Raw genomic sequence first — 57,671 nt, 5'->3', positions numbered from 1 at the left:
CACTGTGAATTTTCGCCATTTCCGCATTGCCGGCTGCAAATACCAAATGACAATGAAATGCTTCATCTTGTGCGGATAACTTTCTGAGATCATAGAGATACTGTTCTGGCTTGATACACCAGGTTTGAATCAAAATTTCCAGAGCGGCTTTCAACTGATCTTCAGGCATCTGACAAAGTTGTTCGACTGCATAACATTCCAGCAAAATTCGCAGATCATATAACTCCTCATAGGCTTTAAAATTCAGTGGCCGAACCTGCCAGCCACTTCTAAACTGCACCTCGACATAGCCTTCCTGCTGCAGACGATATAAGGCTTGCCGAATGGGTGTACGGCTTACGGCATAGCTTTCAGCAATTTCTGATTCGGTAAACCGTTCTCCCGGCATGAGTTTAAAGTCAAAAATGTCATTTTTAATTTTCTGGAAAACCAGCTCAGACAGATTGTCTGAGCTTTTTCCGGTCGCTTTAGTGGCTGGATTAGGGACAAGGGTCATAGGCTCAATCCATTACTCCATATAAACCAGCGGTTCACCGCTATGCACGGTCTGACCTGAACGGCAGATAATGGCTTTGACAATGCCATCATCGTCAGCATAGACCGGCAGCTCCATTTTCATGGCCTCGATGATGGCCACCGTGTCGCCTTTTTTCACAATCTGCCCGGCTTCTACAAAAATCTTCCAGATATTGCCGGTCATAGAGGCGTTGAGAGGGACATACTGGCTGTAATCGGTATCATCCTGCAGCACTTCTATTTCTACAGGTGCATCAAAATCGTCTTTCCAGCGTTCCACCTCCGCACTAAAAGCAGCTTGCTGCTGTGCTTTAAAAGCAGCAATACTGTCCTGTTCTGCAGCAAGGAAATCCTGATATGCTGCAAAGTCAAACTTACATTCCTCAATTTTAATTTCTGCCCGACCATGGGCGAAATCAGCACGGAACTGATCCAGTTCGGCCTCAGTGACCTCATAATATTTAATCTGGTCAAAAAAGCGTAAGAACCATTGCTGATCGCCAAACTGCTTGTTCTTTTTAAACTTATTCCAGATCGGTACGGTACGGCCAATCAACTGATAGCCACCCGGTGAGTCCATGCCATAAATACACATATACATGCCACCAATCCCGACTGTACCTTCAGCGGTAAAAGTACGGGCCGGATTATATTTGGAACTCAGTAAACGGTGGCGCGGATCAATGGGCACTGCACAAGGTGCAGTCAGATATACATCACCTAGCCCTAAAATCAGATAATTGGCATCAAAAATAATGTCTTTAACTTGCTGACGAGTGTTTAGACCATTAATTCGCTGAATAAAATCGACATTATTCGGTAGCCATGGGGCCTTGGCACAGACACTTTCCTGATAACGCTCAACCGCACCCAGAGTCGCTGAGTCCTCAAAGGCCATGGGTAAATGGATAATTCTTGAAGGTATTTTAATGTCACGTAAATCACCCATCTGTTCTTCAAGACCAAGCAGGAAGTGAATCAGTTGCTGCTGGCTCAAACGCAGACCATCATATTTAATCTGCAAGGATCGCACACCAGGTGATAATTCCAGGATACCGTCAAGATCAGCTTCACGGATCAGTTGCATCAAGCGGTGTACGCGCAGGCGTAGGGCCAAATCCAGTACGTTATCACCGTATTCCAGCAAGATATAACTGTCACCTGCCTGACGATATACAGCTTTTGGTGCATCTGGCGTAGCTTCACGCAATGCCAGGATACTTTCTGCCTGAACTGTAACGATTTCAGCCTCGCTGGTTATCTCTGCCTTGGCAAAGTTTTGGAGGGTTTGAATTTGCTGCCGCTCCAGCGCATTGGCCTGCTTTACCGAGATTGGATAGAAGCTAATCGTGTCATCGGCTTTCAGTTGACCAATTTTCCAGAGTTCAGCTTTGGCAATGGTCACCGGACAGACAAAGCCACCCAGGCTCGGACCATCTTTGGCAAGAATTACGGGGAAATCACCGGTAAAGTTAATCGCACCAATGGCATATTCACAGTCATGTACATTGGATGGATGCAGACCCGCTTCACCGCCATTTTCACGCGCCCAGCTTGGCGTCGGTCCGGTTAAACGGATACCCAATCGGTTCGAGTTAAAATGCACTTTCCAGCTTGATGCAAAAAACTCCTCAATATATTCAGCTTTAAAGAAATCAGGAGCGCCATGCGGACCATAGAGCACACCAATTTTCCATTCCTTGCCATAACTTGGAATCAGATCTGTTGCCAAAACTTCAGGTTCTGCAATCGCTAAAGGTAGACCATCGGCCGGCAGCTCAGGATTCACCATCTTAATCATGTCACCAGCCCGTAACACTCGGCCTGCATGTCCACCAAAATTACCTAAAGCAAAGGTAGAACGGCTACCCAGATATTCCGGCACATTCAGACCATTTCGTACAGCCAGGTAGGTCCGGCATCCAGATTCAACCTGTCCAATTTTTAGGGTTTGGCCTGCTTTTACCTGAACAGGCTGCCAGAAATTTACTGCTTCATCATCCAGACTTACCGGACAAGGTGCGCCAGTTAAAGCAATGATATTTTCTGCATGAAATTTGAGGATTGGACCTTGCAGGGTAAATTCAAACCCGGCGGCGGCCTCGACATTCCCAACAATTTTATTGGCCAGCCGGAAAGCATAATCATCCATTGGGCCTGAAGGCGGTACACCAATATCCCAATACCCGACACGACCCGGATAATCCTGAATGGAACTTTGTGTACCCGGCTGAATCACCTCAATCACATTCGGCACATATTTGAAATCATCCAGCATGCGTGTCCAGATTTGCATTTGCTCAAAACGCGGATCTGAAATAACAGTATGCACATAATCCAGATTGGTACTAATACCATTCAGGCGAGTTTCAGCTAAAGCTGATTTAAGCGTATGAATGGCAGTATCACGATCTTCAGCATGCACAATAATCTTGGCAATCATCGGGTCAAAGTATTGGGAAATTTCAGTTCCGGTACTCACCCAGGTATCAACCCGGACATTTTCCGGAAAAAAGACATCGGTCAAAATCCCTGGACTCGGCTGGAAATTCTTAACTGGATCTTCGGCATAGATGCGTACTTCAATCGCTGCACCTTGAGGCTGAATACTGCTTAGATGCTTCCAATCCAGAGTATCACCTGCTGCAACTTTCAACATGCATTCAATCAGGTCTAAACCGGTCACCATTTCAGTCACCGGATGCTCCACCTGCAAACGGGTATTCACTTCAAGGAAATAAAACTCGTCACGTGCTGCATCGTAAATAAACTCAACCGTACCGACACTGCGATATTCCACCGATTTGCCCAGTTCAACTGCCGCCTGATACAATTTTTGACGGGTTGCTTCAGGTAACTGTGCCGCTGGTGTTTCTTCCACAACCTTCTGATTACGGCGCTGCAGTGAACAGTCGCGTTCGCCCAAAGCCACTACCTGTCCCTGTCCATCTCCAAAAATCTGAACTTCGACATGACGGGCCCGACCGATAAAGCACTCTAAAAATACTCCGGCATCTTTAAAGAACTGTTCGCCCAGACGTTTTACACTTTCATAGGCCTCCTGAAGTGCTTCTGCATTATCACAACGGGTCAAGCCAATTCCGCCACCGCCTGCTGTGCTTTTAAGCATAACCGGATAGCCAATTTTTTCAGCTTCAGTTAAGGCTTCATCCAGACTATTTAGCAGACCTGTACCGGGAGTCATGGGTACATTGACAGCTGCGGCAAGTTCACGCGCCCTGTGTTTTAAGCCGAATTCCAGAATCTGCTCCGGTGTTGGCCCCATGAAAGCAATATTATTTGCTTCGCAGGCACGGGCAAAGTCAGCACTTTCTGACAGAAAACCATAACCTGGGAAAATTGCTTCGGCCCCGGTATTCTTGGCTGCGGCAATCAGCTTTTCAATACTTAAATAGGTATCACTCGGTTTGGTACCTTCTAAGGACACTGCAATATCTGCATCAATCACATGCTGTGCATAACGGTCCGTTTCTGAATAGACGGCTATACTGGTTATACCCATTTTTTTTAATGTGCGAATGGCACGAACAGCAATTTCGCCGCGATTTGCAATCAGTACAGTTTTAAACATGTGAATCCCCTTTTATTTTCTCTATTTTTTGAATCTGCTGAATGGGTCTATTTCGTTGTTTTCTGATTCAGCTGCTGTATATAAAGCCGCTATCGACTATGTTCGCTGCTCTGTGTCGTAGCCTTTGATACATACCGTCCGCAAATACAGCTTTTTTAAATGCATCGTTTTTTGCTTGAAGAGGTGCAGCATTCGCAACCGGAATCCAGACAAGTTCACCCACCTCAACATGGGTAGTGCGTTGAGCAAGATGATTCAGTTGAAGCTGTTTTGGCTGATCGGCATCGCGCCATTTTCGGACTGTCCAGCCGATCATTTTCTGATGAAGCATTCTGTATCCATTCTTGTATCCAAGTTTGAATACAGTTATGCAGAACTTATGCCAGTTTAATTTTCTATATTATTTTCAATATTTTAATAAAATTTAAGATGTATAAATTAGGGAGAATTTCGTTAGATGATTGTTTTTGGTTCAGGCTGTTTTCAATTCAGTGCAAAAATTATTCTGAAACTCATATTGCATGATCTGCATTATTTCAACTTTTGCAATACTCATATAAAAGCCCATCTGTTGATGAGCTTCTAAGTGAACTATTTTATTTGTAGCTTAGGACAGTCATAAAAATTGAGTGTATTAAATATCCGAATTGAAAGGTTGAATCAGTGTGCATTTGTCATTGCGGTGATTCATTACTTCACAGGAATCATTAAGTGCTGATAAGGCGTCCCAGACCACATGACATAGGGCACAGCGGTATCCGGTTGCGTATGCTTAGGATACATATCATAGAAACGAGCTTCAGCACCGACGATCATGACATGGGGACCCGTTTTGACCCAACGATTGCCCGTAGTGGGCTTCTTGGCATAGGGATCGACATTACTGGCATCCGTACCGCCTGCCAACATATACATAAAGCCTACTTTCCCGACTGTGGGCGGTTTATGTCCCATCCAGGCCTCTGCCCATTCTAGAGCGGCCTGATCCATACACATTGGGTCTGGACCTGGCGTAGTCGGATTATCAGGCATACAGGTAAACCCATTATTGCCCTTGCGCAAGGTACGCATTTTGCCATCTGCACCGACAGCGACAATCGTGGCCGCAGCGGCTACTTTTTTAGGTGCGGCAGTCATGGCACTTGCAATGGCTTTCTTATCGGCGGCAGAGGAAGCTGCACCTGAGCTAGCTTTGCCCGACATGGGCGGTTCAACGGCTAAAGCGGCAGGTGCAGACAGCGCGACCCATCCCGCCATAAGCAGTAATTGAGGAAAATTCATGGCACATTCTCCTTGAATCATCATGAAGAAATTGGATTTAGGTTCAAATCAAGTTGGATTGATCTGAAATTTTTGTAACGGATCCTTATAGAGTTGAGGGATAATTTGAGTTGATAAAAAGAAAGGAGAAGATTTAACTATTGCAGTGAAATTGCGCTACACAGCAATATCAACTCGAATGAAAGACAATATCTTTGGCGCTTAACCATGAAATGCCGCTTCGATCACGGAGATGTCAATTTTCTTCATGGTCATCATCGCATTAAATGCGCGCTTGGCCGCAGCACGGTCAGGACTGTTACAGGCGTTGATGAGGACCGCTGGCGTAATCTGCCAGGAAATGCCCCACTTGTCCTTGCACCAGCCACACTCACTTTCCTGACCGCCATTGCCCACAATGGCATTCCAGTAGCGATCTGTTTCCTCTTGGTCTTCAGTCGCCACCTGAAATGAAAATGTTTCATTATGCTGAAAACCAGGACCACCGTTCAACCCGATGCAGGCAACGCCCATTACTGTAAATTCGACCGTAATGACATCACCTTCTTTCCCAGAGGGATAATCTCCGGGTGCAAAGTTGATCGCGCCAATTGAGGAGTCTGGAAAGGTTTCTGCATAAAATCGTGCTGCACCTTCGGCATCGTCATCGTACCAAAGGCAGACGGTGTTCTTCGCAATATTCATCATCTTCAATCTCCATTGATTTAGGTCTTACGCGTTCTGCCTAAGTCCAATGTGTCGCATATATCGGTCGAGAATAGTTATATGATCCCTTGTCTATCTTTCACCAAAAACAGAATAAACCTACTTTAGAATTGTATTTTTATTGATCGAAAGCTGTTTCAAAGTGCTTAAACTGATGCGTTTCCAGAGTTTATCACTGAACAATCGGTTGCTTGGAAAATCGTGAATCAACTAGATTGAATATCCTTTCTCATGACATCTTAAAAACCAGTGATGCAACTGCTTTTTAGTTTTTTAACTTTTAGACTGGCGGCAAAATTAGCCGAATTTAAATAAGCAGATACGGAATAATATAAAATTGCAGCTTACAATTATTTTTTACTTTTCCAGAATTCCCACTTAGACTAGAGCACAAATTTGTTGCATATGCTTTTTGCCCTATGACCATTCAGGAATTAAGAAGATACCTTCGTAAAACGCGTCGTCATCTCTCTAAATTTGAGCAAAGGCAATCCGCACAAAAAGTTCTAAACCGTCTGATCCGCAGTCCAGAATTTATTCATGCCCAACGTATTGGCCTGTATTTGCATGCTTTTGGGGAGATTCAGACCCAGGCGATTATTGAACGCTGCTTTAAACTGGGCAAACAGGTTTATCTGCCTGCGATTTGCGACATGAATCAGCAGCTGGTCTGGATCCGGATCACCCAGCACCAATACCATAACAAGCGCTTTGCCCATCATCGGCTGGGTATGCGAGAGCCCATGAGCACCCGTGGTGTACATGTTTCCAAACTGGATTTATTGCTCATGCCACTATTGGCCTGTGATACTTCGGGCACACGGATTGGTATGGGCGGCGGTTTTTATGATCGTACCTTGGCTTCTGCACCTGGGCGTCCATTCCGTCTGGGGCTGGCGCATGACTTTCAACTGCTGGCACAGCCGTTAAAACGTGAAACATGGGATCAGCCCCTTGATGCTTTAATCACCCCGACAGTTTTTATAAAGTTCAAACGTTAATTTTGCAATTTTACCCTTGCTAACTACTTTAAAATCACATAATTAGTCATTTTTCATACAATTTAATCTTAACTGCCCTTGTATTTTTAAAATTACCCATCACTATTAAAAGCATGGCAACACCGTTGTCACTCATTAGGAGTGCTCATGTCTGAAATTATTATGAATCAAGAAACCTTAGAGCCTCAGGTTCCAAGTGTACTACCCCTTTTGGCGTTGCGTGATGTGGTGGTTTATCCGCATATGCAAATTGCGCTATTTGTCGGTCGTGAAAAATCGATCAATGCAGTTGATGTGGCTCGTAACAGTGACAATCTAGTATTTGTAGTTGCGCAAAAAGATTCGCTTACAGAAGAAATTGATCACGACAATTTATATCAATACGGTACTGTCGCGAAGATTGTGCAAGTTGTGAATCACGAAAATGATGAAAACTGTATTAAAGTCCTGATCGAAGGCCTACACCGTGCCAAGCTGAAAACCATCATTGACGAAACTGAGTATCTGACAGCAGAGCATGAACTCAGCCCAATGACGGTGAGCGTCGATGCAGACACCCAAGCTTTACGTCTGCAGGAATTACGTGCGCTTTTCGCTCAATATGCAGAAGCCAAACTGCGTAATGCACGTGAATTGATCACGGCGGCGAACAAGATTGAAGATCTGCTGCAGTTATTGTTCTTCGTTGCGACCCGCGTTCCATTGAATATTGAAGTAAAACAAAAATTCCTGGAACATGACCAATTCGAAGCACATCTGACCGAGCTGATGACGTATCTGTTGCAGCAGTCTGAAGAACAGCAGATTGAGCAAACCCTGCATGATTCTGTAAAACGTCAGATGGAAAAGAACCAGCGCGAATACTTCCTGAATGAAAAAATGAAAGTCATTCAGCGCGAGCTTTCGGATATGAACGGCGGCGCAGAAGATGATGTTGCCGAGATTGAAAAACGTCTTGCTGAAGCAGATCTGCCTGAGCATGTACGCAAGAAAGCTGAAAACGAATTCCGCAAGTTAAAAGCCATGCAACCGGCTTCAAGTGAAGCAGCTGTGGTGCGTAACTATCTAGAAGTGATTCTGGATACACCGTGGAATAAAGCCAGCAAAGTCAGCATCAACCTGAACAAGGCACAGGAAATTCTGGATGCAGACCACTATGGTCTGGACGATGTCAAAGATCGTATTGTGGAATATCTGGCTGTTCAGTCACGTGTAAAAAAATTGCGTGGCCCGATTCTGTGTCTGGTAGGACCTCCAGGTGTGGGTAAAACCTCACTGGGTGAATCAATTGCCAAAGCGACCGGTCGTGAGTTCGTGCGTATGGCGCTGGGCGGTGTACGTGATGAAGCCGAGATTCGTGGTCACCGTCGTACCTATATCGGTGCGATGCCAGGTAAAATTGTGCAGTCCCTGATCAAGGTGGGTGTCAAAAACCCGTTATTCCTGCTCGATGAAATCGACAAGATGGCGCAAGACTACCGTGGTGACCCTGCTTCTGCGATGCTTGAAGTTCTTGATCCATCGCAAAACAGCAAGTTCAGCGATCACTACTTAGATCTAGATCTGGATCTGTCTGAAGTAATGTTTATCTGTACTGCAAACAGCATGAACATTCCTGAAGCCCTGCTGGACCGTATGGAAGTGATTCGTCTTCCGGGTTATACCGAAGAAGAGAAAGTCAACATTGCCGATCGTTACCTTGTGCCGAAAGCCATCAAGAACAATGGTCTGCGTGCTAAAGAGCTGACCGTGCATGAAGAAGCGATTCGTGACATCGTGCGCCGCTATACCCGTGAAGCCGGTGTACGTAACCTTGAACGTGAAGTATCCAAAATTGCACGTAAAGTGGTGAAAGAAGCGGTTAGCAAGAAAGCCAAAAACCTGCAGGTTGAAGTCAATGCCGGCAACCTTCCAGAATACCTGGGTCCACATAAGTTTGACTACGGTATGGCGGAAGAAGAAGCGCAAATCGGTCGCGTGAACGGTTTGGCCTGGACTTCAGTCGGTGGTGAGCTGTTGACGATTGAAGTTGCTGCGGTTCCGGGTAAAGGTAAGTTCATTACTACCGGTTCTCTGGGCGATGTCATGAAAGAGTCGATTACGGCTGCAATGACGGTGGTTCGTACCCGTGCCGATGAGCTGGGTATTGAAGCTTCTCGTTTCGAAGAAACGGATGTACACGTGCATTTACCGGAAGGTGCAACCCCGAAAGATGGTCCATCTGCTGGTTTAGCCCTGACATTGGCACTGGTGTCTGCGTTCACCAAAATTGCGATTCGTCCTGATATCGCAATGACAGGTGAAACCAGTCTGGGCGGTCGTGCACTGCGCATCGGTGGCTTGAAAGAGAAACTGCTTGCAGCACATCGTGGTGGCATCAAACTGGTCTTCATTCCACAAGACAACGTACGTGACCTTGCGGAAATTCCTGAAAATGTGAAGGAAGGTCTGGAGATCAAAGCTGTGAAATCGATTGATGAGATTTTACCGCTGGCGCTGATCTCAATGCCAAAAGCCTTGGTGAAAGCACCCATTGTCAAAACCAAAGAAGCAGCCAAAGCAGCACGTCATTAAGACTTGATGTTTCGTATAAAAAACCCTGCTTCGGCAGGGTTTTTTATTGAGTTATTGAATAAAACAACTGAATTATGGCTGTAGTGCCATCGTAACCAATCCATCAATCACATGAGTCATCTTGTTCAGATCAAGCTTGTCGAGGGTATCCAATTCGGTATTGTAATAAGGATTACGATAACTCGCAGTATCGGTAATCAGCATGGTCGAATAGTTGAATTTGGCATAATTCAGATAGCCCGAGAAATTCATATCCTGAGCAAAACTTGGGCTGACAAAGCGTTGACATTCCAGACGGTTAAAACGCTGCATGGCATCACAATAATCTCCAGTCAGGCCAGTTGAGGCTAAATGCCCAATGGCTGCAATGAAATTGCCATGTCGTGGATAAATCCATTTTAATCCCACCGGATAGCTCTGCACCTGATGTTCATCAAAATAACCAATCGAATCCAGAATCACCACGCCCTCAATTTTCTGCTTCTGCTTTTTTAAAGACTTGGCATGCATATAACTGCCCATATGTTCTGTCTTGAAAAAAGGCGGCTCTTCAAGCGTATAGAAAGCAAATTCGACATCATGTTTGAGCTTGGATTTTTGCAGGGCCAGTAATCTTGCAGTTTCCAGTAAACCCGCTACCCCTGAGGCATTATTATCAGCACCGTTTCGGGCACTAAAGACATCATAATGTGCCCCCATCACCATCTTGGTTTTGGCTTGAGTATCCAAGCTACAGATGACATTTCGGTAACTCAGGTTATTGACCACATAAACCTGAAACTGGCATGGAATACCAAAGCGCTGCATCTGCCCTTTAATCCAGGCAGATACCCGATTCAGCTCTTTTAGATTTTTATAATTTCGGTATTCATCGACACTCATGATCTGGCTAAAAAATAATTCCAGATGAGAGACCTGAGCATTTTTGCTCGAATTGGCTGCACAGAGACTAGGCCCCATGAGGCCTATCAGTAACAGCAGCACAGTACAACATCCTTTTATCATGACACTGTTCCGCATTTATTATTATTCCATTCCTTTATCAAGCGGATACTTGAACTAAGGACATTAAAGCAACACTAAATCTCTCATTTCAATTTCAATTTGTTTCCCTGCTCAACTTCATGTTGTTTGATCGTTATAATGAGGTATCCAATTATTGATCTGTCTGTATGAAAATCCGTATCCTGACCATTGGTCAAAAAATGCCAGCGTGGGTGCTGACTGGTTTTGAAGATTATTTCAAACGTATTCAGCCTTTTGTACAGACCCAGATTATTGAACTGCCGATGGCCAAGCGCGGGAAAAATGATTCTGAAGCGGATATTCTGAAATACCGCAATATTGAGGGCGACAGCATTTTAAATGCGCTCAAGCAGAATGAAACCCTGATTGCACTAGAAGTGGGCGGACGCGAATTCAGTACCGAAAAACTGGCTGAAACCATGAAAGGCTGGATGCTGGAAGGCAATGATGTAGCACTAGCGATTGGTGGACCGGATGGTCACTCAGAAGCCGTGCGTAAAGCTGCTGCATGGCACTGGTCACTTTCCAAGTTAACTCTGCCGCATCCACTGGTACGTGTCATGCTGATCGAGCAGCTCTATCGTGCTATGAGCATCAATAATAATCATCCTTATCATCGGGCAGGCTAATGATTTTGCTAAAGCGTTCTTTATATGCAACGTTTTGTTGAATAATCTCTCCTGCTCTTATTTCTATTTTTCATGCATTATTGAGGCATCTTCTAGATGTGGTTTGAATTATGAACTTACAAACGTTGCCCGGCTTATTTATTTCTCATGGCTCTCCTATGCTGGCGCTGAATCCTGAGCAAGTGGGTCCTGCCTTGCATCGTTTGAGCGAAAATCTGCCACGCCCGGAAGCAATTATTGTGATGTCTGCGCATTGGGAAAGTGATGCGCTGGAAGTCAGTAGCGCAATTCGCCCAGAAACCTGGCATGATTTTCGTGGTTTTCCGCCTGAACTGTATCAATTGCGCTATCCTGCACCGGGAAATCCTGAACTGGCCGAGAAAATCTTAGGCCTGCTGGCCAATGCCAGTTTTTCTGCACATGCCAACAGTACCCGTCCGCGTGATCATGGGGTATGGATGCCGCTGTTACATATGTATCCAGATGCCAACATTCCTGTGGTAGAAATTTCCTTACCCATGTCGATGAGTGCGGATGAGATTTATCAGATTGGTCAAAGTCTCGCACCTTTACGTGAACAGCAAATCCTGCTGATTGGTTCAGGCAGTATTACCCATAATTTACGTGAACTGTCTTGGGATGGATCGGCTGCTGATGTACCCGAATGGGCCTCAGGCTTCCGTAATTTTGTGGTGCATAAACTGACGCATAGCGATTATGACGCGGTCCTGGACTGGTCCAATATTCCGCATATGGCACGGAATCATCCAACGTTAGAACATTTTGCTCCAATTTTCTTTGCGATGGGCACAGGTCAGCGTTTTAGTCTGGTACATAGCAGTTTCACCATGGGTTCACTCGGTATGGATATTTACCGCTTCGATTAATCTTACTTCAGCGCTAAAACCTTAATGATGGATACATTTTTCAACTCAAAGCTGCGAAATGTATCCATATTTTTTTGCAATACATGCATTATTATTGTTTGAACTTTATATACTTCATTATAAGTCCATGAAATTAAAATTTATTGTGCTGGCATTATTGCCTTTAACTTTTGCAGCCTGTCAGTCCAGTGATATTCAACGAGCTGGAGATAGTGCGGTGGCCACCATCCAACAAAAAAATGCAGATCAGATTCTTCCAGCCTATCACTGGGAACTGAATCGTGGACTAGAACGACCCGTTGTACTGAGTTTCAACGCTCAAGGCCGGCTGAGCGCCGTGACGGGCTGTAATGGACTCGGGACGACCTGGTCAATCAAAAACAATATCATCACCACTAGCGAAGTTATAGGCACTGAAATGGCCTGTGATGCAGCATTGATGGAGCAGGAACGTTTTGTCAGCCAACTTTTACAGAAGCGTGACATTCCTTTTACGCTCAATACCACAGATCCTGACAAGCCGACCCTGACGTTGATGGCCGCAAATGGTCAAACCTATGAATTTATCGGGAAAATGACTCCGGAAACCAAATACCAAGGACAGGCTGAAACAATTTTTCTGGAAATTTCCCCCGATACCAAACAATGTACCGGCGTAACCCAACAAAGCTGCTTGCAAGTCAAAGAAGTGAAATATGATCAGAATGGCCTGAAAACTCAGGTCGATAAGGACTGGACTTTATTCTATGATCAGATTGAAGGTTTTCGGCATTCACCAAATGAACGGCAGATTATTCGGGTCAAACGTTTTGAAATTAAGCATCCGGCAGCTGATCAATCGAAATATGCCTATATTTTTGATATGGCGGTTGAGCGTGAAATAGTTAAGGGTGCTCTCTAAAACTAAAAATACCAGATATAAAAAAACCGGGGCAATAGCCCCGGTTTTTTTCAGCTTAGACTAAGTCAGACTTAGAATACGCCTTGAGCAAGCATTGCATCAGCAACTTTTACGAAGCCCGCAATGTTTGCACCGTCAACATAGTTCACAGTACCGTCTTCTTTAGTACCGAATTTTACGCAGTTGCGGTGAATTTCTTTCATGATCGCGTGTAAGCGCTCGTCAACTTCTTCGAAAGTCCAGCCAAGACGCAATGCGTTTTGAGACATTTCAAGACCAGAAGTTGCTACACCACCCGCGTTAGATGCTTTACCTGGAGCGTAAAGAATTTTCGCTTCAACAAATTTCTCAACCGCTTCAAGTGTAGAAGGCATATTCGCACCTTCAGCAACACAGATTACGCCATTAGCAAGAAGCGCAGCAGCATCGTCTGCATCCAGTTCGTTTTGCGTTGCACATGGCAGTGCGATATCACACTTAATACCCCAAGGACGTTGGCCTTCAAGATATTCGAAACCATGTTTAGACGCAAACTCTGAAATACGGCCACGTTTTACATTTTTAAGTTCCATAACTTCAGCAAGAAGCGCCTCAGTGAAACCGTCTTTAACGTAAACTGTACCCGCAGAATCCGAAAGTGAAACTACTTTCGCACCAAGGTACATTGCTTTTTCAGCAGCATATTGCGCAACGTTACCAGAACCTGAAATCGCAACAACTTTATCTTTGAAGCTTTCGCCACGAGACTTAAGCATTTCCTCAGCGAAATACACAGTACCGTAACCCGTTGCTTCCGGACGTGCCAATGAACCACCGAAAGTTAAACCTTTACCAGTGAATACACACGCAGTGTCGTTACTTAATTTTTTCATCATGCCGGCCATGTAGCCCACTTCACGACCGCCTACACCAATATCACCTGCAGGGATATCTGTGTTCGCACCAAGGTGACGATACAGCTCGATCATTAAAGCCTGGCAGAAACGCATGATTTCGCCTTCTGATTTGCCTTTAGGGTCAAAATCAGAACCGCCTTTACCGCCACCCATAGGAAGTGTGGTTAAAGCATTTTTAAATGTTTGCTCAAAGCCTAAGAATTTTAGGATTGAAAGATTCACTGAAGGGTGGAAACGCATACCACCTTTAAATGGACCGATCGCTGAGTTGTACTGTACGCGGAACGCACGGTTTACTTGAGTCTGACCTTGGTCATCTACCCAAGAAACTCGGAACTGGATCGCACGTTCTGGCTCAACTAGACGTTCTAGTAAACCATGTGCTGCGTATTGTGGGTTCTTTTGAATGAACGGCCACAAACTAGTCATCACTTCTTCTACAGCTTGAAGAAATTCTGGTTGATGTGCATCACGTGATTTTACGTAATCTAGGAACTCATTAAGTGTGTTGTATTTCAACGCTTAATCCTCAGCAGAAAATGGATCAAAATTGGTCAAATTTACAATCAATGTTAAATTTTGGCGCAAAATATTAAATATCTTTTGTAACTAATCTACAATACTTTTTTTGAAAATACTTTAAAATTAATTTGATAACAAATATTTATATTGATTATGAAAATTTTTTCTATGTCAGGAAATGCCAATCGAATCAAGGCTTAGATTCAGATTTATGCCTAATAATAAGGCACAAGTTGACCCTTAATTGCGCACGACTTAGGAGTTTAAAAATATGTTAAAATTGATGAATCGACATATTTTGTTTCACTTACTCTCTCATGCTTGCCATGAGTAACGCTGGTTATACATGAATTCGCCCATTTCTCTGGTCCAATCGATTGACGCTTTACTCCCTCAAACCCAATGTGGACTCTGCGGTCATCGTGACGGATGTTTACCTTATGCCCAGTCGATTGCTGAGGGTGAAAATGCCAATAAATGTGTGCCGGGCGGACAGCCTGTTGCCGATGCTTTGGCTAGATTATTAAATCGCCCTAAACTTGTGGCAGAAGAAAGTGTCTGGCCAGTTCAAGCCGATGGTCGTCCTCAGCGCATCAAAGCCGTAATTCGTGAAGATGAATGTATTGGCTGTACCAAATGTATTAGCGCCTGCCCAGTCGATGCAATTATTGGTTCTGGTAAACTAATGCATACCATTCTGACCGACCTATGTACCGGCTGTGAGTTATGTATCCCCCCTTGTCCGGTAGACTGCATCGATCTGGTTGAAGATCAACAACCCTTGCCGACTGAAGCTCAGCGTCTTGCTGAACAGGATGATCTGCGTCAACGCTACTATGCGCACATCCAGCGTGAAGAAAAACGGCGTACCCATCGTAAGGGGCCTGTGGTCCGTGCAGAAATTGATACTGCCCTGTTTACCCGTTTCTCAGCTTTAAATGAGCAACTTCCCGTGATTGAAGTCGCGAGCAAGCCAGAGAGTGCACCTGTAGCCCTCGATTCCAAGACCACGATTGAACTGGCAAAACTACGTACCCAAATTAAAAAACTGGAAAAACAGCTTTCGGTTCGTGAAGATGCCCGAAAACGCACCCAACTGGAAGAACTGACACAGCAATTACAGGCTTTACAGGGATAGAACATGACCACAGCAAAGGCCAAGCCTGTTAAAAACATGACCAAAAAGCAGATTCAGACCTTTTTTGAACGTCTGCGTGAACAGCGACCCAATCCAAAAACCGAGCTGAATTATGCGAATCCCTTTGAATTGCTGGTCGCGGTCACGCTCTCTGCTCAAGCTACCGATGTCAGTGTCAATAAAGCCACAGACAAACTCTTTCCCGTCGCCAATACACCGGAAGCCATTTATGCCCTAGGTGTGGATGGCTTGAAGGAATATATCAAGACCATTGGTTTATATAACTCGAAAGCGGTCAACGTGATTAAAGCCTGTGAGATGCTGATTCAGAAGCACAACAGCATCGTACCGGACAATCGTGCAGACTTAGAAGCCCTGCCGGGTGTAGGTCGTAAAACGGCGAATGTGGTACTGAATACGGCCTTTGGTCAGCCGACCATGGCGGTTGATACCCATATTTTCCGGGTAGGTAACCGTACCGGACTAGCGGTTGGCAAAAATGTGTTGGAAGTTGAACACCGTCTGGTCAAAGTCATTCCCAAGGAATTTATCATTGATTCACATCACTGGCTGATTTTACACGGTCGTTATACGTGTATTGCGCGCAAACCGAAATGTCATGAATGTGTAGTATCCGATGTGTGTAACTGGCCGGATCGGTTTGAATTTGGTGCAGCCCGCCAAATTGCAGTGAAAAATATTGAGCTTGCTGAATAGAACGGCGTGATCAAGCTGGGATAAAAATAGGTGACCAATGTGTCACCTTTTTATCGACTATGAGAAGAGTGCTTTTCGTTCAAACCAAATTCTTAGCTGAGCTGAACTATTATGGATTATTTATCCTGATCTTGTTCAGCCTTTTCCTGCTGCTTGCGCTGTTCAAGTTCGGCTTGTAATTTTGGATGGAGCTGGCGCTCAGGTCGCTTTGCTGCATTTTCAGCACGTTCTTCCTGACGTACTTTGTTGAGCATTTTAAAACTGAAATAGAACAGACCTACCAATACTGCCAGAAAGACTACCATCAACACCAATACGCCAAATTTCATAGCAACAAGTACCCTGTTCAAATACGCAATAAAAAAGAGCCCTAATATGACTTAGGGCTCTCCGATTGTCAAAATCATCGTCAGCCGATTATTTTGCCTGATCCAGAATCGCGAAAAGATCAGTTTGAACTTCATCGATTGGACGTAAACCATTTAGCTTGTCATAAGTTGGTGCATTTTCACCAGACGCTGCACGGCCTTGGTAGAAACCAACCAGTTGCTCGGTTTCAGTATGGTAAGAACCTAGACGCTTACGAATGGTTGCTTCCTGGTCATCAGGACGTTGAACCAGATCTTCACCCGTTTCGTCATCTTTACCTTCCACTTTTGGCGGGTTGTAAACGATGTGATAGACACGGCCAGATGCAGGATGCTGACGACGGCCAGAAAGACGTTGTACGATTTCTTCATCTGGTACATCAATTTCAATCACGTGATCAATTGCAATGCCTTCTTTTTCCAAGGCTTCTGCTTGAGGAATGGTACGCGGGAAACCATCAAAAATGCAGCCGTTTACACAGTCAGGTTGCGCAATGCGCTCTTTCACCAGACCAATGATCAACTCATCAGAAACCAAACCGCCATTGTCCATGACACTTTTAGCTTGTAGACCTAATTCAGTTCCTTCACGAATTGCAGCACGGAGCATATCACCGGTTGAAATTTGTGGGATATTGTAGCGCTTACAGATCAACTGAGCTTGTGTACCTTTACCTGCTCCAGGTGGTCCGAGTAAGATAATGCGCATATATAAACATCCTCATTTAAACAATATGTATGACGCCACGACCACAATCACCCGATTGTGTCCCCCGACATCTCATTATAAGAAAGCCACAAACAAATGGATTAAACCCGCGACAAAACCGGTTACCCCACCCAATAAAATCAGAATCCATTCATCTTCCTGAAATGCAGGACGTAAAAGATTCTGAAACTCCTTCGGAGTCAACTCACGTATGCGGTCTCTAAACATTTGATAGATTTTCTGTGCACGGCTCGCATTAAATGCTGGGTCGCATACAGGTACCATCGTAATTTCAATCGAGCGATCGATCAAGTCCGTCTTGAGTTTTGCATACTCTTTCGGTCCTAAAGACAGCTGTAAAGAGGTCCGAACCAGGGGTGTTTCCATAATTTCATTAATATGACGTTTGATAATGCGGCGGGTTTTGTCTTTTCTGCCGCCATACATCATCTCGGTCATGATCGATTTTAACGTAATCAGGTCTTCTGTGACTACACTTGCGAAGACGTCAGAGACTTCATCCTGACGTTTCATAAATGCGCCTTGTATGTTATAGGTGCCGATACGAGGAATCACCGGCTTAATCCACGGAAACTTGCGATTTGTGGTACGGGCAAAGAATTGCGGGTACTTTACTGGGTGTGGATAGAGTGGGTTGAATACCATCCAGATCGCGATCCAGTTGGTCAAAAAGCCCCAGATCGCAGCCCAGAACGGTACAGTCCAGTGCCACGGCACTACAAACCAGACAATCATCTGGAAAATCCCAAAGAACATCCCGATGAGGGCACTGATATGCCAGATAAAATTGATCTCTTTTTGACCCACCTTCAGGAACATACGCACCATCAAGCGACGGTCGCCTTCCATCTGGCTCACTACCATTTCACGCATATCTACAAGTGACTCGACGTTCATGGTCAGCTCAGTCACTAATTCACGCAAAATTGCCGGCATTTGTTTTTGTGCTTGTGCATAAATTCTGCGCTTAATAGCAAAAGGTAGGTTTTCCCAGAGCACCGCATTGCGATCCATCATCACTTCATCAATCAGATGTTCCAGTTCGAAACCGACCTGTTCTCCAATGATCCGTGCCATATCATCCGGATCCATCGCTTGTAAAAATTCGCGAATGGAGCCCAATTTTGACAGTGTGTTATCGGTAATAATGCCTGAAATACGTCCAGCTTTGCGTGGCACAATCCCTTGCCAGCCCACAGGTAAAGGCCCGAGATGGAAACCCCAAAAATTGATCGGATAAAAGACCATTTTCAGCGCCATCCAGACGTGAGCCCAGGTTACAAATGCAGTCACTGGAATAATGCTGAGCACGGCCCAAAAATCCGGGCGGTTTACAAAGGTTTGCCACAACTCGTTGACGTACTCAAGCATGCATAACTTCCATATTTAATTTTTTGTTCACAGAATACACATATTAATAAGGTCGAATATTTTGTCTATAAACCGATACTTAAAGTATAGGAAAATTGTAGCCGGGGTTCTGTTTCAGCCACAGCACGACCATTTCGGTCTTCGAGTTTCTCTCCGGCACCGATCCCGATACTAAAACTGCTGATCCGTTCTGAACTAAGCAAAACATAGGCCAAATCAACGCCAGCACCTAAACGGCCTTCATACTCGCCATCAACCTATTTGCTGTCGATATGACCGGCATAAACCCCGACATAATAACCATTTTTGTCTTTGCCGGTGAGATGTGCAGGATAACGAAAGCCTGCCTGACCGCCAATCGTACGATCATCATCCAGAAAAACACCACCTTTCACATAAGCAATCCCATAAGGGTTCACCCATTCGGTATTTAAATGCAGTAATTTCTGGGTAAAACCAACACCCACATTAAAGGCTTTTGCCTGAGCAGGCTCTATTTTGGTTGCAGTATTATTAATCTGATCATGTGCATAAGCCCCGTTCGCCCACAATGCAAACGCTAACAAAGGGTAAACCTTGTTCATTCCTTCACCATCTTCCTTAATTATAGTTTTTGGTATAGTCCTATTTTTATTAGATTTTACTCTAGCAGAATTATCACAACTCTTATATACAGCACTTTACAATTTTAATGTCTGCAAAGTCAAAGCTTAAAGGAACTGATTGTAAGGGCAGTTTTTCATTATCAAATCAAGTGCAGTTGCGTTAGAATACTCCACTTTGATTCTTTTCTACCACTCTCAGGTCTTAAGTCGATCGCGTATGAAGCAGCACTTTCCTTTAAAAAACGCACAACAAGAAAAGCGCATCTATCGCAGTCGAGTCTTGATTTCCATGGGGATTGTCATTTTCTTTATGCTGCTGCTGGTCAGCCGCTATGCCTATTTGCAACTGTTTAACTTTGAAAGCTTTACTACAGCTTCTGATGAGAACCGGATTCGTCTACAGCCCTTGCCTCCAGCGCGCGGTTATATTTATGACCGAAACGGCGTTCTGCTGGCCGATAACTATCCGGTATTTACTGCCACTTTAAGTCGTGCCGACGTACAGGATATCGATCAAACGCTCGAACGCCTCAAACCGATTCTGGAACTGACCGAAGAAGACCTGGAACGCTTTCAAACCCGGATTAAAACAGCGCGTAAAACCGAGCGGGTTTCAATCAAGCTCAATCTGAATGAAAATGATATTGCGCGTTTCAGTGAAGTGAAATATCAATTTCCGGGCGTGAATATTGAAACCCAGATGACTCGCTATTACCCACATGGCGATCTGTTTGCACATGTGATTGGTTATGTCGGCCGGATTAATGACAAAGAACTGAAATTAATTGATAAGGATCTCTATGCTGGAACCAACCTGATCGGAAAAATCGGGGTGGAAAAATCCTATGAAGAGCTGCTGCATGGTGTGCCGGGAAATGAATCAGTCGAAGCAGATGCCTTTGGTAATGTGCTGCGTCATTTGGGCCGTAAAGATCCGGTGCGTGGTAATGATCTGTTCCTGTCACTGGATTACGGTTTACAGGTAGTAGCTTCGGAGCAACTGGCCGGGCGTCGTGGCGCGATTGTGGCGATGAATCCTACAACCGGAGAAATTCTGGCGCTGGTCTCCAGCCCAAGTTTTAACCCGAATCTGTTTGTGACTGGGATTAGCACCAAAGATTATTCCTACTTACGTGATAACCTTGATCAGCCGCTATATAACCGGGCGGTTCAAGGAACTTATCCTCCAGGTTCGACCATTAAACCGATGTTTGGCCTGGGTGGCCTTCATTATGGCCTGGTCGATTGGGATACAGCAATTTCCGATCCCGGCTATTTCACACTTCCGGGCGATTCGCATAAATTCCGCGACTGGAAAAAGTCAGGACACGGCGTAGTCAACTTGCATAAATCGCAAGTGGTCTCCTGTGATACTTATTTCTATGTCATGTCCTACCGCATGGGTATTGAAAAAATGAATACCTGGATGCGTCAGTTTGGCTTTGGGGAAAAAACCGGCGTGGACTTACCAAGTGAAAGCTCAGGACTGTATCCAAACCCGGAATGGAAAATGCGTACCCGCAAGGCCAAATGGTCACGTGGTGAAACCATTTCTGTCAGTATTGGTCAGGGTGCTTTTACTTCAACGCCATTGCAGCTGGCTATGGCCACAGCCATTACCGCCAACCATGGCAATAAAGTCATTCCCCATGTTCTGCGCGAAAGTCGCGGTGCCAAACCGTTCAAGGTGCATAATGGCACGCATGGCAAGATCGATTTTAATGGTCAGGAAGAAGACTGGATCAAAATGCGTGATGCGATGGTGGACGTAATTCAATCCGGTACAGGCCGAGGCATCAAAAGCGGCTTACAATATTCTATTGCCGGAAAAACCGGTACGGCACAGGTAAAAAGTATTGCTCAGGGCAAGCGCTATAATGAATCCTTATTGACTGACCGTCAGCTGGATCATGGCCTGTTTGTCGGTTTTGCACCTGCTGAAAATCCTGAAATCGCGATTGCAGTTATTCTGGAAAATGGTCGCGGTGGTAGTGCCGCAACGGCTCTGGCCCGTCCAATTTTTGATTACTGGTTACTGCATAAAGATAAAAATCCGGTACGCCCACAAGGCCACCAATTAAGTGGTGGTCTGATGACGGCCGGAATCAAGCCAGCTGAATTGCCAAGTGGTGCAGGCATGTTGAGTCAGGATGCAGCATCTAGTGCCGTTCCAGCCAGTGACCAGCCCGACAATGCTGCTCCGACTTCTGCAAATACGGCTGCATCTCCCGCAGCAACACCTGCTCCGACACCGGTAGAGCGAGATTAAAGATGAAAAACCAGCTTCGAATTATTGGTGGTGACTGGAAACGCCGCCAACTGCCTTTTGCCAGCATTGAGGGTTTGCGCCCGACGCCTGACCGTGTTCGGGAAACACTGTTTAATTGGCTGATGTGGGATGTACAAAATGCCCAGGTGTTGGATATTTGTGCCGGTTCTGGGGCATTGGCGTTTGAGGCATTATCGCGTGGTGCTGCATCAGTGGTGATGATTGAGCCGGATCGTACTCAGGCACAATTTCTGACCCAAAATCTGGAACTTTTAAAAGTCACCAAAGCACGTGCACAATTAAAAGTGGCTACGGCGCAGCAAGCTTTGTCTACCCTTCAGGCACAGTTTGATCTGGTTTTTCTAGATCCGCCATATAGCCTGGATTTATGGGAAGAACTAGCGCTAAAGGCAGATCCTCTGATCAAGGACAATGCCTATATTTATGTAGAAGCAGATCGTGATTTACAATTACTTAAATTACCGTCCTCATGGCGTTTAATTAAAAATACCAAAGCCGGTACAGTTCGTGCGGGGCTTTATCAAAAAAGTATTTCTTGATTTAAATTGTTTTGAAGAGCCATTAAAAAAGGATTCCTCAGTGGAATCCTTTTTGTCATTGTAGTCAGTCAAATTTAAAGACTGTGATTAACGATCACGGCGCCAGTCGCGGTTATCTCGGTCACGTTTCCAATCCCGATGATCTTTATGGTCCTTATTTTTCCAGTCATGATTTCTGTGGTCTCGATCATAATGTCCATTACGATCTCTGTTGCCACGATAATCATCATCCCAAGGATCAACCACACAACCGGTTAATGACACAGCCAATACAGAAAGTAATATCACTTTTTTCATCATGTCCATCACCTCTTACTGCACTCTGTCAGTATCAGGCGAGTTCATGGAGAGTGAACGGAGCCATTGTTGCACTCTTGTAGAGATTTATGCATGTTTTATGCATGGCCGTAAACCTCTTTTTTCTTAATTAGCATTCATGCTTTTATGAGAATTTGAACTTTCATTTGCATAAATCCAGCTAAATGGAAGCTTGGCTTTTGTTTAAATCTTGAGAATACTGCTGCCTTTGCTTATGACCTGATCTTTATGACTTGGCTGTTATTTATTCTTGGTGCAATGGTCGCAGGTTTTGTCCAGGGGCTGACCGGCTTTGCCTTTGCCATGATCGCCATGTCTTTCTGGGTCTGGGTGCTGCCTCCGCAACTGGCCGCGCCCTTGCTGGTATTTGCCTCGATCTGGAGTCATGTGATTTCACTCAGTCAGGAAAAAAAGCAGCTAGTTTTATCCAGGCAGTTGGTGCTGCCTTATCTGATTGCTGGTCTGATTGGCGTGCCGCTGGGTACTTATCTGTTGCAGATCATTCAAGCAGATACCTTTAAGATGATCTTGGGATTTTTTCTGGTACTGTGGTGTCCGGTGATGCTATTCAATCCGCAATTCAAAACAATTCAGCATTCAGGAAAATTGACTGATAGCTGCATCGGTTTTATTGGCGGAATTTTAGGAGGACTGGGCGGTTTTTGCGGTGCTATTCCTTCGGCCTGGGTGATGTTAAAACAATTACCCAAAACCCAGCAGCGCTATATTTTACGGCACTTTAATTTTGCAATTCAGCTTTTCACGCTGGGTACTTATGTATGGCAAGGCCTGATCAATCAAAGCCATTTACCCTATATGGCCTTGCTGATTGTTTTTGTGAGTATTCCGGCAATTTTAGGCGCAAAACTATTTTATAAAATTTCGGAATTACTGTTCAAACGCATGATCTTAAGTTTACTCTTTAGTGCAGGCTGTTTTCTATTAGCGTCCCAATTCATTTAAACACAAGATCAAGCCGAGTCTGTCTTCCCCGCTAAAGCTTGAATCCGGTGAAATAACTGCTATGTTAAGGCCAATCTTTGTAAATATAGATCATCATTATGCAGATTCGTGATCAGATTGTTCTTGTTACTGGTGGTGCACGTGGTTTGGGTTTAGCCATTACTCAGGCTTTACTGGCTGAGGGCGCGCGCGTGGTCGTCAATTATCATAGCAGTCAGCAGCAAGCTGAACAGCTGGCCCAGCAGTATCCTGAACAGGTATTTATTTATCAGGCAGATGTCACTCAAACTGATCAGGTCCGCGCTTTATTTGCCGCAGCTAAAACCCATTTCGGGGAAGCGATTCATGCTGTAATCAATAACGCACTGATTCAATTTGAATTTAATGGTGATGCACGCCCTAAAGTAGAAACGCTGACTTGGGATATGTTGCAACGGCAATTTAGCGGTGCAGTACAGGCTGCCTTAAATACTACACAAGCCGCACTGGATGATATGAAACAGGCAGGGTTTGGCCGGATCGTGAATATTGGTACAAACCTGGTGCAAAATCCGGTGGTTCCTTATCATGACTATACCACCGCCAAAGCTGCATTATTGGCCTTTACCCGCACCACGGCGCAGGACTTGGGACAATATGGCATCAATGTGAATATGCTCTCTGGTGGCCTGTTACAAACCACGGATGCCAGTAAGGCCACACCTGACATTGTCTTTGACCTGATTGCTCAATCGACGCCTTTACGCCGCGTAATTACACCAGAAGAATTTGCTGCTGCAATCCTGATGTTTTTGTCACCTTATTCACGTGCCGTCACAGGACAAAACCTGATTGTAGATGGTGGCTTGGTCAAAGGTTAAATGTTTAGAGAATGGACTTGAATTTTCAAATTCTGTTGTTCTATTTTTTAACCATTTGGTAGATTAAAAAGGTTTTGTGACCGGGTTTTACTTCTACAATAGTGCGCTCCCATAAAGCCTTTAGTCTACTTTCCATGAAATTTATCACGACATTGCTCAGTACCTTGCTACTGGCAGGTTGTATGTCCAGCGATTTGAAAAAATCAGAACAATTACTGCAAAATTTCCATTGTGCCAAGGTAGATACCGCCCAAATGCCACATAGCAGTATGACCGACTATTATCAGCAGATGTTGTATAGCAGCAAATCCAAAGTCGAGTCTTATATCAAACAGTATCATCAAGGTGAAGAGCTGTTTGACCTGCCACTGCATGAAGTGGTGGAGCAACAATATGATCTTTATAAAGATGCCTGCCAAAATCTGGGTGGAATTTTACCCGCTTCTGAAAATGCATCTTAAGTCTGTCAATCTTCATGATGATTAGGCAATAAAAAAGCAGGAGAATTTTCCTGCTTTTTTTCAACTCAATTTTAATTCTGATAATAGCGCTGATCTACGCTGAAGCATTCAGGGAATTTTGGCTGAATCTCTGCATAAAATGCCATGATTTCTGCCATGTCTTTTTCATAATCCCCTGTCGGATAAACAATTTTACCTACACCAGTTTTCTTCTTCTCATAATCCATATAGGCCAATGCAATCGGCACACCTGCATTAATCGCAACATGATAAAAACCTGTCTTCCACTGTTCCTGTTTAGCACGAGTCGCTTCTGGCGTGACCAGCATCACCAGTTTAGGATGGGTCTTGAATAATTCCGTCATCACCTGAACCATACTCGGACTAGGCTCCCCCGGCTGTTTAGGACGGCGATCAATCCCGATACCGCCCATAGCACGCACAAAAGGTCCAAATGGCAATTTCATATAACTGTCTTTAATGGTTAAGCGAACATTCACACCTAATGCTTTTAAGGCCAGTCGCGCATACAGTGCATCCCAATTACTGGTATGAGGCGCAGCAATCATGACACATTGGTCTAAATCTAAGGGCCAATGGTTATCAATTTCCCAACCCATCAGCCTCAGGCTTTGTTCTGCTAACTTCTCAAACACGTCACGCACCAATTCTATTCAAAATTGCGCGAATTTTAGCAACCTCGGCAAATATAGATAGTGCTCTATGATCAATAAATAAACAGTTAATCTATATTTGTATAATTAGAATTTTTAAATGAATAGTTGATTATTTTTGCCACCTTTCAACTTATCTCATACATCAATTTACGGATAGTTAAGATTGCTTCCCAATATAAATAGGAATTTCTTTCTAATTTAAAGGATTCATGCATTAAAAAGCTCTTAACCTCCTCATTTTGGGATATGGCAAATATAAGGGTCTTTTTATACTGAATCCACATTATAAATTTCAGGAAGATTCTAATGAAAAAGACTTTACTTTGTATTGCTTTAGCAGGGTTACTTAGTGCCTGTGGTGGTTCGGATGATAACTCAAGTACACCTCCAACAAGTAATATTGGAACCCAGACCGGGGTACTAACGGATGCTGTGATTGCTGGGGTACGCTATGTCACAAGTAGTGGTGCTACAGGTTTTACCAATGACGATGGTGAATTTAACTTCAATGAAGGAGAAACGGTTAAATTCTATATTGGTGATGTTCAACTCGGGAATGAAATTGAAGCAAAAGAACGTGTTACCCCTTTGGATTTAGCTGAGACTGAAAATGCTCGCCTTAACTTACTGGTATTTTTACAATCCTTAGATGGAGATGATAACGATGACAAACTTAAAATTAGTACGGCCACTACAGATGCCTTAAAAAATCAGAGTATCAATTTTGACCAACCTTATAATGACTTTAAAAATGAAGCTATTGTCAAAACAGTAATTCCTGAAGAAAAGTTAGTGAATGAAGAGGATGCTAAAGCACACTTCCAAGCGACCTTCTACAAAGATATTGCCGGCACTTGGGAGATTAACCGTACCGATAACACTGCTGTGTTGATTCACATTTTGGAAGATGGACGCTATGCACTAGGTGAAGCAGAAGCCAAAGATGAGAGTGGTCAAGCAGGCATTGAAATGGGCCGCTTAAAATGGAATGCAACAACAACCGTGATTGAACCGGAAATCCTGCATGATACCAATGGTGAATGGGGACTTTCACATCCTGCCGAGAATAAACCTTATTCTTTAAACTTTAATGGAACTCAATTAATTCTTACTGAACCAGGCGTTAATACTGAATACCGTTTAAATCGAGTTAAGCAGTCCAATAGTCTCGTCGGCACGTGGCGACTTAATGAAACGCACCTATTTGCTTTCTTCGATAACAACTATTATTTCTTCCTAGACACTGAAGGTGGAGATGACTGTGGTTGGCCAGGAATTGAATATGGCAAATATACATTGTCAGCAAATACTCTCACCACAACCGAGGTATTATTCGATACCAACGAGTGTGGTGGATTACAAGATAGTTCAAATGGCGGTAAGACAATTGCAAACATCAATATATCTAACAACAATCTTATCTTACATCCGCAAGGTGAAGATCCTGTAACTTTACAACGTGTTAAATAACCCACATAAACCGGCTTGAATATGAAATTCAAGCCGGTTTAATCAATATGTTCAAATTGAATGGTACAGCCCATCAATAAATGCATCAGTTCGATTTGCGAACAACATTGGGTTTTTTCATAAATATTTTTAAAATAAGTCCGCACCGAACTCAGCGTAATGCCACACTGTTCTGCAATATCTTCTATTTTATAACCATTAATTAATAACTCACATAAATCAAACTCTCTTTTGGAAAGCTGGTAACACTGTTGTAGGTAAGTTCTTGACAGGGAATAATGCTGGTTTTTATCCGTCATAAATAATGCAATCTGATGCTGAGCAGACTGTAAATGTTGCATATTTCTTAATTTCTTAAAGGGCACTACCGTCAGCATGAATTGCGAGCCTGCCCCATCACTCAACGCCAGGACTCCACCCACTTCAGTCTGAATGGTCGTATCTTCCAGCAAAGCGCTTTCCAGAAGCTGATCAAAACGTATCTGCTGACTATAATTGGTTTTTAGACGGTTATGTATATCGAGATCCAGACATGAACTTTGATCAAGCATCTTTTGCGCAATGGGATTGGAATAACTTAAACACAGGTTTTGATCAAGCAGTACAATTCCGGTTTTTAAACTGTCCAATACGGTATACAAGCTTAAATTATCTTGCTGAATCAAGTTGATTTGCCGGTGAATTTGCAAAGCCCGGCGTAAATGAATACTGATACGTCTTAGAAAATCCAGCTCAGGCTGTTCAAAAGGCTGTACTTCAGGTGCACGATGAATACCCAGTACCGCCCAACGATAATTTCCCCGATCCAGCAATACGCCCGCCAGATAAGATACACCGCCAGGCTTTAAACATTTTTCATAGAACACATAGTGATCTGTACCCGGCTGTTCTGCATAGTGCTGACAATTGTGACTCAGTGCATCGCCCATCTCGATCGCATTCCATAAGGGCATATGCAGTTTCATATCAATCACTCTGATACGCTCCTCTTGATAAGCGGCCAGACTTTCATTCGGGATATTGTGCGTATAGACAAAGTCATAGCCTGGATTAAGCTGATCCAGACCGGTAAAAATTGCACTCTTACTTTTAGTATAGCTCACGATATCTTTGATCACGTCCAGCCACAAAGATGGTAATACAGCAGCATCATAAATTTTTGCAATCAGATTATTTTCTTGTTCTAATTTCATTATCCCCTCCGCATTATCATTATTTTCTAATCATAGCGTTCAGAATTGGTTAACGAAACAGCATAAAGTGACTTTAAACTTGGCTAAAAATTCTTAAATCCTGCTCACTTATCAATAACTCTGGCCTCATTCACCTAATGAATCAAACTTTAACAAGATTGCCCTATTTATCTGTACTGACTACTTTTAATGTAATTCATAACAAATAATTTAATAGGGTTAAAACAATGAAAAAATTAACGCTTACTGCTGCGATAGCAGTCGTTCTTGCAGGAGCTTTAACCGCCTGTTCAAAGCCCAATGATAATGAGCCGATGAGTAATAATGCTCAATCCAGCCCAGCCATGATGGAGCAAAATAACGCGGATACTAGTGTGAACCGTGCTGATAGCGCAGAAACTTCGCTAGATTGGGCAGGTGAATACGAAGGTGTTTTTCCTTGTGCTGACTGTGAAGGGATTAAGGTCGAGTTAGATCTCAATCCGGATAAAACCTATGAGCTAAATGAGGAATATTTAGGTAAAGCTGGAAATAATGAGACGGAAACTAAAGGTAGTTTCAGTTTTGACCCTCAAGATCCTTCAATCATCACATTAGATAACAAAGCTGAAAACCGTAAATTCTTTGTTGGTGAAAATTTTGTTGAAGCACGCGAGATGAAATCAGGTAAAAAAATCGACAGTAATTTAAATTATAAATTAGTTAAAAAGTCCGCATCATAATTTTGTAAACGCATAAAAAAATCCCCGCTATTGCGGGGATTTTTTATGAAATGCTCGGATGATGAATTACATCATGCCGCCCATACCACCCATGCCACCCATATCAGGCATTGCAGGTTTGTCTTCTGGGATTTCAGTGATCATGCATTCAGTGGTCAGCATCAAGCCAGCAACAGAAGCGGCGTGCTCAAGTGCAGAACGCGTTACTTTAGCAGGGTCAAGAATACCCATTTCCAGCATATCGCCATATTCGCCAGTTGCAGCGTTATAACCGAAGTTACCTTCGCCATTCTTCACAGCGTTGATCACTACAGAAGGCTCATCACCTGCGTTAGATACGATTTGACGAAGCGGTGCTTCAATCGCACGACGAAGAATGTTGATACCTACGTTTTGGTCATCATTCGCGCCTGTTACGCCTTCAAGTGCAGATGCAGCACGTACTAGTGCAACACCACCACCCGCAACGACACCTTCTTCAACTGCAGCGCGAGTCGCATGAAGCGCGTCATCTACACGGTCTTTTTTCTCTTTCATTGCAACTTCAGTTGCAGCACCGATTTTGATGACAGCAACACCGCCAGCAAGTTTCGCTACACGCTCTTGAAGTTTTTCTTTGTCATATTCTGAAGTAGATTCTTCGATCTGTGCACGGATTTGCTGTACACGGTCAGCGATTTGGCCAGCATTACCAGCACCATCTACAATTACAGTATTTTCTTTAGATACAGTTACTTTATGTGCTGTACCCAAGTGATCAAGCGTCGTTTGATCCAGCTGCATGCCGATTTCTTCAGAAATCACAGTACCGCCAGTCAAGATCGCGATGTCTTGAAGCATAGCTTTACGACGATCACCAAAACCAGGTGCTTTCACCGCACATACTTTGATAATACCGCGCATGTTGTTGACAACAAGCGTCGCAAGCGCTTCGCCTTCAACATCTTCAGAAATGATTAAAAGCGGTTTGCCAGTTTTAGCAACAGCTTCAAGTACTGTAATCAATTCACGAATATTGCTGATTTTCTTATCAACAAGAAGAATGAATGGATTTTCAAGTTCAGCTGTTAAAGTATCTTGCTTGTTCGCGAAGTACGGAGAAATATAACCGCGGTCGAACTGCATGCCTTCAACTACGTCAAGCGAATCTTCGAAGCCTGAACCTTCTTCAACCGTGATCACGCCTTCTTTGCCCACTTTTTCCATTGCTTGCGCAATCAGCTGACCTACAGTCGTATCAGAGTTAGCAGAGATCGAACCTACTTGTTCAATCGCTTTAGAGTCTGATGCTGGTTTTGCAGTTGCCTTGATGTTTTCAACTACAGAACGTACCGCAATATCGATACCGCGTTTCAAGTCCATTGGGTTCATACCCGCTGTTACTGACTTGATGCCTTCATTCAAAATTGCTTGTGCCAATACAGTTGCAGTCGTTGTACCATCACCTGCGATGTCATTGGTTTTTGAAGAAACTTCACGAACCAGTTGAGCACCCATGTTCTCGAACTTGTCTTTCAGCGTAATTTCTTTGGCAACAGTGACACCATCTTTAGTGATGTGCGGTGCACCAAAAGAACGGTCGATAACAACGTTACGGCCCTTAGGACCCAAAGTAACCTTTACTGCATCTGCAAGGGTGTTTACACCAGCAATCATTTTTGAACGAGCTGAATCACCAAATTTTACGTCTTTAGCTGACATATTTGACTCCGAATATTGTTGTATCTTTACAAAATCTGATTTGGAATGAATAAAACTTTTTTAGCGCAGATTAAGCTTCTAATACCGCTAAAATGTCAGATTCTTTCATGATTAAAAGCTCTTCGCCGTTTACTTTTACAGTAGTGCCTGCATAAGTACCGAACAATACTTTGTCGCCAACTTTTACGTCTAACGCGCGTACGCCATTGTCAGTGATTTGACCATTACCAACTGCAATGATTTCACCTTGAGCAGGTTTTTCAGCAGCCGAACCTGGAAGTAAAATGCCCCCAGCTGTTTTAGTTTCTTCTTCAACACGACGAATAACAACGCGGTCATGTAATGGACGAATGTTGCTCATAAATAACTCCATCAGACTAAGTCTTTTTTAGGTCACTGATGACGACTTAATTATTCCATGGGTCATCATCAAAAATTTTTGATGTCACTTTTATGGAGATGGAATAAAACGCTTCAAGGGCAAAAATGAAAAAAAATTGGTTTTTTTTAACGAATCATAGGTTTTCGTCTATTTATTCGGCAGATCAGCCTTCAACATAAAGGCTTGTGCCACTTCATCGAATAAATATTGAGAAATTTTTCCTGTGGCATCAATCAGATTAAAGCTGTTCGGTTCATCTTTATGTAGACGATTTGACGCAGAAGTCCCTGCATGTACATCATATACAGGATGATCCATCCCCAATCCGAACATCTGATTCAAATCATAAATCGCCGGTTGATGCAGATGCCCATGCAACACCGCAAACAGACCATGCTCTGCCCAGGCCTCTAAAGCAATTTTGGCCATCAATGGGCTGTCCTTGAAACCGCGCTTATTTTGAAAAGGCACATAAAAAGGCTGATGGCTGACAATGATTTTTAATTTGGAAGCAGGCGCCTGCGCCAGCGTCAGGTCAATACGCTGAATCTGCTCAAGGGATAAATGCCCTTTGGTATGATATCGACGTCGGATCGAATTCACCCCAATCAGATAAAAATTTTCAGTTTCAAATATTGGCTCCAATTCACCAAAAAAAATCTGGTAACGGGTAAATGGATTGAAAAGCCGATTCCACAAATGATAGAGCGGAATATCATGATTCCCCGGGATCACCATATAAGGCGTATTGAGCTGATCTAAAAATTTTTTGCAGGCAAAGAATTGACCCAAACGTGCGCGCTGAGTCAGGTCACCACTGATGACGACGGCTTCAAGTGGATGGGTCTGACAGAAATGCCGAATCGCTTCTAAACACTCCGGCTTCTCTGTTCCAAAATGCAGATCAGACAGATGCAGGATCATGTGGCACCATTACGTTTAGGCTATCTTTTAATACAGAAATATTGAGTGGCGGGGCCATTTCCACAATTTCCCCATCAATCGCTACCATCAGTTTCTTGGCTCGGGATTCGATTCGAACTTGATCGGCTGCAAAACTATAAACATCCGATGCCTGGTCAATCTTGCCACGAATCAGCTGATACACTAGCTTAAATAAAGTAAGCTTATCACTTTTAGAAACTACAACTCCCGCCACTTTGCCTTTTTCAGCCGCTTCTGCAATGCGCATTTTCATATCCGCCAGTTGCAAGGGATTATTGCCAAAAAAAATCAGTGGTGTTTTTACCGGATATTTCTTTTGATCTACCCAGATTTTTAGTTTTAATTCTTTACGGTCGCGAATTAAAACATCCAGTGCAGAAGTATAGGCATGTAGCGGTAAGCGACCAAAAATACGATTATAGTCTTCACGTTTTTTAATAAATAAAGGATATAGACCTAAACTGGCATTATTCAGATAAATTTCCTGATTGATACGAGCAACATTCATACGTTGTGGCTGTCCTGTCGCAATCACTTTTGCCGCTTCAAGCAAATCCAGCGGAATCCCCAATAATCTCGCCACATAGTTAAAAGTCCCTAAAGGCAAAATACCGACAGGAATTTGCGTATTCAACACATGTTTGGCGACTGTATTTAAAGTGCCATCTCCGCCTGCCGCAACGATGATTCCTGACTCGCTAGATGCCAAATGCTGTTCAAGCACCTCAACCATAATTTTATCAAATTGCTGTGAATCATTGATTTCATAAGCTTTAGTTTGATAACCCTGCGCTGAAAATATATCGATCAGCTGTTCATAAATGCCTTCTGGCCCCTGTATGCGAAAACCAGCTTTATGATTAAAAATCAGCGATAAGGGTTTAGATTGATTAGACATTTTTCGCGCAATTTCATTGAAGCCTATTGGCATTTTGTCCAATTCATAGACAATTAACAGTGGCTTTATGTAAAATTCAAATGGCAACCATTTATTTAATCAATAATGAATATTAGAGATCTTATAAAACTAAGATAATGATTTTAATATCAATTTTTAAAATAAATACCACTCATCACTTATATAAATAACCTTAATAATTCAAATATTTAGTTTTATCTTGTTGTTTTACTTATATTTATAAATAAAATAGCATTATATTCCAAAAGAAATCTAGCACTTCTTTGGTCTTATTTTTTTTATCATTTTATGCTTTAATACAGCCACTTTTTTTCATACTTCATCTGGGCGATATTTTTTATTGCTCGGATTGTACTTTGTACATCTAATTTGTACACATTTGAGATAGGCCTCACCATGACCCAAGTGAACGCACCAGAATTCGTTCGTCACCCTAAGCTTATTGCTTGGGTGGAAGAGATTGCTAAATTAACAAAACCAGCAAAAATTGAATGGTGTGACGGTAGCGCAGAAGAATATCAACGTTATATCGACTTGATGATCGCTAACGGCACAATGCAAGCGCTGAATCAAGAAACTCATCCTGGTTCTTATCTTGCAAATTCTGATCCTTCTGACGTAGCACGTGTTGAAGATCGTACTTACATCTGTTCTGAAAACAAAGACGATGCTGGCGCGACCAACAACTGGGAAGCACCTGCTGTCATGCGCGAAAAATTGAACGGTTTATTTGACGGTTCAATGGCAGGTCGTACACTTTATGTGGTTCCATTCTCAATGGGTCCATTGGGTTCTCATATCGCTCATATCGGTATCGAGTTAACTGACTCTCCTTACGTTGCAGTAAGCATGTCTAAAATGGCTCGTATGGGTAAAGCTGTTTATGACGTTCTTGGTACTGACGGTGAATACGTTCCTTGCGTACACACTGTAGGTGCTCCGCTTGCGAACGGCGAAAAAGATGTTGCATGGCCTTGCAACAAAGAAAAATACATCGTGCATTACCCAGAAACTCGTGAGATCTGGTCTTATGGTTCTGGTTATGGCGGTAACGCATTGTTGGGTAAAAAATGCCTGGCATTACGTATTGCATCATTTATGGGTCGTCAACAAGGCTGGTTAGCTGAACACATGCTGATCCTTGGCGTGACCAATCCACAAGGCGAAAAACACTACATCGCAGCTGCATTCCCATCTGCATGTGGTAAAACAAACTTCGCTATGTTGATTCCACCAGCAGGCTATGAAGGCTGGAAGATTGAAACTGTAGGTGACGATATTGCTTGGATCAAACCAGGTGAAGACGGTCGCTTATATGCAATCAACCCTGAAGCTGGCTTCTTCGGTGTAGCGCCTGGTACCAACACCAAGACCAACCCGAACTGTATGGCAACCATGCACAAAGACGTGATTTATACAAACGTCGCTGTGACTGACAACGGTGAAGTATGGTGGGAAGGTCTGACTAAAGAAGCGCCTGCCAACCTGACTAACTGGAAAGGTCAACCACACACTGGCGAAGAAAAAGCAGCGCATCCAAATGCTCGTTTCACAGTTGCAGCTGGTCAATGCCCTTCTATTGACGCTGACTGGGAAAATCCAGCTGGCGTGCCAATTTCTGCGTTCATCTTCGGTGGTCGCCGTGCAGACACTGTGCCTCTAATTTCAGAAGCATTTGACTGGGTTGACGGTGTTTACAAAGCTGCAACGATGGGCTCTGAAACAACTGCTGCTGCTGTTGGTCAACAAGGTGTTGTTCGTCGTGACCCGTTCGCGATGCTGCCATTCGCTGGCTACAACATGGCGGATTACTTCACGCACTGGTTAGAAATGGGCGAGCAAGTGGGCGCGAAAGCTGCCGCTGCTGGCAACAAACTTCCAGGTATCTACAACGTGAACTGGTTCCGTCGTGATGCTGAAGGCAACTTCGTATGGCCTGGTTTCGGTCAAAACATGCGTGTTCTTGAGTGGATCATTGACCGTTGTGAAGGTCGTGCTGAGGCTGTTGAAACACCAATTGGCCTAGTTCCTACTTATGAACAGTTGAACTGGACTGGTTCTGACTTCACTAAAGAACAATTTGACCTAGTAACTTCTCAAGATAAAGATCAATGGATCAAAGAACTTGAAAGCCATACTGAATTGTTCGACAAGCTAGGTGAGCGTTTACCGGAAGCGTTAAAAACTCGTCAAGCAGAACTTATTGCTGCGGTTAAATCTGCTTAATTGCTGATTTAATTTAAAAAAGGTCGCGTAAGCGGCCTTTTTTATTGGCTGTTTAAACAATTGATCACAATTGACCAGAGCAGCAGTTTAAGCAAAATATGGCATACTTAAGCCAAGACTTCAGGAACTATAAATATGAAAAGAACAACAGTAATTTTGGCTATGGCTGCGAGCAGTTTCGTACTGAGTGCATGTCAGACCACACCCCATCAATTCAATGGACAAAGTGGCTATGAAATTCTGGAACGTTCAGGCAATACAGCAACCTTGAGCTACACCCTCTCAGGACGACCAAGCCAGGATGAAAATCGCTTGCAAGCCGCTTGCAGACACGTATTAGGAAATTCCAAAACTTACAACATCCAGATTTTAAGTACCAATGAAATTTCCAATCCAACTGCGGAACAGGAAAACTATGGCCGCCAACTGGGTAATAGCCGCACGCAAATCAGCTTGAGCAATACGCCTGATTTACATAATAGCGAGAACCCGGGTGCACGCGAAGCTTTAGAAGCCCGCCCTACGACCATGCGGGTTATTCGTTATACCTGTTCTTAATATCTGATACTTAGTTACTTAATCAGAGTAAGACAATCAAAAAGGGCCTAGTGCCCTTTTTAATTTTTTAAATTTAACGTGTTTTATAGAAACTGACATTACGAAATTCGGGCGATTCATCCAAATCCGGCCAGGTCGTCGCACTACGCTCATCCAGTTTTTCATATTGAGGATGACTAAAGTTTTTTACCCGACTGTCTGCAACCCACACCTCAGGTGCAAATTTTAAAAGCTCATCCAGGAAGAAACGGTTACATTGATCATAGAGCACATCTGCGGCTAATAAAATATCCACTTTCTCTGCCTTATATAGGTCATCCAGATATTCAAGCTCGACATCATTTAGCTCTGCATTGGCACGACAGGCATCTAGACTAACTTGATCGATATCACAGCAGATCACACGTTTTGCACCTGCCATTTTCGCCGCAATGGCAACTACGCCCGATCCCGCCCCAAAATCCAAAACTACTTTGTCTTTAACATGATGCGGCTCTGCCAATAGCCACTGCGCCATCGCCAAGCCTGAGGCCCAGCAAAAGATCCAGTATGGTGTATCATTCCAAATGCGACGAATCACCTCATCATCCAGCTTATCTGTTGGGAATACTGGCGGAATCAGCCACAGGGAAATGGGTGTATCCGGCAATTGCTGTGCATGTAGCTCACAGTGTGGAATCACATCATGCAAGGCTTTTAGTAGATGTTCTGGGGCTTGAGGGAGTCGGAAGGTGCAGCTCATTAGATTTCTTTTAATTAGTATTAATGTCTTTGAAGAATCTCCCCTAGCCCCTCTTTAAAAAAGAGGGGGAAACTCCATCCAAAAATAGTGATCAGAGTTCCCTCCTTTGAAAAAGGAGGGTTAGGGAGGATTTGATTAACCTAAAGCTTTTTCAGCAGCTTCAACCGTTTGACGGATTAAAGTGGTAATCGTCATTGGACCTACACCACCCGGAACTGGTGTGTAAGCAGAAGCAATTTCTTCAATGCCAACAAGTTGGATATCACCAACACCACCGCCATCACGTGGATGGAAACCAGCATCAACAACCACTGCACCTTGTTTGATCCAGTCTTTTTGAATTAATTCTGCTTTACCTACCGCACCGACAATGATATCTGCTTGCTTAATAAAGCTTGCAAGATCTTGAGTACGTGAATGGCAAATGGTTACGGTTGCATTCGCTTCTAGCAGCATCGCAGCCATTGGTTTACCCAAAATTGCAGAACGACCTACAACTACCGCATGTTTACCAGCGATTTCAATGTTGTTCTCTTTCAGGATAGTCATAATACCCGCAGGCGTCGCTGAACCATAGGCTGCCTCACCCATTGCCATACGACCATAGCCCAGGCAAGTGACACCATCTACGTCTTTTTCAAGCGAGATTGCATCGAAACAGGCACGCTCATCAATTTGCGCAGGAACCGGGTGCTGAAGCAGAATACCGTGCACATCAGGATTTGCATTTAATTTTTCAATTTCAGCCAATAATTCTTCAGTTGTGGTTTCTTTAGGAAGTTCCACTTTGAGTGAATCCATACCAACACGGCGGCAGGCATTGCCTTTCATGCGAACATAAGTTGCAGATGCACCATCGTCACCTACCAAAATCGTCGCAAGAATTGGAGTACGACCTGATTTTGCTTTCAGCGCTTCTACGCGAGTAAACAAGTCAGCTTCAATTTGCTTCGCCAATGCACGACCGTCTAGAACTAATGCCACGGCACTTCTCCCAAGTGTTGATATGAATCAATTTTGCACATTCTACATGAATAATTTAAATATTTTCCGCCAGATGATGTTTTTATGCGCATACAGATGAATACACTATTGTTTTTTTTTCTGAGCTTGCTAATATACGCATCAACAAGACGCGGCGGGGTGGCAGAGTGGTCATGCAGCGGACTGCAACTCCGTGGACGCCGGTTCGATTCCGACCTCCGCCTCCATCTTGTTAAAGCCCGAGTGGTGAAATCGGTAGACACAGGGGATTTAAAATCCCCCGCCCACAAAGCGTGCCAGTTCGAGTCTGGCCTCGGGCACCATTCTTCTACTATAGAAAGATGGTGCAAATAAAGAACCCAGCGAAAGCTGGTTTTTTTATGTCTGTAATTTAGTTAGTCAAAAAATAAGTAAATTAAATTCCCATTTAAAGTGTCATCATTAATCAGGCTCTCCTGCTCTGCTTTCTCAATATCATCCAGCAGAACGTAAATATCCTTGCAAATCCTGTTCCAGTTTCTGCTGAAAATGAATCGGCTCAATAATTTTCACATAGGGCAACCAGTAACGCACCAAAGGCAACAACTGCATTTCGTGACGAATCTGGCAACTGATCACTAACTCTCCAGTCTCGGCTTCCTGCTCGATCTGCTGTTCTGGAAATAAACGGCGCTCTTTAAAAAAAACCGTGACTTCAGGTTGTACCTTGATTAAGACTTGCTGCTTTTGCTGCCCAAACCAGATGCTGTCTTCATCTGCCAGCATTTTCAGTATTTCAGGATCATGCGCAAAGCTCTCCGCCTCAGAAACCAACTTGAGCTGTTGCACCTGACTTAAGCGATAGGTGCGCAGCTTGCTTTCACTCACAGCAGCCAAGTACCAGATACCATGATGGTGAATCAGACGATAGGGCTGGATGATTTGCAATTGATCTGAATATTGCAGCTTAACCTGCTCACGTTTATAGATTGCACTTGCAAGCAGCTTGAAATGCTCGGCAAACTGTTTAGCATCTTCAAAATAATAGCCTTTTGCCAAAAATACCTGATTTGCCCGTTCATCCAGCAGTTCACGCATAAAAGACATATCCAACGCCGGATACAACTCACTGATCCCCGAAAGCTGGGCAAAAGTCTGGATATCCTGCAATTTAAACCGACCTAAATAAGAGGGTTCCAGATAATATCGTTTCTGTTCATCTTGAAGTAAGGGTAAGTAAGAGCCTAGACGATCAAAATCAAGCTCAATGGTGCGGGTGCTGACCTGAAATTCTGCAGCTAGCTCTGCAGCCCGGAGTTGATATCCGACGTTTAATTTGGTCAAAATTCTGGCTAAACGCTCTGCAAGACGCTCATGTGTTGAAGCTGGGCGCTTCATAAATCCCCACTTAATACATTCTCATGTACTTATTTATCGCTAGATGTTGAATGATTATACTGAATGCCGATCAATGAATAATATTAGGACAAAGTCTAAGATATTTTTTTGCATCAGATCTTGACCCTTTATTCACCCTAAACATACAAGATCTTATTTGGATTTTCTGGATGCTTTCTTGCTTGAATGACGATTTTGTATTGTTAATCTTTCTATATAACGCTCCAGATGCAGCATCGCCCGATACATTTTATGTAACTCTACCCAGCTGATGGTTCCGCGAATAATCATTTTATGAATACGTCGTAATGCTCTTAAACTATGTTTTGAACTATATGCTGTTGAAATAATTTTCATCTTATTTTCCCTCTCACATTCATGTGAATGTTTAACCATTTGGTCGGAATTATCTATATATGCAATTTACGTGTCATTCTTGACAGGTTGTGTCGAACAGTTGGCATTTTTTTAATTTTTATTCAAAATTCTATATATTTATTTGTAATAATTTTTACTCGAAATTAAAAAATGCCAGCAAAATTACTGGCATTTTTTGACTCAATAAGCTGCGATTAGATAATTTCAACCACGACTTTACCGACATGCTCTCCTGTATCCATTGCTGCATGAGCATCCTGAATCTGATCAAACTTAAAGGTTTTATAAATCATAGGCAGACATTCGCCTTTGGCCCATAATGGTGCGATCTGTGCTTTCAGACCCTGTGCAATTTCTGCTTTTTCAGCTGTGGTGCGTGCACGCATGGTCGAACCGGTAATGGTCAGACGTTTCATCATGATTTGACCCAGTTTGACTTCTTTGGCCTTGGCACCCCCCAAGAAAGCGATATAGACCAGACGTCCATCACGGCGCAACAAATTCAAATTACGCTCTAAATATGGTGCACCGACCATATCTAAAATGACATCGACACCACCATTGTCAGTGGCTTCATTAATAACTTGCTCAAAGTCCTGAGTTTTATAATTAATAGCCGTGGTTAAATCAGAAATAGCCGCAACTTTTTCATCTGAACCGACAGTTGCAAAAGTTTTGATTCCGAGTGATTTACACAACATTAAAGCAGTCGTACCAATCCCGCTCGTTCCACCATGTACCAGTACAGTTTCCCCTGCTTTGGCCTTACCCATCTGGAACACGTTCGCCCATACAGTAAAGAAAGTTTCAGGAATGGCCGCTGCCTGTACAAAACTTACGCCTTCAGGAATATTCAAGGTCTGGCTTTCTGGCACTACGCAATATTCAGCATAACCGCCACCATTGGTCAGGCCACAAACCTTGTCACCGACTTTAAACTGGCTCACATCGCTACCGATCGCAACCACTTCACCTGCCACTTCCAGACCAGGAACTGGCGTTACCCCTTTCGGCATTGGATATAAACCTTGACGCTGCAGGATATCTGGACGGTTAATACCAAAGGCATGGACTTTCACCAGAACTTCATCTGCTTTAGGTTCAGGTACAGTCACCGTTTCATAAGCGAGTTTATCGACACCACCCGGTTCTGTAATAATGACTTGCTGCATGGTTTGTTGCGACATGATTTCTTTCCCTAATCTATGCATTTCATATATCTTGGACTTATTTGAACATAGTTAGCATGAGGAATGAAGCTACATCGGACTTATGTATAATCGGGGGACTATTCAGGAAATTGATAATAGGCCGACCATGACCCAAGTGATGGAATATAATGAAAACAATTACAGTGATTTTGAGTGGTTTGAAGGTTTTGCTGTGATTCGCTTTTATGCAGACTGGTGCAAGCCTTGTGTTCAGAATTTTCCGGTCTTTGCCGAACTGGCGACATACTATGCAGAGGTAAATCCTGAAGTTAAATTTGGCAAGATCAATGTGGATCAGTCTCCGATTTTAACCTTGCGCTATAATGCCTATGGTTTGCCTTCTACGCTTATTTTTAGAAATGGAGAAATTATTAAAAGGATTGCAGGCGTGAAAAGTTTAACCGAAATGAAAGTAATTCTGGCCTTAGTCCTCAATGATTCTTATGAGTAATTAAATTACCCATGTAAAGCTAAATCTAACAAAAATATTTTTTTTAGCTCACTATCTAAAATACAGAGCCTTTAATTAACTACGCCCTTTATATTCCTTTACCATATTTTCACTCACATCTTCCGGATAACATAGTGGCGCATATCCGCCTGCACGGTTATAAGCACTGCGTTTACCACAGCGACTACCATTACGTGCAGTATTGTAAGGGCATGGGCAATTGCCCGAATAACTCTCAATCGACTGCTGGATTATTTTTTGCTTGATCGATTCAGTACTGGTTGTGGTTTGCTTGGCATCTACTCCAAAAGCCATACACAAACTAGCCAGCAATATTAATTTTTTCATATATTCCCCAAATCTAGGGAGTATTGTATTAATTGACTAGTAAATTGAAAGATCACATTTTGACTAATCGAATGATTTTCATGCAATCAAAATTTAGGCAATAAAAAAACCCGCTTTCCAGCGGGTTTTTTCAAATTAGCCCAGTCTTATAGACGAACTAATTCCACAATCTTCTCAGCAAGTTCTTCAACTGTATCTACGGTTAAAGTCGTGTCTGTACCTTCAGCGGCATCGGTAATCACAACCACACCAGTTTCACGAACCAGTGCAACCTGCTCCGCATTCAAACCTGCTTTAGCAATAGCAACGATCCCTTGCTGAATCAGCAAGCTTTCTAGCGCCTGAGCATTTTCCAGAGCTTTGGCAGTTACAGTTACAGCAGCAGGTTTTTGACCCAAACGTGCTGCACGTACTTCTGCAGTGACAGGCTCATCATGTGCAGACCATTCAACTGATTCTTCCACCATACCTGCACCAATCGTCACGTTATTTAAACGGTCGATGAAGATAAACGAACCGGTGAAACGGCTGTCTTGATAACGGTCAAAGACTACTGGTGCATCAAATTCAACAGTCACATTGGCGATTGCATTTAGCTCAAGTTTATCCACCTGAACTTTTTCCAATGTGTTAACGTTGGTACGGTAATGAATTGCCGTTACTTTTGCCGGAACGGTTTGCGTACCAATCTTGATGTTGTACAGCTTACCCAGTACAAGTGGTTGATCTGCCATCCACACAACAGTCGCTTGAACTGAACGGGAAATATTTGGAACAGCTTGATCCGCACGAATTAACACGTTACCACGTGAAATATCAATTTCATCGTTAAGCGTTAAAGTCACTGCCTGACCTGCAACTGCATGCTCAAGATTGCCATCAAAAGTGACAATTTCTTTGACAGTCGATGATTTACCAGAAGGTAATGCTGTTACGGTATCGCCAACATTGATATCGCCAAGTGCGATCGTACCGCAGAAACCACGGAAGTCGAGGTTTGGACGGTTCACGTATTGCACAGGGAAACGGAAATCCTGCTTCGCTGAACTACGGTTAATTTCCACCGATTCAAGTGTACCCATCAGCGTTTCACCAGTGTACCATGGCGTATTGGCTGACTTGTTCACCACGTTATCGCCATTCAATGCAGAAATAGGCGTAAAGATGATATTGCTTGGTTTACGATCGCCCAATTGTGCAACGAATGCCGCATATTCAGCCTGGATTTCATTGAAACGTGTTTCAGAGAATTCCACCAAGTCCATCTTGTTGATCGCAACAATGATGTTCTTGATCCCGAGCAAACTCGCAATAAAGGTATGACGACGCGTCTGGGTTTGCACGCCATAACGTGCATCAATCAAAATGATTGCAAGGTCACACGTCGATGCACCTGTCGCCATGTTACGAGTGTACTGTTCGTGTCCCGGCGTGTCCGCGATGATGAACTTACGCTTTTCTGTCGAAAAATAACGATAGGCCACATCAATGGTAATACCTTGCTCACGCTCTGCTTGCAAACCATCGACCAGAAGTGCCAAATCAGGTGCATCACCTGTCGTACCGACTTTCTTCGAGTCACGGGTCACGGCCTGTAATTGATCTTCATAAATCAATTTTGAATCATACAGCAGACGACCGATTAACGTCGATTTACCATCGTCCACGTTACCGCAAGTCAGGAAACGCAACAGGTCTTTATTTTCATGTTGTTTCAGATAGCCCAAGATATCTTGGCTGATTAAATCAGATTGATGAGACATCGCTCAAAGCTCCACATATTCTTTAGAAATCGGTTGTTTTGAATCTTTTTTTAATCTCCCTAAATCCCTCTTTAATAAAGAGGGATTTTATCTCCGTTCTGATTTAGGAGTTCCCCCTCTTTTTAAAGAGGTGAGCAGCATTGCTGCGCAAGGGGGGAGATTAAATTAGAAGTAGCCTTCCTGCTTCTTCTTCTCCATTGAGCCTGCTTCATCATGATCAATCATACGACCTTGACGCTCAGAACTGGTTGCCAGCAACATTTCCTGAATAATTTCCGGCAAGGTATTGGCTGTAGATTCCACAGCACCTGTTAATGGATAACAACCCAAAGTACGGAAACGTACCGATTTCATTTGTGGAACTTCACCTTCTTTTAAAGGCATACGTTCATCATCAACCATAATAAGTGTGCCACTACGTTCAACCACAGGACGTTCTGCAGCCAAATAAAGTGGTACTAATGGAATACTTTCCAAATAGATGTATTGCCAGATATCCAGCTCAGTCCAGTTAGATAATGGGAATACACGAATACTTTCGCCCTTGTTCACTTTACCGTTGTAAAGATTCCAAAGTTCTGGACGCTGGTTTTTCGGATCCCAACGATGTTTCGAATCACGGAATGAATAAACACGTTCCTTGGCACGTGATTTTTCTTCATCACGGCGCGCGCCACCAAAAGCAGCATCAAAACCGTATTTATCCAGAGCCTGTTTTAGACCCTGAGTTTTCATGATGTCAGTATATTTAGAACTACCATGGTCGAACGGGTTAATACCAGCCTCAACCCCTTCTTTATTCTGATGCACGATCAAATCGAAACCATGGGTTTTTGCCATGTTGTCCCGGAAAGTGATCATGTCTTTAAACTTCCAGCCTGTATCGACATGTAATAATGGAAATGGAAGTTTTGCTGGGTAGAACGCTTTTAGCGCAAGATGCAGCATGACCGCTGAATCTTTACCAATCGAATACAGCATGACCGGATTTTCAAACTCGGCAGCAACTTCGCGGATGATATGAATACTCTCAGCTTCAAGCTGTTTGAGATGAGTAAGTCTTTCCTCATTTAACGACATGGACAACACCAGCTTAGAAAAACGTGTACTTATGACACTTTTGAAAATTTATATTCATTATAGTGATTTACTTATCCTATCCATTGCTTGTTTTATGATATTGATATATCAAAAGCTCATATAAAAATTCATCAATAATGAATATCAGTTTTTATGAATCAATGATTTGCACAATTCAAGCGAGGATATTGTGTGGTAGAGGTATATATTAACCTGTCGCTAAACCAATAAAATCATAGGAAAATAATCTAAAGTAGTGGTTCTCAAATAGTTGAAAAATTACTAGAGTAAGTTCAATTCTCCCCCTTGATATACTTTACTTATGCCTTATAGCGCTTTTGATCTCGCCACTGTAAAAATCCGTCTGGAACAGGCCCAGCTTGCTGGTTATATTTATCAGCACCAGCAACATATTTTAGTCTTGCAAGAACCTTTCAGTGATGATGGCAAGCCTTTAAACATCTATCTGCAACATGAGCTGACCGCGGATCAAATCGGATTACAGTTTGGTCTGCGTTTGCAAGAAGGTCATTGGGAATTTCTAATCGGCGTTACTTATAGCAACCAGAACGCAGCTTATGAAATCGGTGCTGGCAACCTCAAAGGTGATCAAAAAGCCTTTAACTTATTATATGCCTTTTATAATTATCCTAAAGCGTTCTATCTGGTGGCATTACCTTTGACGACCAACAGTCAGCTTTTGGAGCAAACCTTGCAACAGCAGCTTTTCAAGCAGCCTGATCTCGACTTCCTGAATACTGCAGTCAAGGTCAATCCTATGGGCGAACAGGTCAAATGGATGCAACACTATATTCTGCAACAGACTCTAGATATGAAAGTCCGGATTCAGACTGCCCTGCTTTAGGCTTGAATAGAAAATTTAGAGATACTCAGGTCGATGTATCTCTATATCTTTCTAAGGCAAGCACACACAGAGTGCTGTCCTATTCAGAATTCCTATTGCCGCTATGGCATCACTTGCTCAAACATCCATTTAACTTATAGTTTATTATTAATTTTAATAGTTCAATAATTATTAAATAATCAATATATTCAATCCTTGTTTATCGGGTTTTTTGTTATTTTTTTGCATACAAAATCAGTAATTACTGTTATCGTTATATCAATAAAAACTTTCAGACACTTTTCCTAAAAACATAATTATAGAGATAAAGAAATGTGGGAACTGTTTACGCATCCATCAAATATCGTATTTAGTATTAGCCTGAGCCTAATGCTGATGTTTGCAGCACTAGAATGTATTCTATTGCTGCTTGGCGGCGGCTCTCAGCATATCTTTGAACAGTTTTTACCTGAAGATCCCCTGCAACCAGAAATAAGCCCGGATCAGTCTCCGGGTGTTTTCAGCAAAGTATTTGACTGGTTATATCTGGGGCGTCTGCCTTTATTTATCTGGCTAATCATTTTTCTGACCAGTTATGGGTTAAGCGGTTTATTGATTCAGGGCATATTTGAGCGCCTGACCAGCCAGCTGTTTAATGTTTGGCTGATTTCTCCGGCCTGCCTGTTTCTGTGTATGCCTGTGGTGCGCTTTCTTGCCATGGCCGCCAGTAAGCTCCTGCCCCAAGACGAAACCTCTGCGATTCATAGTGATGAACTCATCGGACGTACCGCGACCATTATTCTCGGAGATGCCAAAGTGAATTCTCCGGCGCAGGCCAAAGTCCGTGATCAACATGGTCAGACCCACTATGTACTGGTTGAACCAGAAAACAATCAAATTTTAAATCAAGGTCAGAATGTAGTTCTAACCCACAAAACCAAGAACGGCTTTCAAGCCATTGCACTTTAATTTTATTTAGCTAGCACTCAATTGAGACTTTATAACAATGTTAACATTTGATTTATATAATATTTTAATTATTGCGGGAATTATTTTTGTAGCACTGGTGACCTTTGGGCTCATCATTGCACGCTTATACCGTCGCTCCAGTAAAGAGATTTCTTTTGTTCGTACCGGATGGGGTGGAGAAAAAGTCATTCTGGGTGGAGGTGCCATTGTACTTCCCGTCTTGCATGAAATCATTCCGGTAAATATGAACACCTTGCGCCTTGAAGTACGCCGTGCCGATGATCAGGCATTGATTACTCGTGACCGGATGCGTGTCGATGTGATGGCCGAATTCTATGTGCGGGTCAAGCCTACAGCCGATTCCATTGCAGTTGCAGCTCAAACACTGGGTCAGAAAACCATGTCACCGAATGAACTCAAAAATCTGGTGGAAGGTAAATTTGTAGACTCCTTGCGTGCCGTAGCTGCCGAGATGGCGATGGAAGAATTGCATGAAAAACGGGTAGATTTTGTACAAAAAGTGCAGCAAGTGGTATCAGAAGATCTGCATAAAAATGGTCTGGAGCTGGAAACCGTTTCTCTGACCGGACTGGATCAAACTGGGTTTAAGTATTTCAATCCACAAAATGCTTTCGATGCTGAAGGTCTGACTAAATTAACTGAAACCATTGAAGATCGTCGCCGTAAACGCAACCATATTGAACAGGATACCGACCTGGCGATTAAAACCAAAAACCTGGAAGCCGAGCAAGCGCGTCTGCAAATTATTCGTGAAGAAGAATATGCCAAACTGCAACAGGAACGTGAAATTTCGATTCGACGTGCTGAACAGTTAGCTGAAATTGCAGCCCAGGAAGCTGCTAAAAAACGTGAAGCGGAAGAAGCCCGTATTGCTGCTGAACGCGAGGTTGAATTAAAACGTATTTTGGCAGCTCGTGATGTGGAAAATGAAAACATCCAGAAAGCACAGCTGATTCAAAAAGCTCAGGTTGAGCAGAAGAAAACCATTGAACTGGCTGAACAGGATCGTGCTATTGCCATTGCAGAAAAATCACGTGCCGAATCTGAAGCCAAAGCCCAAGCCGATCAGGCGCGTGCACAAGCGGTAAAAGCGGAAGAAGAAGTCATCACCGTACGTCAAATTCAGCAGGCTGAACGTCAAAAAGCGGTTGAACTGGTCGCAGCCAAAGAACATGCTGAAAAAGATGCGATTGCAATTACAGTTGCTGCTGAAGCAGGTAAACAGGCGGCGGCGGATGACGCAGAAGCGATTCGTATTGCCGCAGAAGCTGAAGCCGAGAAAGTTCGCCTGAAAGCCAAAGGTGAAGCCGATGCCAAAGTATTACTGGCTCAAGCGATGGAAAAACAATATCAGGTCGATGCTGAAGGTACACGTGCGGTTAATGAAGCCAATAATGTACTGTCATCGGAACAGGTCGAAATGCAGATCCGTTTGGCTATGCTGAAATACCTGCCTGAAATTATCCGTGAAAGTGTCAAACCAATGGAAAATATTGATGACATCAAGATTCTGCAGGTGAATGGTTTGCATGGCAGCCATGCTGGTGCTTGTCAGGCAGATGCACAGCATGAAAATGGCAATGTTGCGCTGTCCGATCAGGTGGTGAATAGTGCCCTACGCTATCGTAGTCAGGCACCGCTTATTGACAGTCTGATGAATGAGCTAGGTATTCAGGGTGGTGATATTAATGGGATGACTCAGAGCCTGAAATCGAAAAGTTAAAAATTAACTGAGATATAAAAAAGCTCCCAAATGGGAGCTTTTTTACAGATTTACTTTGGATTTCAAACCAAACCTTTATCTTTTAACACTTGCAGCATGGTCGAACCAAGCTCAGCTGGGCTGCGCGTATAGGCCATACCCGCACGCTCAAATGCAGCAAACTTCTCTTCTGCTGTACCCTTACCACCTGAAATAATCGCACCTGCGTGTCCCATACGTTTACCTTTCGGCGCAGTTACACCGGCAATATAACCTACAACCGGCTTGGTGACATTCGATTGAATATACTCTGCTGCTTCTTCTTCTGCAGTACCGCCAATTTCACCAATCATAATAATTGCTTCAGTTTGCGGATCGTCCTGGAACAGTTTCAAACAGTCAATCTGGTTCATGCCAGGAATTGGATCACCCCCGATACCGATACAGGTCGACTGACCTAGACCGAGTTTCGTCGTTTGTGCTACAGCTTCATAAGTCAATGTGCCTGAACGCGAGATAATGCCGATTTTGCCTGGCTGATGAATATGACCCGGCATAATTCCGATCTTACATTCACCCGGCGTAATAATGCCCGGACAGTTTGGTCCGATTAAACGTGTACCATTACCATTGGTTTCCAAATAACGTTTGGCTTTGAGCATGTCGATGGTCGGTACACCCTCAGTGATCACCACAATTAACTCAATGCCCGAATCGATGGCTTCAACAATAGAATCCAGTACAAAAGGTGCCGGAACATAAATCACCGAAGCATCTGCAGCAGTTTCTTTTACTGCTTCACGCATGGTATTAAATACAGGCAATTCTAGATGGGTTTGACCACCTTTACCTGGGGTTACACCACCGACAATTTTGGTACCATAGGCCAGAGCCTGTTCAGAATGGAATGTACCGTTTTTACCTGTAAAGCCCTGTACCAATACTTTAGTTTCTTTATTAACTAATACGCTCATGATCAATACCCCTTTAAGCTTTTACAGCAGCAACGATTTTTTCTGCAGCGTCAGCAAGACCATGTGCAGAAATCAATTTCAAACCTGATTCATCCAGTAATTTTGCACCCAGTTCCGCATTGTTGCCTTCGAGGCGAACAACCACAGGAACGGTTACATTTACCTCCTGAACCGCTGCAATAATGGCTTCAGCAATCATGTCACAACGTACAATTCCACCAAAAATATTGATTAATACACCCTGCACAGAATGATCTGCCAGAATAATTTTAAAAGCTTCAATCACGCGCTCTTTGGTCGCACCACCACCCACATCGAGGAAGTTAGCCGGTTGACCGCCATAGAGCTTGATGATGTCCATGGTTGCCATGGCAAGACCAGCACCATTGACCATACAACCAATATTACCTTCCAAGGCGACATAGTTCAGATCATACTCAGAGGCTTTCAGCTCACGTTCATTTTCCTGAGACTTATCACGTAGTGCAGCCACTTCTGGTAAACGATACAAGGCATTTGAATCGATTCCGACTTTGGCATCGACACAGAGAATGTCACCATTTTCACGTACGGACAGCGGATTGATTTCGAAAAGCGCAAAATCATTATCTACAAATGCCTGATAAGCAGCTGTCATGACCTTAACAAATTGATTGATCTGCCCATCTTTGAGTTTAAGAGCAAAAGCAACTTCACGTGCCTGAAATGGCATCAGACCTACTAAAGGATCAACTTCAACTTTAATAATTTTTTCAGGGCTTTCTTCGGCCACTTTCTCAATTTCAACACCGCCCTCTGTCGATGCCATAAAGGTGATGCGTCGCGTTGAGCGATCCACCACAGCTCCCAGGTACAACTCACGCTCAACCGGATAAACATCTTCAGAAACTAAAATACTATTTACCGGCTGGCCATTGGCATCAGTCTGATAAGTCACCAAGCGTGAACCAAGAATCTGATTGGCATATTCAGCAGCTTCAGAAGCCGATTTCACCACTTTAACACCGCCGGCTTTCCCACGACCACCAGCATGTACCTGAGCCTTCAATACAGCGAATTTACCACCTAGCTGTTCAAAAGCACGTACCGTTTCATCGGCATTGGTGGCCAGTATTCCTTCCTGTACAGGCATACCATATTTTTTTAATAACGCTTTCGCTTGATACTCATGTAAATTCATTGAATAACCTTTTATTGCTTCTTTACTTTGTTATGACCCACCAGCACCCAGACGTCCGTCAAAGCAGTACCAGCATTTCTTAAAATCGTTATCTTTATTTTTAGATGATTGTTCCAATAAAAACAACCATGAAATGTAAAAAGAGCGACCTAAGTCGCTCTTTTTTCGAATTACTTACGCTTACGTTGGATCGCGTGAATCGCACGCCCATCAACTGCAAGTGCAGCTTCATGTACCACTTCAGAGAATGTCGGGTGACCGAAAGTCATCAACTGAAGATCTTCAACTGAAGATACAAACTCAAGCGCGATCATACCTTGGTGAACGATATCAGACGCAGCAGGTCCAATCACGTGCATACCGAGTAAACGATCCGTTTTTGCATCAGCAACAAACTTCACGAAACCGGCACCTTCACCCGCAGCTAAAGCACGACCGTTCACAGCAAAACCGAATTGACCCGTTTTAACTTCGTGACCTTTTTCAGTCGCTTGCTGTTCTGTTAAACCTACCCACGCCGCTTCCGGATGTGTGTAAATTACAGAAATAATGGTGTCATAGTTCACTTGTGCAGCATGGCCGTGAATACGCTCAACCGCCATTACGCCTTCTTCCATTGCTTTATGCGCAAGCATTGGACCACGTACCAAGTCACCAATTGCGTATACGCCTTCAACTGAAGTTGCACACCAATCGTTGACTTCAACCAAACCGCGTTCAGTCAATTTAATGCCTGAATCATCAGCCAATAAACCTTCAGCATATGCGCGACGACCGACACAAACGATCAATTTATCGAAAGTTTCAGTTTTGTCTTCACCAGCTTGGTTATATTTAACCGTTACTTCACGACCATTGATTTCAGTACCTGCAACTTTTGCACCGATACGGATATCCATACCTTGCTTAGTCAACAGTTTTTGGAAGTCTTTTGCCAATGCTTTATCAGCCATTGGTAAGAATTCATCCATTGCTTCAAATACAACAACTTCAGCACCAAGACGACGCCATACAGAACCAAGCTCAAGACCGATCACGCCCGCACCAATTACACCTAAACGCTTAGGTACTTCTGGGAATTCAAGCGCGCCAGTAGAATCAACAATTAAGTCTTGATCTACAGGAGCCACTGGAATATTTACTGGTACAGAACCCGTCGCAAGAATCACATATTTAGGCTCTAAAACTTGAGTTTCACCTTCGTGAGAAACAAATTCTACTTTTTTACCTGCAAGCAGTTTACCCGTACCTTTTAACCACTCGATGCCATTACCTTTAAGTAACTGATCGATACCGCCAGTCAATTGATCTACAACTTTGTCTTTACGAGCCAGCATTTTAGAAAGATCGAATTTAACTTCACCAGTCGTAATACCATGGTCATCTAGATGTTGAACTGTATCTTCATAACGATGTGAAGAATCAAGTAAAGCTTTAGACGGGATACAACCGACGTTTAAGCAAGTACCACCTAAAGATGGTTTACCTTTATGAATACGTTTTTCGATACACGCAACTTTAAAACCAAGTTGAGCTGCACGAATTGCTGCTTCGTAGCCGCCCGGGCCACCACCAATTACGACTAAATCGAATTGAGACATGTTTATCTCCAACTAATCCCCCTTATTAATCCCCCTTTTCCAAAGGGGGATCTTCCCCTCTTTTTAAAGAGGGGTTAGGGGAGATTTTTAATGAATAAATTACAGATCAAGGATCAGACGCGCTGGCTCTTCTAACAATTCTTTGATTGTTACAAGGAAACCGACTGCTTCTTTACCATCGATTAAACGGTGGTCATAAGACAGTGCAAGGTACATCATTGGCAAGATTTCTACTTGACCATTCACCGCCATCGGACGTTCCTGGATTTTATGCATACCCAGAATCGCAGTTTGTGGTGTATTTAGAATTGGTGTAGAAAGCAATGAACCGAAAGTACCACCATTAGTAATAGTGAATGTACCGCCAGTCATATCTTCGATACCCAGTTTACCGTCACGTGCCTTGCCAGCATATGCACGGATGCCGTTTTCAACTTCAGCATAGTTCATGCGGTCTGTATCACGAAGAACAGGAACCACTAGACCACGCTCAGATGAAACTGCAACACCGATGTCGTAGTAACCGTGATACACGATGTCATCGCCATCAATTGAAGCATTTACCGCTGGATAGCGTTTAAGTGCTTCAGTTGCTGCTTTAACGAAGAATGACATGAAGCCAAGACGCGCACCATGACGCTTCTCGAATGCATCTTTGTATTGAGCACGCATTTCCATGATTGGTTTCATGTTCACTTCGTTGAACGTGGTCAACATTGCAGTTTCTTGAGTCGCTGCAAGTAAACGTTCAGCAACACGCTTACGAAGGCGAGTCATAGGAACACGTTTTTCGATACGCTCGCCCACTGCAACGCTTAATGGTTGCGCTGCAGGTGCTGCCGGTTTCGCTTGATGATTTGCCACATCTTCTTTCGTGATGCGACCGCCACGGCCTGTACCTGCAACGTCAGCAGCTGCAACACCAGATTCAGTCAATGCTTTACGCACTGCTGGAGCCTGATCCTGTACTTGTTGACGTTCAACGATCGGTGCATTACCCGCTTCAGTTTGCGCAGCAGCTTGTTCAACTTTCTCTTCAGACTGAACTGCTTGAGTTTGCGTAGCGCCAGAAACAGCACCTTCTTCAAACTGTGCAATGACTTCAGCTGAAAGAACAGTATCGCCTTCACCTTTAATAATAGATGCAAGTGTACCGTCTGCAGGAGCAACAACTTCTAAAACAACTTTATCAGTCTCAATATCGCAGATCACTTCATCACGTGACACTGCTTCACCTGGTTGTTTGTGCCAAGTTGCGATCGTACCGTCCGCAACTGACTCTGGGAATACCGGTGCTTTAATTTCGGTTGCCATTACTTAGAATCTCCTGGATTATTCAGCGTCGATCGCAAGCGCGTCGTTGATGAGCTGAGCTTGTTGTTTTGCATGCAAATATGGTGAACCACATGCCGGTGCAGCAGAAGCTTCACGGCCTGCATAGCTAATACGTACTTGTTTACCCGCTTTCATCACGTCGTCATATAGACGCGGTGCGATGAACAACCAAGCGCCTTGGTTCTTCGGTTCTTCTTGCGCCCAAACAAGTTCTTTAACGTTTGGATATTGCGCAAGCACTTCTGCCAGGCGTTTTTCTGGGTATGGATATAATTGTTCAATACGTACAATTGCAGTGTTGTTCAATTCTTTTTCACGACGTTTTTCAACTAGGTCGTAATACACCTTACCACCACACAAAACCAGACGGGTTACATCTGACTTGTTGATGTTGTCTACTTCATCAATCACGGTTTGGAATGTACCGTTTGCAAGCTCTTCAAGGCTAGATACAGCAAGCTTGTGACGAAGTAAAGATTTCGGCGAAGTAACAATCAATGGCTTACGGATTGGACGAATCGCTTGACGACGTAATGCGTGGAAAATCTGCGCAGGCGTAGTCGGTGTGATGACTTGCATGTTGTCTTCAGCACATAGCTGCAAGAAACGTTCCAAACGTGCAGATGAATGTTCTGGACCTTGACCTTCAAAACCGTGTGGAAGAAGCATAGTTAAGCCACATACACGCTCCCATTTGGTTTCACCAGATGAGATGAACTGGTCAATGACAACCTGTGCACAGTTTGCGAAGTCACCGAATTGTGCTTCCCAGATGATCAAACTCTTAGGAAGAGTCGTCGCATAACCATATTCAAATGCCAATACAGCCATTTCTGACAACAAAGAGTCATAGATTGCAGTACGCGGCTGGTTTTCTTTCAGGTTACACAGTGGAAGATAAGTTGAACCATCTACCTGATTATGCAGTTTTGCATGACGGTGTGAGAAAGTACCACGACCTACGTCTTCACCCGTTAAACGAAGCAAGTAACCATCATCTAGTACAGTTGCATACGCCAGAGTTTCAGCAGCACCCCAGTTCAGAGGCATTTCACCCGTTTGCATTTTCAGACGGTCATCAATTACTTTTGCAACTTGACGCTGCATCACGAAGCCTTCAGGAAGCTCACGCATTTTCTTGCCAAGTTCTTTCAGACGTTCGATTGGGAAAGTTGTATCCCACTCGTCTGTGTACTCATGACCTAAGTAAGGCGTCCAGTCCACAAACATTTTTTTGTTTGGTTCAAGTACCAGTGCATTGGCAACGTGATTACCCGCTTCCAGGTCGGCACGGTAGTTTTCAACCATCTGATCTGCACTTGCGCGATCAAGAACACCCTGTTGTACCAGTTGGTCCGCATAAAGCGTACGCGTGGTCGCTTTCTTGTTAATCACTTGATACATCATTGGTTGAGTTGCAGCTGGCTCATCCGCTTCGTTATGACCACGACGACGGTAGCAGAACATGTCAATCACAACGTCTTTACGGAAGGTATGACGGAAGTCATGTGCCAATTGTGAAATGAACACCACAGCTTCAGGATCATCACCATTGACATGGAAAATCGGTGCCTGAATCATTTTTGCGATGTCAGTACAGTATTCTGTAGAACGTGCGTCACGTGGATCAGACGTCGTGAAACCAACCTGGTTGTTAATTACAATGTGCACTGTACCACCCACGGTATAACCGCGAGTTTGTGACATCTGGAAAGTTTCCTGGTTAACGCCCTGACCTGCAAATGCAGCATCACCGTGTACGATTAGTGGCAATACGTCATCGCCGCCAATGTCTTTACGACGTACTTGACGTGCACGTACTGAACCTTCAACCACAGGGCCAACGATTTCAAGGTGTGACGGGTTAAACGCCAATGCCAAGTGAACTTCGCCACCTGGAGTCATCACGTTTGAAGAGAAGCCTTGGTGATACTTAACGTCACCAGAACCTTTCTTGTGAATAGACTTACCTTCGAACTCACCAAACAGGTCAGCCGGGTTCTTACCCATGATGTTAACAAGAAGGTTTAAACGGCCGCGGTGAGGCATACCGATCACAACTTCTTTACAGCCTACAGAACCTGCACGCTGAATAATTTCGTTGACCATCGGGATGAATGCTTCACCACCTTCAACGCCGAAACGTTTGGCACCAACGAATTTATTACCAAGATATTTTTCTAGGCCTTCAGCCGCAGTTAAACGCTCAAGGACATGTTTCTTTTGATCAGCATTGAAGCCATATTGACCGCGTGCACTTTCTAGACGTTGTTGAATCCAACGTTTTTCTTTGGTGTCCACGATATGCATGTATTCAGCACCGATTGAACCACAGTAAGTGGCTTCCATTGACTGAACCATTTCAGCCAAAGTCGCTTCTTCTTTACCGATCGCCAAGTTACCAGTATTGAATACTGTGTCTAAGTCAGACTGAGTCAAACCATGCGCAGCAAGATCTAGATCAGGCACAACTTCACGCTTCGCCAAACCTAATGGATCCAGTTTTGCTTTCTGGTGACCACGGTTACGGTACGCAGCAATCAGCTGTAGCACGCCAATTTGACGACGTTCATGCTCTGAGCTGACTGTCGACTGAACAATAGGCTGAATACGGCTTGAATTGCGACCTAAAAGTAGGAATTGCTCACGTACATTACTGTGTGGTTGATCACCTTTTGGGAATTTATCGAAGTACGCTCTCCAGTCAGCACCCACTGAGTCTGGAGCAGTCAGATACTGCTCATAAAGTTCTTCAATATACGCTGCACTATCAGCGGAAAGTTCAGTGTCAAGACGCAGAGCGTCAGCAACTTCTTGCATTTGTGGACCCATTTCCTATTGCAAAAACATTTTCAGGATGCTTTTTAAGCAAAACCCAGGATTATTAGCATCAAATTGGTAATATGATACTAGTCCCCCATAAGGCATAAGCCATGAGGCGTTATCACCACACCAAGAAAATCTTGATATGTTTAATGAACAATAACGCCCCTCAGCGGCATCATCACTCATTGAATACCCGATCGAAACCGGGCAATTTTTTGCAAATCGACTTAGAAAAAAGCAAGCATTAACAAAGATTTTTTCTAAAGCGACTCGGGTCTACCTTTTATATACCAGTCCCTGATTATGCAGTGTTTAAAAAATGTACCTGGCGTGGCATTTTTTAAACATAGTCATGGGCTAAATGCTAACATGTTCTCAACTTTTCAATTGATTTTTTTGACACATACCTTCCATAAATTGGCTAAATACAGTTCAGATATTTTACTCTAATATATGGTGCTTTATCTCAAAAATAGATTCAATGTAGACTTAAGTCCTAAGCATTTCCGATAAATAAAAAGAGAGCAAACCTTTCAATCCACTCCCTCCTTAAATTTCCGTTATATAATAACATCGTTCTTGCTATTTTTCAGGTCAGTTTTACATCTAAAAATCATAAATACCCAAAATAATCACATGTTCTTCTTATATGGCGCTCAAAGCCATTACCCTTTTCCTGACTGTTTCACTCAACTTTATACATTTTAAGTATAGTATCTTTATTTTTATCCTATGATTTTTTAATTTTTCCAATAGTTTGCATAAAAAAAGCACACCTGAAGGTGTGCTTTTTTCTAAACTGCGAAGAGCAGCCTATTAGCCTGCCATATCTAAAAGCATATTACGGATGTGACCGATTGCTTTAGTTGGGTTCAAGCCTTTAGGACATACAGATACACAGTTCATAATGCCTTTACAACGGAACAATGAGAACGGGTCGTCTAGACGAGCCAAACGCTCTTGTGTTCCCGTATCACGCGAGTCAATAATGAAGCGGTAAGCGTTCAACAATGCTGAAGGACCCAAGAACTTGTCCGGGTTCCACCAGAATGACGGGCATGAAGTTGAACAGCATGCACATAGAATACATTCATATAGACCATCAAGATGCTCACGCTCTTCAGGAGACTGTAAACGTTCCTTAGGAGGCGCAGGCTGGTTGTTGATCAAGAATGGATGGATCTTGTTGTACTGATCATAGAACTGGTTCATATCAACCACCAAGTCTTTCACTACAGGAAGACCAGGCAATGGACGAACAGTAATTTCATTTGGTAAGTCGTTCAGGTTCCAAAGACACGCCAAACCGTTTTTACCATTGATGTTCACGCCATCAGAACCACAAATACCTTCACGACATGAACGACGGAACGTTAAAGTTTCGTCCTGTACTTTCAATGCAAGAAGCGCATCAAGCAACATACGGTGCTTGTCAGTCAGTTCAAGTTTGAAAGTTTGCATGTACGGTGCTTTATCCTTATCAGGATCGTAGCGGTAGATATGAAATGTACGAGTACCTCTACTCATCTGAATTCTCCTGATTAGAATGTACGTGGTTTAGGTGGAATCGCATCAACCGACAATGGACGGTAACGAACTGGCTTGTACTCCAGATGGTTATCCGCAGAGAACCAAAGAGTATGCTTCATCCATTCATCATCACGACGACCATATGGGTATTCAGGATGATCTGGTGACAATTCAAAATCTACAACCGTATGCGCACCACGACACTCTTTACGAGCAGCCGCAGAAATAAGCGTTGCTTTTGCAACTTCATACAAGTTTTCAACTTCTAGTGCTTCAATACGTGCAGTGTTGAATACTTTAGATTTGTCTTTCAAGTGAATGTTACGTACGCGCGGTTCAATTGCAAGAATCTGTTTCACACCTTCATCTAGAAGCGCAGATGTACGGAATACACCAGCGTGGTCTTGAACGATGTCACGGATTGCATCAGCAACCTCTTGAGCATTCTCACCTGTAGTCGATTCGTCAAGTTTACGAATACGTTCAACAGTTTCTTCAAGCACAGTTGTTGGAAGTGGTTCGTACTCATCACCGTGATGTTTAGTCACATATTCAATGATGTGTTTACCTGCCGCCTTACCAAATACCACCAAGTCAAGCAGTGAGTTCGTACCTAAACGGTTTGCACCGTGTACAGATACACATGAACACTCACCAATTGCATAGAAACCT

Annotated in this window: 52 protein-coding genes, 2 tRNA genes and 1 pseudogene (2 of these 55 running past the window's edge); 22 read left to right on the top strand and 33 right to left on the bottom strand. The window is 43.5% G+C overall.

The window, feature by feature from the left end; all coding sequences use genetic code 11:
• The 5 genes from NI455_RS05330 to NI455_RS05310 form a co-directional block, all read right to left on the bottom strand.
• On the bottom strand, nt 1–496 hold the 5' portion of the coding sequence (locus NI455_RS05330) for a GntR family transcriptional regulator (protein WP_253112839.1). 212 nt of this gene lie to the left of the window's left edge; 496 of the gene's 708 nt are visible here — the first part of the coding sequence; the start codon lies at nt 494–496; the stop codon falls past the left edge of the window.
• Between the two features lie 12 nt (nt 497–508).
• Nucleotides 509–4,108, bottom strand: coding sequence for an urea carboxylase (gene uca / locus NI455_RS05325; protein WP_253112836.1), 3,600 nt, complete (start codon nt 4,106–4,108; stop codon nt 509–511).
• Nucleotides 4,109–4,175: 67 nt separating this feature from the next.
• Nucleotides 4,176–4,439 (bottom strand): hypothetical protein, encoded by a 264-nt coding sequence (locus tag NI455_RS05320; protein ID WP_004279500.1) that lies wholly within the window; start codon nt 4,437–4,439, stop codon nt 4,176–4,178.
• A 359-nt stretch (nt 4,440–4,798) separates the two neighbouring features.
• Nucleotides 4,799–5,389 carry a hypothetical protein gene (locus tag NI455_RS05315; protein WP_253112835.1) on the bottom strand — a complete coding sequence of 197 codons (591 nt, stop codon included), beginning with the start codon at nt 5,387–5,389 and terminating at the stop codon, nt 4,799–4,801.
• Between the two features lie 201 nt (nt 5,390–5,590).
• Nucleotides 5,591–6,073: a VOC family protein gene (locus tag NI455_RS05310; RefSeq protein ID WP_253112858.1), complete on the bottom strand. Its 483-nt coding sequence runs from the start codon at nt 6,071–6,073 to the stop codon at nt 5,591–5,593.
• 440 nt (nt 6,074–6,513) lie between these two features.
• Between NI455_RS05310 and NI455_RS05305 the strand changes: the two genes are divergently transcribed.
• Nucleotides 6,514–7,095, top strand: coding sequence for a 5-formyltetrahydrofolate cyclo-ligase (locus NI455_RS05305; protein WP_005267045.1), 582 nt, complete (start codon nt 6,514–6,516; stop codon nt 7,093–7,095).
• 147 nt (nt 7,096–7,242) lie between these two features.
• On the top strand, nt 7,243–9,669 hold the full coding sequence (gene lon / locus NI455_RS05300) for an endopeptidase La (protein WP_253112833.1): 2,427 nt from the start codon (nt 7,243–7,245) through the stop codon (nt 9,667–9,669).
• A gap of 72 nt (nt 9,670–9,741) precedes the next feature.
• Here lon and NI455_RS05295 read toward each other — a convergent pair whose 3' ends face one another.
• Nucleotides 9,742–10,674, bottom strand: coding sequence for a M28 family peptidase (locus NI455_RS05295; protein ID WP_086043997.1), 933 nt, complete (start codon nt 10,672–10,674; stop codon nt 9,742–9,744).
• 167 nt (nt 10,675–10,841) lie between these two features.
• On the opposite strand from NI455_RS05295, the gene rlmH reads away from it, so the two are divergent.
• The 3 genes from rlmH (at nt 10,842) to NI455_RS05280 (ending at nt 13,112) form a co-directional block, all read left to right on the top strand.
• On the top strand, nt 10,842–11,324 hold the full coding sequence (rlmH, locus tag NI455_RS05290; protein WP_004646335.1) for a 23S rRNA (pseudouridine(1915)-N(3))-methyltransferase RlmH: 483 nt from the start codon (nt 10,842–10,844) through the stop codon (nt 11,322–11,324).
• A 110-nt stretch (nt 11,325–11,434) separates the two neighbouring features.
• Nucleotides 11,435–12,211, top strand: coding sequence for a DODA-type extradiol aromatic ring-opening family dioxygenase (locus tag NI455_RS05285; RefSeq protein ID WP_253112831.1), 777 nt, complete (start codon nt 11,435–11,437; stop codon nt 12,209–12,211).
• Between the two features lie 127 nt (nt 12,212–12,338).
• Nucleotides 12,339–13,112 (top strand): META and DUF4377 domain-containing protein, encoded by a 774-nt coding sequence (locus tag NI455_RS05280; protein ID WP_253112828.1) that lies wholly within the window; start codon nt 12,339–12,341, stop codon nt 13,110–13,112.
• 71 nt (nt 13,113–13,183) lie between these two features.
• Here NI455_RS05280 and gdhA read toward each other — a convergent pair whose 3' ends face one another.
• Complete coding sequence (gene gdhA / locus NI455_RS05275; protein WP_253112825.1) at nt 13,184–14,527, bottom strand: NADP-specific glutamate dehydrogenase; 1,344 nt, start codon at nt 14,525–14,527, stop codon at nt 13,184–13,186.
• 349 nt (nt 14,528–14,876) lie between these two features.
• Between gdhA and NI455_RS05270 the strand changes: the two genes are divergently transcribed.
• Both NI455_RS05270 and nth read left to right on the top strand, forming a co-directional pair.
• Nucleotides 14,877–15,668 carry an RnfABCDGE type electron transport complex subunit B gene (locus NI455_RS05270; RefSeq protein WP_253112822.1) on the top strand — a complete coding sequence of 264 codons (792 nt, stop codon included), beginning with the start codon at nt 14,877–14,879 and terminating at the stop codon, nt 15,666–15,668.
• Nucleotides 15,669–15,671: 3 nt separating this feature from the next.
• Nucleotides 15,672–16,385 carry an endonuclease III gene (gene nth / locus NI455_RS05265; protein ID WP_253112817.1) on the top strand — a complete coding sequence of 238 codons (714 nt, stop codon included), beginning with the start codon at nt 15,672–15,674 and terminating at the stop codon, nt 16,383–16,385.
• A 116-nt stretch (nt 16,386–16,501) separates the two neighbouring features.
• On the opposite strand, the gene NI455_RS05260 is transcribed toward nth, so the two are convergent.
• The 4 genes and pseudogenes from NI455_RS05260 to NI455_RS05245 form a co-directional block, all read right to left on the bottom strand.
• A complete protein-coding gene (locus tag NI455_RS05260) occupies nt 16,502–16,714 on the bottom strand; it encodes a hypothetical protein (RefSeq protein ID WP_004279489.1) in 213 nt (70 codons plus the stop codon).
• An 88-nt stretch (nt 16,715–16,802) separates the two neighbouring features.
• Entirely contained in the window at nt 16,803–17,462 is a 660-nt protein-coding gene (adk, locus tag NI455_RS05255; RefSeq protein ID WP_004279488.1) for an adenylate kinase, read from the bottom strand.
• Between the two features lie 75 nt (nt 17,463–17,537).
• A complete protein-coding gene (locus tag NI455_RS05250) occupies nt 17,538–18,854 on the bottom strand; it encodes a DUF445 domain-containing protein (protein ID WP_004279487.1) in 1,317 nt (438 codons plus the stop codon).
• Between the two features lie 65 nt (nt 18,855–18,919).
• Nucleotides 18,920–19,438 (bottom strand): annotated as a pseudogene (locus NI455_RS05245) (hypothetical protein).
• 238 nt (nt 19,439–19,676) lie between these two features.
• Here NI455_RS05245 and mrdA point away from each other — a divergent pair.
• Together mrdA and rsmD are read left to right on the top strand one after the other, a co-directional pair.
• Nucleotides 19,677–21,728, top strand: a complete 2,052-nt coding sequence (gene mrdA, locus NI455_RS05240) for a penicillin-binding protein 2 (RefSeq protein WP_253112814.1) — start codon at nt 19,677–19,679, stop codon at nt 21,726–21,728.
• 2 nt (nt 21,729–21,730) lie between these two features.
• A complete protein-coding gene (rsmD, locus tag NI455_RS05235) occupies nt 21,731–22,288 on the top strand; it encodes a 16S rRNA (guanine(966)-N(2))-methyltransferase RsmD (protein ID WP_004279484.1) in 558 nt (185 codons plus the stop codon).
• A gap of 87 nt (nt 22,289–22,375) precedes the next feature.
• Here the strand turns inward: rsmD and NI455_RS05230 are convergent, their stop codons facing one another.
• Nucleotides 22,376–22,588 (bottom strand): hypothetical protein, encoded by a 213-nt coding sequence (locus NI455_RS05230; protein ID WP_004646324.1) that lies wholly within the window; start codon nt 22,586–22,588, stop codon nt 22,376–22,378.
• A 246-nt stretch (nt 22,589–22,834) separates the two neighbouring features.
• Here NI455_RS05230 and NI455_RS05225 point away from each other — a divergent pair, with 246 nt between their 5' ends.
• The 3 genes from NI455_RS05225 to NI455_RS05215 all read left to right on the top strand — a co-directional run bounded on the left by NI455_RS05225 (nt 22,835) and on the right by NI455_RS05215 (nt 24,890).
• Nucleotides 22,835–23,569, top strand: coding sequence for a sulfite exporter TauE/SafE family protein (locus NI455_RS05225; RefSeq protein ID WP_253112812.1), 735 nt, complete (start codon nt 22,835–22,837; stop codon nt 23,567–23,569).
• A 98-nt stretch (nt 23,570–23,667) separates the two neighbouring features.
• Nucleotides 23,668–24,429, top strand: coding sequence for a 3-oxoacyl-ACP reductase (locus tag NI455_RS05220; RefSeq protein WP_005246935.1), 762 nt, complete (start codon nt 23,668–23,670; stop codon nt 24,427–24,429).
• Nucleotides 24,430–24,563: 134 nt separating this feature from the next.
• Entirely contained in the window at nt 24,564–24,890 is a 327-nt protein-coding gene (locus NI455_RS05215) for a hypothetical protein (protein WP_005107497.1), read from the top strand.
• Nucleotides 24,891–24,961: 71 nt separating this feature from the next.
• On the opposite strand, the gene NI455_RS05210 is transcribed toward NI455_RS05215, so the two are convergent.
• Nucleotides 24,962–25,510: a 1-acyl-sn-glycerol-3-phosphate acyltransferase gene (locus NI455_RS05210; RefSeq protein WP_085064787.1), complete on the bottom strand. Its 549-nt coding sequence runs from the start codon at nt 25,508–25,510 to the stop codon at nt 24,962–24,964.
• A 363-nt stretch (nt 25,511–25,873) separates the two neighbouring features.
• Here NI455_RS05210 and NI455_RS05205 point away from each other — a divergent pair, with 363 nt between their 5' ends.
• The gene (locus NI455_RS05205) at nt 25,874–27,037 is read left to right on the top strand and encodes a putative periplasmic lipoprotein (protein ID WP_253112810.1); all 1,164 of its coding nucleotides are present in this window, start codon (nt 25,874–25,876) and stop codon (nt 27,035–27,037) included.
• A gap of 38 nt (nt 27,038–27,075) precedes the next feature.
• Here the strand turns inward: NI455_RS05205 and NI455_RS05200 are convergent, their stop codons facing one another.
• Complete coding sequence (locus NI455_RS05200) at nt 27,076–28,230, bottom strand: LuxR C-terminal-related transcriptional regulator (protein WP_005267061.1); 1,155 nt, start codon at nt 28,228–28,230, stop codon at nt 27,076–27,078.
• 227 nt (nt 28,231–28,457) lie between these two features.
• Between NI455_RS05200 and NI455_RS05195 the strand changes: the two genes are divergently transcribed.
• Complete coding sequence (locus NI455_RS05195) at nt 28,458–28,952, top strand: copper resistance protein NlpE (protein ID WP_005107501.1); 495 nt, start codon at nt 28,458–28,460, stop codon at nt 28,950–28,952.
• Between the two features lie 66 nt (nt 28,953–29,018).
• Here the strand turns inward: NI455_RS05195 and groL are convergent, their stop codons facing one another.
• The 4 genes from groL to NI455_RS05175 all read right to left on the bottom strand — a co-directional run bounded on the left by groL (nt 29,019) and on the right by NI455_RS05175 (nt 32,878).
• The gene (gene groL, locus NI455_RS05190) at nt 29,019–30,653 is read right to left on the bottom strand and encodes a chaperonin GroEL (protein WP_004279474.1); all 1,635 of its coding nucleotides are present in this window, start codon (nt 30,651–30,653) and stop codon (nt 29,019–29,021) included.
• A 70-nt stretch (nt 30,654–30,723) separates the two neighbouring features.
• Nucleotides 30,724–31,014 carry a co-chaperone GroES gene (locus tag NI455_RS05185; protein WP_004646315.1) on the bottom strand — a complete coding sequence of 97 codons (291 nt, stop codon included), beginning with the start codon at nt 31,012–31,014 and terminating at the stop codon, nt 30,724–30,726.
• Nucleotides 31,015–31,182: 168 nt separating this feature from the next.
• The gene (locus NI455_RS05180; RefSeq protein WP_004646314.1) at nt 31,183–31,959 is read right to left on the bottom strand and encodes a metallophosphoesterase family protein; all 777 of its coding nucleotides are present in this window, start codon (nt 31,957–31,959) and stop codon (nt 31,183–31,185) included.
• Entirely contained in the window at nt 31,940–32,878 is a 939-nt protein-coding gene (locus NI455_RS05175) for a diacylglycerol/lipid kinase family protein (RefSeq protein WP_034438446.1), read from the bottom strand. Before NI455_RS05175 ends, NI455_RS05180 begins: the two co-directional genes overlap by 20 nt.
• Before the next feature lie 417 nt (nt 32,879–33,295).
• Here NI455_RS05175 and NI455_RS05170 point away from each other — a divergent pair, with 417 nt between their 5' ends.
• Both NI455_RS05170 and NI455_RS05165 read left to right on the top strand, forming a co-directional pair.
• A complete protein-coding gene (locus tag NI455_RS05170) occupies nt 33,296–35,125 on the top strand; it encodes a phosphoenolpyruvate carboxykinase (GTP) (RefSeq protein WP_004730232.1) in 1,830 nt (609 codons plus the stop codon).
• 135 nt (nt 35,126–35,260) lie between these two features.
• Nucleotides 35,261–35,683 carry a hypothetical protein gene (locus NI455_RS05165; RefSeq protein ID WP_004646311.1) on the top strand — a complete coding sequence of 141 codons (423 nt, stop codon included), beginning with the start codon at nt 35,261–35,263 and terminating at the stop codon, nt 35,681–35,683.
• Nucleotides 35,684–35,756: 73 nt separating this feature from the next.
• Here the strand turns inward: NI455_RS05165 and NI455_RS05160 are convergent, their stop codons facing one another.
• The gene (locus NI455_RS05160; protein WP_253112808.1) at nt 35,757–36,425 is read right to left on the bottom strand and encodes a class I SAM-dependent methyltransferase; all 669 of its coding nucleotides are present in this window, start codon (nt 36,423–36,425) and stop codon (nt 35,757–35,759) included.
• Between the two features lie 135 nt (nt 36,426–36,560).
• Nucleotides 36,561–37,409 (bottom strand): bifunctional methylenetetrahydrofolate dehydrogenase/methenyltetrahydrofolate cyclohydrolase FolD, encoded by an 849-nt coding sequence (gene folD, locus NI455_RS05155; protein WP_253112806.1) that lies wholly within the window; start codon nt 37,407–37,409, stop codon nt 36,561–36,563.
• 153 nt (nt 37,410–37,562) lie between these two features.
• Between folD and NI455_RS05150 the strand changes: the two genes are divergently transcribed.
• Both NI455_RS05150 and NI455_RS05145 read left to right on the top strand, forming a co-directional pair.
• Nucleotides 37,563–37,636, top strand: a tRNA-Cys gene (locus NI455_RS05150).
• A 10-nt stretch (nt 37,637–37,646) separates the two neighbouring features.
• Nucleotides 37,647–37,732: transfer RNA gene (locus tag NI455_RS05145), tRNA-Leu, on the top strand.
• A gap of 151 nt (nt 37,733–37,883) precedes the next feature.
• On the opposite strand, the gene NI455_RS05140 is transcribed toward NI455_RS05145, so the two are convergent.
• From NI455_RS05140 to NI455_RS05130, 3 genes are all read right to left on the bottom strand, one after another.
• A complete protein-coding gene (locus NI455_RS05140; protein WP_253112805.1) occupies nt 37,884–38,786 on the bottom strand; it encodes a helix-turn-helix transcriptional regulator in 903 nt (300 codons plus the stop codon).
• 153 nt (nt 38,787–38,939) lie between these two features.
• The gene (locus NI455_RS05135; RefSeq protein ID WP_004646307.1) at nt 38,940–39,143 is read right to left on the bottom strand and encodes a hypothetical protein; all 204 of its coding nucleotides are present in this window, start codon (nt 39,141–39,143) and stop codon (nt 38,940–38,942) included.
• Between the two features lie 215 nt (nt 39,144–39,358).
• Nucleotides 39,359–40,351, bottom strand: coding sequence for an NAD(P)H-quinone oxidoreductase (locus tag NI455_RS05130; RefSeq protein ID WP_253098977.1), 993 nt, complete (start codon nt 40,349–40,351; stop codon nt 39,359–39,361).
• A gap of 130 nt (nt 40,352–40,481) precedes the next feature.
• On the opposite strand from NI455_RS05130, the gene NI455_RS05125 reads away from it, so the two are divergent.
• Nucleotides 40,482–40,826, top strand: a complete 345-nt coding sequence (locus NI455_RS05125; RefSeq protein WP_253098975.1) for a thioredoxin family protein — start codon at nt 40,482–40,484, stop codon at nt 40,824–40,826.
• Between the two features lie 75 nt (nt 40,827–40,901).
• Here the strand turns inward: NI455_RS05125 and NI455_RS05120 are convergent, their stop codons facing one another.
• The 3 genes from NI455_RS05120 to cysD form a co-directional block, all read right to left on the bottom strand.
• The gene (locus NI455_RS05120) at nt 40,902–41,174 is read right to left on the bottom strand and encodes a hypothetical protein (protein ID WP_195724982.1); all 273 of its coding nucleotides are present in this window, start codon (nt 41,172–41,174) and stop codon (nt 40,902–40,904) included.
• 146 nt (nt 41,175–41,320) lie between these two features.
• On the bottom strand, nt 41,321–42,937 hold the full coding sequence (cysN, locus tag NI455_RS05115) for a sulfate adenylyltransferase subunit CysN (RefSeq protein WP_195724983.1): 1,617 nt from the start codon (nt 42,935–42,937) through the stop codon (nt 41,321–41,323).
• Between the two features lie 165 nt (nt 42,938–43,102).
• Nucleotides 43,103–44,017 (bottom strand): sulfate adenylyltransferase subunit CysD, encoded by a 915-nt coding sequence (gene cysD / locus NI455_RS05110; RefSeq protein ID WP_004730252.1) that lies wholly within the window; start codon nt 44,015–44,017, stop codon nt 43,103–43,105.
• 322 nt (nt 44,018–44,339) lie between these two features.
• Between cysD and NI455_RS05105 the strand changes: the two genes are divergently transcribed.
• From NI455_RS05105 to NI455_RS05095, 3 genes are all read left to right on the top strand, one after another.
• Complete coding sequence (locus tag NI455_RS05105; RefSeq protein ID WP_253112802.1) at nt 44,340–44,882, top strand: hypothetical protein; 543 nt, start codon at nt 44,340–44,342, stop codon at nt 44,880–44,882.
• A 312-nt stretch (nt 44,883–45,194) separates the two neighbouring features.
• A complete protein-coding gene (locus NI455_RS05100; protein ID WP_005107512.1) occupies nt 45,195–45,830 on the top strand; it encodes a YqiJ family protein in 636 nt (211 codons plus the stop codon).
• Between the two features lie 37 nt (nt 45,831–45,867).
• The gene (locus NI455_RS05095) at nt 45,868–47,574 is read left to right on the top strand and encodes a flotillin family protein (protein WP_253112799.1); all 1,707 of its coding nucleotides are present in this window, start codon (nt 45,868–45,870) and stop codon (nt 47,572–47,574) included.
• A gap of 62 nt (nt 47,575–47,636) precedes the next feature.
• Here the strand turns inward: NI455_RS05095 and sucD are convergent, their stop codons facing one another.
• The 7 genes from sucD to sdhA form a co-directional block, all read right to left on the bottom strand.
• Nucleotides 47,637–48,527, bottom strand: coding sequence for a succinate--CoA ligase subunit alpha (gene sucD / locus NI455_RS05090; RefSeq protein ID WP_253112796.1), 891 nt, complete (start codon nt 48,525–48,527; stop codon nt 47,637–47,639).
• 13 nt (nt 48,528–48,540) lie between these two features.
• Nucleotides 48,541–49,707 (bottom strand): ADP-forming succinate--CoA ligase subunit beta, encoded by a 1,167-nt coding sequence (gene sucC / locus NI455_RS05085; RefSeq protein WP_253112793.1) that lies wholly within the window; start codon nt 49,705–49,707, stop codon nt 48,541–48,543.
• A 170-nt stretch (nt 49,708–49,877) separates the two neighbouring features.
• Entirely contained in the window at nt 49,878–51,308 is a 1,431-nt protein-coding gene (gene lpdA, locus NI455_RS05080; protein ID WP_253112791.1) for a dihydrolipoyl dehydrogenase, read from the bottom strand.
• A gap of 99 nt (nt 51,309–51,407) precedes the next feature.
• Nucleotides 51,408–52,622, bottom strand: a complete 1,215-nt coding sequence (gene odhB / locus NI455_RS05075) for a 2-oxoglutarate dehydrogenase complex dihydrolipoyllysine-residue succinyltransferase (RefSeq protein ID WP_004279435.1) — start codon at nt 52,620–52,622, stop codon at nt 51,408–51,410.
• Nucleotides 52,623–52,640: 18 nt separating this feature from the next.
• A complete protein-coding gene (locus tag NI455_RS05070) occupies nt 52,641–55,463 on the bottom strand; it encodes a 2-oxoglutarate dehydrogenase E1 component (protein ID WP_004279434.1) in 2,823 nt (940 codons plus the stop codon).
• An 822-nt stretch (nt 55,464–56,285) separates the two neighbouring features.
• A complete protein-coding gene (locus NI455_RS05065) occupies nt 56,286–56,996 on the bottom strand; it encodes a succinate dehydrogenase iron-sulfur subunit (RefSeq protein WP_004279433.1) in 711 nt (236 codons plus the stop codon).
• A gap of 14 nt (nt 56,997–57,010) precedes the next feature.
• Nucleotides 57,011–57,671: the 3' end of a succinate dehydrogenase flavoprotein subunit gene (gene sdhA, locus NI455_RS05060; RefSeq protein ID WP_253112788.1), read on the bottom strand. 1,238 nt of this gene lie beyond the right edge of the window; 661 of the gene's 1,899 nt are visible here — the last part of the coding sequence; the start codon falls outside the window, past its right edge; the stop codon is at nt 57,011–57,013.

Origin of the sequence: Acinetobacter lwoffii (assembly GCF_024129435.1) — a bacterium.
GTDB lineage: Bacteria > Pseudomonadota > Gammaproteobacteria > Pseudomonadales > Moraxellaceae > Acinetobacter > Acinetobacter lwoffii_F.
The sequence above is the reverse complement of the archived record's forward strand: the minus strand, read 5'-3'. Positions and strand labels throughout refer to the sequence as shown.

Bases quoted from the DNA above. Each gene is read 5' to 3' on its own strand.
- NI455_RS05205 (WP_253112810.1), top strand. From the start codon at position 25,874: ATGAAAAAGACTTTACTTTGTATTGCTTTAGCAGGGTTACTTAGTGCC.
- mrdA (WP_253112814.1), top strand. From the start codon at position 19,677: ATGAAGCAGCACTTTCCTTTAAAAAACGCACAACAAGAAAAGCGCATC.
- NI455_RS05195 (WP_005107501.1), top strand. From the start codon at position 28,458: ATGAAAAAATTAACGCTTACTGCTGCGATAGCAGTCGTTCTTGCAGGA.
- NI455_RS05250 (WP_004279487.1), bottom strand. From the start codon at position 18,854: ATGCTTGAGTACGTCAACGAGTTGTGGCAAACCTTTGTAAACCGCCCG.
- NI455_RS05130 (WP_253098977.1), bottom strand. From the start codon at position 40,351: ATGTCGCAACAAACCATGCAGCAAGTCATTATTACAGAACCGGGTGGT.
- NI455_RS05215 (WP_005107497.1), top strand. From the start codon at position 24,564: ATGAAATTTATCACGACATTGCTCAGTACCTTGCTACTGGCAGGTTGT.
- odhB (WP_004279435.1), bottom strand. From the start codon at position 52,622: ATGGCAACCGAAATTAAAGCACCGGTATTCCCAGAGTCAGTTGCGGAC.
- adk (WP_004279488.1), bottom strand. From the start codon at position 17,462: ATGCGCATTATCTTACTCGGACCACCTGGAGCAGGTAAAGGTACACAA.
- sucC (WP_253112793.1), bottom strand. From the start codon at position 49,707: ATGAATTTACATGAGTATCAAGCGAAAGCGTTATTAAAAAAATATGGT.
- rsmD (WP_004279484.1), top strand. From the start codon at position 21,731: ATGAAAAACCAGCTTCGAATTATTGGTGGTGACTGGAAACGCCGCCAA.
- NI455_RS05210 (WP_085064787.1), bottom strand. From the start codon at position 25,510: ATGGGTTGGGAAATTGATAACCATTGGCCCTTAGATTTAGACCAATGT.
- NI455_RS05125 (WP_253098975.1), top strand. From the start codon at position 40,482: ATGACCCAAGTGATGGAATATAATGAAAACAATTACAGTGATTTTGAG.
- lon (WP_253112833.1), top strand. From the start codon at position 7,243: ATGTCTGAAATTATTATGAATCAAGAAACCTTAGAGCCTCAGGTTCCA.
- NI455_RS05310 (WP_253112858.1), bottom strand. From the start codon at position 6,073: ATGAATATTGCGAAGAACACCGTCTGCCTTTGGTACGATGACGATGCC.
- rlmH (WP_004646335.1), top strand. From the start codon at position 10,842: ATGAAAATCCGTATCCTGACCATTGGTCAAAAAATGCCAGCGTGGGTG.
- NI455_RS05315 (WP_253112835.1), bottom strand. From the start codon at position 5,389: ATGAATTTTCCTCAATTACTGCTTATGGCGGGATGGGTCGCGCTGTCT.
- groL (WP_004279474.1), bottom strand. From the start codon at position 30,653: ATGTCAGCTAAAGACGTAAAATTTGGTGATTCAGCTCGTTCAAAAATG.
- NI455_RS05295 (WP_086043997.1), bottom strand. From the start codon at position 10,674: ATGATAAAAGGATGTTGTACTGTGCTGCTGTTACTGATAGGCCTCATG.
- NI455_RS05220 (WP_005246935.1), top strand. From the start codon at position 23,668: ATGCAGATTCGTGATCAGATTGTTCTTGTTACTGGTGGTGCACGTGGT.
- NI455_RS05165 (WP_004646311.1), top strand. From the start codon at position 35,261: ATGAAAAGAACAACAGTAATTTTGGCTATGGCTGCGAGCAGTTTCGTA.
- NI455_RS05180 (WP_004646314.1), bottom strand. From the start codon at position 31,959: ATGATCCTGCATCTGTCTGATCTGCATTTTGGAACAGAGAAGCCGGAG.
- NI455_RS05185 (WP_004646315.1), bottom strand. From the start codon at position 31,014: ATGAGCAACATTCGTCCATTACATGACCGCGTTGTTATTCGTCGTGTT.
- sucD (WP_253112796.1), bottom strand. From the start codon at position 48,527: ATGAGCGTATTAGTTAATAAAGAAACTAAAGTATTGGTACAGGGCTTT.
- cysN (WP_195724983.1), bottom strand. From the start codon at position 42,937: ATGTCTCATCAATCTGATTTAATCAGCCAAGATATCTTGGGCTATCTG.
- NI455_RS05160 (WP_253112808.1), bottom strand. From the start codon at position 36,425: ATGAGCTGCACCTTCCGACTCCCTCAAGCCCCAGAACATCTACTAAAA.
- NI455_RS05095 (WP_253112799.1), top strand. From the start codon at position 45,868: ATGTTAACATTTGATTTATATAATATTTTAATTATTGCGGGAATTATT.
- NI455_RS05305 (WP_005267045.1), top strand. From the start codon at position 6,514: ATGACCATTCAGGAATTAAGAAGATACCTTCGTAAAACGCGTCGTCAT.
- NI455_RS05320 (WP_004279500.1), bottom strand. From the start codon at position 4,439: ATGCTTCATCAGAAAATGATCGGCTGGACAGTCCGAAAATGGCGCGAT.
- NI455_RS05120 (WP_195724982.1), bottom strand. From the start codon at position 41,174: ATGAAAAAATTAATATTGCTGGCTAGTTTGTGTATGGCTTTTGGAGTA.
- NI455_RS05140 (WP_253112805.1), bottom strand. From the start codon at position 38,786: ATGAAGCGCCCAGCTTCAACACATGAGCGTCTTGCAGAGCGTTTAGCC.
- NI455_RS05200 (WP_005267061.1), bottom strand. From the start codon at position 28,230: ATGAAATTAGAACAAGAAAATAATCTGATTGCAAAAATTTATGATGCT.
- NI455_RS05100 (WP_005107512.1), top strand. From the start codon at position 45,195: ATGTGGGAACTGTTTACGCATCCATCAAATATCGTATTTAGTATTAGC.
- NI455_RS05135 (WP_004646307.1), bottom strand. From the start codon at position 39,143: ATGAAAATTATTTCAACAGCATATAGTTCAAAACATAGTTTAAGAGCA.
- NI455_RS05065 (WP_004279433.1), bottom strand. From the start codon at position 56,996: ATGAGTAGAGGTACTCGTACATTTCATATCTACCGCTACGATCCTGAT.
- NI455_RS05170 (WP_004730232.1), top strand. From the start codon at position 33,296: ATGACCCAAGTGAACGCACCAGAATTCGTTCGTCACCCTAAGCTTATT.
- NI455_RS05105 (WP_253112802.1), top strand. From the start codon at position 44,340: ATGCCTTATAGCGCTTTTGATCTCGCCACTGTAAAAATCCGTCTGGAA.
- NI455_RS05285 (WP_253112831.1), top strand. From the start codon at position 11,435: ATGAACTTACAAACGTTGCCCGGCTTATTTATTTCTCATGGCTCTCCT.
- lpdA (WP_253112791.1), bottom strand. From the start codon at position 51,308: ATGTCTCAATTCGATTTAGTCGTAATTGGTGGTGGCCCGGGCGGCTAC.
- NI455_RS05280 (WP_253112828.1), top strand. From the start codon at position 12,339: ATGAAATTAAAATTTATTGTGCTGGCATTATTGCCTTTAACTTTTGCA.
- NI455_RS05225 (WP_253112812.1), top strand. From the start codon at position 22,835: ATGACTTGGCTGTTATTTATTCTTGGTGCAATGGTCGCAGGTTTTGTC.
- NI455_RS05270 (WP_253112822.1), top strand. From the start codon at position 14,877: ATGAATTCGCCCATTTCTCTGGTCCAATCGATTGACGCTTTACTCCCT.
- NI455_RS05070 (WP_004279434.1), bottom strand. From the start codon at position 55,463: ATGCAAGAAGTTGCTGACGCTCTGCGTCTTGACACTGAACTTTCCGCT.
- nth (WP_253112817.1), top strand. From the start codon at position 15,672: ATGACCACAGCAAAGGCCAAGCCTGTTAAAAACATGACCAAAAAGCAG.
- uca (WP_253112836.1), bottom strand. From the start codon at position 4,108: ATGTTTAAAACTGTACTGATTGCAAATCGCGGCGAAATTGCTGTTCGT.
- NI455_RS05175 (WP_034438446.1), bottom strand. From the start codon at position 32,878: ATGTCTAATCAATCTAAACCCTTATCGCTGATTTTTAATCATAAAGCT.
- NI455_RS05260 (WP_004279489.1), bottom strand. From the start codon at position 16,714: ATGAAATTTGGCGTATTGGTGTTGATGGTAGTCTTTCTGGCAGTATTG.
- NI455_RS05230 (WP_004646324.1), bottom strand. From the start codon at position 22,588: ATGATGAAAAAAGTGATATTACTTTCTGTATTGGCTGTGTCATTAACC.
- cysD (WP_004730252.1), bottom strand. From the start codon at position 44,017: ATGTCGTTAAATGAGGAAAGACTTACTCATCTCAAACAGCTTGAAGCT.